67 protein-coding genes (2 of these 67 only partly in view) are annotated in these 52,345 nt (G+C 70.0%); 37 read left to right on the plus strand and 30 right to left on the minus strand.

From position 1 onward, the window contains the following. Both ACTJKK_RS15335 and ACTJKK_RS15340 read left to right on the plus strand, forming a co-directional pair. Positions 1 to 400 carry the 3' portion of a 2'-5' RNA ligase family protein gene (locus tag ACTJKK_RS15335; RefSeq protein ID WP_440748606.1) on the plus strand. Its footprint begins 185 nt before the window's first position, so 400 of the gene's 585 nt are visible here — the last part of the coding sequence; the start codon falls outside the window, past its left edge; its stop codon occupies positions 398 to 400. A gap of 66 nt (positions 401 to 466) precedes the next feature. After that, complete coding sequence (locus ACTJKK_RS15340) at positions 467 to 877, plus strand: hypothetical protein (RefSeq protein ID WP_440748607.1); 411 nt, start codon at positions 467 to 469, stop codon at positions 875 to 877. A gap of 51 nt (positions 878 to 928) precedes the next feature. Here the strand turns inward: ACTJKK_RS15340 and ACTJKK_RS15345 are convergent, their stop codons facing one another. Genes ACTJKK_RS15345 through ACTJKK_RS15360 form a run of 4 tightly spaced genes read right to left on the minus strand, consistent with a single transcriptional unit; the run spans position 929 to position 5,520 of the window. Beyond that, complete coding sequence (locus tag ACTJKK_RS15345; RefSeq protein WP_440748608.1) at positions 929 to 2,284, minus strand: dihydrolipoamide acetyltransferase family protein; 1,356 nt, start codon at positions 2,282 to 2,284, stop codon at positions 929 to 931. 21 nt (positions 2,285 to 2,305) lie between these two features. Beyond that, positions 2,306 to 3,271, minus strand: coding sequence for an alpha-ketoacid dehydrogenase subunit beta (locus ACTJKK_RS15350; protein ID WP_440748675.1), 966 nt, complete (start codon positions 3,269 to 3,271; stop codon positions 2,306 to 2,308). Between the two features lie 11 nt (positions 3,272 to 3,282). Next, positions 3,283 to 4,410: a thiamine pyrophosphate-dependent dehydrogenase E1 component subunit alpha gene (locus tag ACTJKK_RS15355; protein ID WP_440748609.1), complete on the minus strand. Its 1,128-nt coding sequence runs from the start codon at positions 4,408 to 4,410 to the stop codon at positions 3,283 to 3,285. Between the two features lie 27 nt (positions 4,411 to 4,437). Next, the gene (locus ACTJKK_RS15360) at positions 4,438 to 5,520 is read right to left on the minus strand and encodes a histidinol-phosphate transaminase (protein ID WP_440748610.1); all 1,083 of its coding nucleotides are present in this window, start codon (positions 5,518 to 5,520) and stop codon (positions 4,438 to 4,440) included. A gap of 73 nt (positions 5,521 to 5,593) precedes the next feature. Between ACTJKK_RS15360 and ACTJKK_RS15365 the strand changes: the two genes are divergently transcribed. From ACTJKK_RS15365 to ACTJKK_RS15375, 3 genes are read left to right on the plus strand one after another with little or no spacing between them, the layout of a single operon-like run. After that, positions 5,594 to 5,800 carry a ribbon-helix-helix protein, CopG family gene (locus tag ACTJKK_RS15365; protein WP_440748611.1) on the plus strand — a complete coding sequence of 69 codons (207 nt, stop codon included), beginning with the start codon at positions 5,594 to 5,596 and terminating at the stop codon, positions 5,798 to 5,800. Continuing rightward, complete coding sequence (locus ACTJKK_RS15370; RefSeq protein ID WP_440748612.1) at positions 5,797 to 6,162, plus strand: type II toxin-antitoxin system death-on-curing family toxin; 366 nt, start codon at positions 5,797 to 5,799, stop codon at positions 6,160 to 6,162. Before ACTJKK_RS15365 ends, ACTJKK_RS15370 begins: the two co-directional genes overlap by 4 nt. A 46-nt stretch (positions 6,163 to 6,208) precedes the next feature. Continuing rightward, a complete protein-coding gene (locus tag ACTJKK_RS15375; protein ID WP_247633538.1) occupies positions 6,209 to 6,616 on the plus strand; it encodes a phage holin family protein in 408 nt (135 codons plus the stop codon). 2 nt (positions 6,617 to 6,618) lie between these two features. Here ACTJKK_RS15375 and ACTJKK_RS15380 read toward each other — a convergent pair whose 3' ends face one another. Further along, positions 6,619 to 7,983 (minus strand): hypothetical protein, encoded by a 1,365-nt coding sequence (locus tag ACTJKK_RS15380; RefSeq protein WP_440748613.1) that lies wholly within the window; start codon positions 7,981 to 7,983, stop codon positions 6,619 to 6,621. Continuing rightward, positions 7,980 to 8,252, minus strand: coding sequence for a hypothetical protein (locus tag ACTJKK_RS15385; RefSeq protein ID WP_440748614.1), 273 nt, complete (start codon positions 8,250 to 8,252; stop codon positions 7,980 to 7,982). Before ACTJKK_RS15385 ends, ACTJKK_RS15380 begins: the two co-directional genes overlap by 4 nt. Positions 8,253 to 8,416: 164 nt before the next feature. Between ACTJKK_RS15385 and ACTJKK_RS15390 the strand changes: the two genes are divergently transcribed. Beyond that, positions 8,417 to 8,905 (plus strand): low molecular weight protein-tyrosine-phosphatase, encoded by a 489-nt coding sequence (locus ACTJKK_RS15390; RefSeq protein WP_282185387.1) that lies wholly within the window; start codon positions 8,417 to 8,419, stop codon positions 8,903 to 8,905. 23 nt (positions 8,906 to 8,928) lie between these two features. Next, positions 8,929 to 10,311, plus strand: a complete 1,383-nt coding sequence (gene purB / locus ACTJKK_RS15395; RefSeq protein WP_247624755.1) for an adenylosuccinate lyase — start codon at positions 8,929 to 8,931, stop codon at positions 10,309 to 10,311. 204 nt (positions 10,312 to 10,515) lie between these two features. Here purB and ACTJKK_RS15400 read toward each other — a convergent pair whose 3' ends face one another. Continuing rightward, positions 10,516 to 10,872, minus strand: coding sequence for a hypothetical protein (locus ACTJKK_RS15400; RefSeq protein WP_440748615.1), 357 nt, complete (start codon positions 10,870 to 10,872; stop codon positions 10,516 to 10,518). Next, positions 10,869 to 11,504 (minus strand): acyl-CoA synthetase, encoded by a 636-nt coding sequence (locus ACTJKK_RS15405; protein WP_247957167.1) that lies wholly within the window; start codon positions 11,502 to 11,504, stop codon positions 10,869 to 10,871. The genes ACTJKK_RS15400 and ACTJKK_RS15405 overlap by 4 nt, the downstream gene beginning before the upstream one ends. Positions 11,505 to 11,797: 293 nt before the next feature. Between ACTJKK_RS15405 and ACTJKK_RS15410 the strand changes: the two genes are divergently transcribed. Next, complete coding sequence (locus ACTJKK_RS15410) at positions 11,798 to 12,706, plus strand: hypothetical protein (protein ID WP_440748616.1); 909 nt, start codon at positions 11,798 to 11,800, stop codon at positions 12,704 to 12,706. 18 nt (positions 12,707 to 12,724) lie between these two features. On the opposite strand, the gene ACTJKK_RS15415 is transcribed toward ACTJKK_RS15410, so the two are convergent. After that, complete coding sequence (locus tag ACTJKK_RS15415) at positions 12,725 to 13,561, minus strand: sulfurtransferase (protein WP_440748617.1); 837 nt, start codon at positions 13,559 to 13,561, stop codon at positions 12,725 to 12,727. A gap of 117 nt (positions 13,562 to 13,678) precedes the next feature. Between ACTJKK_RS15415 and ACTJKK_RS15420 the strand changes: the two genes are divergently transcribed. From ACTJKK_RS15420 to ACTJKK_RS15435, 4 genes are all read left to right on the plus strand, one after another. Continuing rightward, entirely contained in the window at positions 13,679 to 14,623 is a 945-nt protein-coding gene (locus ACTJKK_RS15420) for a DMT family transporter (RefSeq protein ID WP_440748618.1), read from the plus strand. After that, entirely contained in the window at positions 14,616 to 15,275 is a 660-nt protein-coding gene (locus ACTJKK_RS15425) for a GTP cyclohydrolase II (protein WP_247633531.1), read from the plus strand. The genes ACTJKK_RS15420 and ACTJKK_RS15425 overlap by 8 nt, the downstream gene beginning before the upstream one ends. Before the next feature lie 2 nt (positions 15,276 to 15,277). Beyond that, entirely contained in the window at positions 15,278 to 15,775 is a 498-nt protein-coding gene (locus tag ACTJKK_RS15430) for a MarR family winged helix-turn-helix transcriptional regulator (protein ID WP_440748619.1), read from the plus strand. Between the two features lie 70 nt (positions 15,776 to 15,845). Next, positions 15,846 to 16,172: a helix-turn-helix domain-containing protein gene (locus ACTJKK_RS15435; RefSeq protein WP_440748620.1), complete on the plus strand. Its 327-nt coding sequence runs from the start codon at positions 15,846 to 15,848 to the stop codon at positions 16,170 to 16,172. Positions 16,173 to 16,272: 100 nt separating this feature from the next. Here ACTJKK_RS15435 and ACTJKK_RS15440 read toward each other — a convergent pair whose 3' ends face one another. Continuing rightward, complete coding sequence (locus tag ACTJKK_RS15440; RefSeq protein ID WP_247957173.1) at positions 16,273 to 16,863, minus strand: ClpP family protease; 591 nt, start codon at positions 16,861 to 16,863, stop codon at positions 16,273 to 16,275. After that, complete coding sequence (locus tag ACTJKK_RS15445) at positions 16,860 to 17,474, minus strand: ClpP family protease (RefSeq protein ID WP_440748621.1); 615 nt, start codon at positions 17,472 to 17,474, stop codon at positions 16,860 to 16,862. The genes ACTJKK_RS15440 and ACTJKK_RS15445 overlap by 4 nt, the downstream gene beginning before the upstream one ends. A gap of 125 nt (positions 17,475 to 17,599) precedes the next feature. Here ACTJKK_RS15445 and ACTJKK_RS15450 point away from each other — a divergent pair, with 125 nt between their 5' ends. After that, on the plus strand, positions 17,600 to 18,067 hold the full coding sequence (locus ACTJKK_RS15450) for an acyl-CoA thioesterase (RefSeq protein ID WP_247633526.1): 468 nt from the start codon (positions 17,600 to 17,602) through the stop codon (positions 18,065 to 18,067). Here the strand turns inward: ACTJKK_RS15450 and ACTJKK_RS15455 are convergent. After that, positions 18,001 to 19,248: a trans-sulfuration enzyme family protein gene (locus tag ACTJKK_RS15455; RefSeq protein ID WP_440748622.1), complete on the minus strand. Its 1,248-nt coding sequence runs from the start codon at positions 19,246 to 19,248 to the stop codon at positions 18,001 to 18,003. The two genes, ACTJKK_RS15450 and ACTJKK_RS15455, sit on opposite strands and share 67 nt — an antisense overlap. Before the next feature lie 88 nt (positions 19,249 to 19,336). Here ACTJKK_RS15455 and ACTJKK_RS15460 point away from each other — a divergent pair, with 88 nt between their 5' ends. Together ACTJKK_RS15460 and ACTJKK_RS15465 are read left to right on the plus strand one after the other, a co-directional pair. Beyond that, entirely contained in the window at positions 19,337 to 19,837 is a 501-nt protein-coding gene (locus ACTJKK_RS15460; protein ID WP_440748623.1) for an Lrp/AsnC family transcriptional regulator, read from the plus strand. A 73-nt stretch (positions 19,838 to 19,910) separates the two neighbouring features. Beyond that, a complete protein-coding gene (locus ACTJKK_RS15465; protein ID WP_440748624.1) occupies positions 19,911 to 21,623 on the plus strand; it encodes an AMP-binding protein in 1,713 nt (570 codons plus the stop codon). Between the two features lie 53 nt (positions 21,624 to 21,676). Here ACTJKK_RS15465 and ACTJKK_RS15470 read toward each other — a convergent pair whose 3' ends face one another. Next, the gene (locus ACTJKK_RS15470; protein WP_440748625.1) at positions 21,677 to 22,099 is read right to left on the minus strand and encodes a hypothetical protein; all 423 of its coding nucleotides are present in this window, start codon (positions 22,097 to 22,099) and stop codon (positions 21,677 to 21,679) included. Positions 22,100 to 22,290: 191 nt separating this feature from the next. Next, positions 22,291 to 23,787 (minus strand): MATE family efflux transporter, encoded by a 1,497-nt coding sequence (locus tag ACTJKK_RS15475; protein ID WP_440748626.1) that lies wholly within the window; start codon positions 23,785 to 23,787, stop codon positions 22,291 to 22,293. A 122-nt stretch (positions 23,788 to 23,909) separates the two neighbouring features. Here ACTJKK_RS15475 and ACTJKK_RS15480 point away from each other — a divergent pair, with 122 nt between their 5' ends. The 6 genes from ACTJKK_RS15480 to ACTJKK_RS15505 all read left to right on the plus strand — a co-directional run bounded on the left by ACTJKK_RS15480 (position 23,910) and on the right by ACTJKK_RS15505 (position 29,039). After that, positions 23,910 to 24,554 carry an IMPACT family protein gene (locus ACTJKK_RS15480; protein WP_336641487.1) on the plus strand — a complete coding sequence of 215 codons (645 nt, stop codon included), beginning with the start codon at positions 23,910 to 23,912 and terminating at the stop codon, positions 24,552 to 24,554. Between the two features lie 107 nt (positions 24,555 to 24,661). Continuing rightward, complete coding sequence (locus ACTJKK_RS15485; protein WP_440748627.1) at positions 24,662 to 25,579, plus strand: J domain-containing protein; 918 nt, start codon at positions 24,662 to 24,664, stop codon at positions 25,577 to 25,579. Positions 25,580 to 25,673: 94 nt separating this feature from the next. Further along, positions 25,674 to 26,096: a Fur family transcriptional regulator gene (locus ACTJKK_RS15490; protein ID WP_247633516.1), complete on the plus strand. Its 423-nt coding sequence runs from the start codon at positions 25,674 to 25,676 to the stop codon at positions 26,094 to 26,096. A 76-nt stretch (positions 26,097 to 26,172) separates the two neighbouring features. Next, positions 26,173 to 27,624 carry a catalase gene (locus ACTJKK_RS15495; protein ID WP_247624169.1) on the plus strand — a complete coding sequence of 484 codons (1,452 nt, stop codon included), beginning with the start codon at positions 26,173 to 26,175 and terminating at the stop codon, positions 27,622 to 27,624. A 138-nt stretch (positions 27,625 to 27,762) separates the two neighbouring features. Then, positions 27,763 to 28,569 (plus strand): alpha/beta fold hydrolase, encoded by an 807-nt coding sequence (locus ACTJKK_RS15500; RefSeq protein ID WP_440748628.1) that lies wholly within the window; start codon positions 27,763 to 27,765, stop codon positions 28,567 to 28,569. A gap of 137 nt (positions 28,570 to 28,706) precedes the next feature. Beyond that, on the plus strand, positions 28,707 to 29,039 hold the full coding sequence (locus ACTJKK_RS15505; protein WP_440748629.1) for a hypothetical protein: 333 nt from the start codon (positions 28,707 to 28,709) through the stop codon (positions 29,037 to 29,039). Positions 29,040 to 29,141: 102 nt separating this feature from the next. On the opposite strand, the gene ACTJKK_RS15510 is transcribed toward ACTJKK_RS15505, so the two are convergent. The 3 genes from ACTJKK_RS15510 to msrB form a co-directional block, all read right to left on the minus strand. Continuing rightward, positions 29,142 to 29,381, minus strand: a complete 240-nt coding sequence (locus ACTJKK_RS15510; RefSeq protein WP_440748630.1) for a PLDc N-terminal domain-containing protein — start codon at positions 29,379 to 29,381, stop codon at positions 29,142 to 29,144. 255 nt (positions 29,382 to 29,636) lie between these two features. Then, positions 29,637 to 30,182 (minus strand): peptide-methionine (S)-S-oxide reductase MsrA, encoded by a 546-nt coding sequence (msrA, locus tag ACTJKK_RS15515; RefSeq protein ID WP_440748631.1) that lies wholly within the window; start codon positions 30,180 to 30,182, stop codon positions 29,637 to 29,639. A 2-nt stretch (positions 30,183 to 30,184) separates the two neighbouring features. Next, complete coding sequence (msrB, locus tag ACTJKK_RS15520; RefSeq protein ID WP_440748632.1) at positions 30,185 to 30,667, minus strand: peptide-methionine (R)-S-oxide reductase MsrB; 483 nt, start codon at positions 30,665 to 30,667, stop codon at positions 30,185 to 30,187. Between the two features lie 146 nt (positions 30,668 to 30,813). Between msrB and ACTJKK_RS15525 the strand changes: the two genes are divergently transcribed. The 3 genes from ACTJKK_RS15525 (at position 30,814) to ACTJKK_RS15535 (ending at position 33,086) form a co-directional block, all read left to right on the plus strand. Beyond that, the gene (locus ACTJKK_RS15525) at positions 30,814 to 31,650 is read left to right on the plus strand and encodes a hypothetical protein (protein ID WP_440748633.1); all 837 of its coding nucleotides are present in this window, start codon (positions 30,814 to 30,816) and stop codon (positions 31,648 to 31,650) included. Positions 31,651 to 31,680: 30 nt separating this feature from the next. Next, a complete protein-coding gene (locus ACTJKK_RS15530) occupies positions 31,681 to 32,061 on the plus strand; it encodes a hypothetical protein (RefSeq protein ID WP_440748634.1) in 381 nt (126 codons plus the stop codon). A 107-nt stretch (positions 32,062 to 32,168) separates the two neighbouring features. Further along, entirely contained in the window at positions 32,169 to 33,086 is a 918-nt protein-coding gene (locus ACTJKK_RS15535) for a DUF808 domain-containing protein (protein ID WP_440748635.1), read from the plus strand. A gap of 28 nt (positions 33,087 to 33,114) precedes the next feature. Here the strand turns inward: ACTJKK_RS15535 and ACTJKK_RS15540 are convergent, their stop codons facing one another. Continuing rightward, complete coding sequence (locus tag ACTJKK_RS15540) at positions 33,115 to 33,867, minus strand: SDR family oxidoreductase (RefSeq protein ID WP_440748636.1); 753 nt, start codon at positions 33,865 to 33,867, stop codon at positions 33,115 to 33,117. Positions 33,868 to 33,998: 131 nt separating this feature from the next. Between ACTJKK_RS15540 and sigJ the strand changes: the two genes are divergently transcribed. Next, positions 33,999 to 34,925 (plus strand): RNA polymerase sigma factor SigJ, encoded by a 927-nt coding sequence (sigJ, locus tag ACTJKK_RS15545; RefSeq protein WP_440748637.1) that lies wholly within the window; start codon positions 33,999 to 34,001, stop codon positions 34,923 to 34,925. Here sigJ and ACTJKK_RS15550 read toward each other — a convergent pair. Further along, positions 34,919 to 35,296: a type II toxin-antitoxin system VapC family toxin gene (locus tag ACTJKK_RS15550; RefSeq protein ID WP_440748638.1), complete on the minus strand. Its 378-nt coding sequence runs from the start codon at positions 35,294 to 35,296 to the stop codon at positions 34,919 to 34,921. The genes sigJ and ACTJKK_RS15550 overlap by 7 nt on opposite strands. Positions 35,297 to 35,301: 5 nt before the next feature. Beyond that, the gene (locus ACTJKK_RS15555) at positions 35,302 to 35,547 is read right to left on the minus strand and encodes a ribbon-helix-helix protein, CopG family (RefSeq protein WP_440748639.1); all 246 of its coding nucleotides are present in this window, start codon (positions 35,545 to 35,547) and stop codon (positions 35,302 to 35,304) included. Positions 35,548 to 35,778: 231 nt separating this feature from the next. Here ACTJKK_RS15555 and ACTJKK_RS15560 point away from each other — a divergent pair, with 231 nt between their 5' ends. Together ACTJKK_RS15560 and pnuC are read left to right on the plus strand one after the other, a co-directional pair. Next, entirely contained in the window at positions 35,779 to 36,297 is a 519-nt protein-coding gene (locus ACTJKK_RS15560; RefSeq protein WP_404597072.1) for a GNAT family N-acetyltransferase, read from the plus strand. 2 nt (positions 36,298 to 36,299) lie between these two features. Further along, positions 36,300 to 37,049 (plus strand): nicotinamide riboside transporter PnuC, encoded by a 750-nt coding sequence (pnuC, locus tag ACTJKK_RS15565; RefSeq protein ID WP_440748640.1) that lies wholly within the window; start codon positions 36,300 to 36,302, stop codon positions 37,047 to 37,049. Here the strand turns inward: pnuC and ACTJKK_RS15570 are convergent. From ACTJKK_RS15570 to ACTJKK_RS15590, 5 genes are all read right to left on the minus strand, one after another. Then, positions 36,958 to 37,401 (minus strand): hypothetical protein, encoded by a 444-nt coding sequence (locus tag ACTJKK_RS15570; RefSeq protein WP_440748641.1) that lies wholly within the window; start codon positions 37,399 to 37,401, stop codon positions 36,958 to 36,960. The genes pnuC and ACTJKK_RS15570 overlap by 92 nt on opposite strands. A gap of 76 nt (positions 37,402 to 37,477) precedes the next feature. Next, positions 37,478 to 38,689, minus strand: a complete 1,212-nt coding sequence (locus ACTJKK_RS15575) for an MFS transporter (protein WP_440748642.1) — start codon at positions 38,687 to 38,689, stop codon at positions 37,478 to 37,480. A gap of 17 nt (positions 38,690 to 38,706) precedes the next feature. After that, entirely contained in the window at positions 38,707 to 39,270 is a 564-nt protein-coding gene (locus ACTJKK_RS15580; protein WP_247624145.1) for a TetR/AcrR family transcriptional regulator, read from the minus strand. Further along, positions 39,260 to 39,856 carry a sugar O-acetyltransferase gene (locus ACTJKK_RS15585; protein WP_440748643.1) on the minus strand — a complete coding sequence of 199 codons (597 nt, stop codon included), beginning with the start codon at positions 39,854 to 39,856 and terminating at the stop codon, positions 39,260 to 39,262. Before ACTJKK_RS15585 ends, ACTJKK_RS15580 begins: the two co-directional genes overlap by 11 nt. Before the next feature lie 43 nt (positions 39,857 to 39,899). Beyond that, positions 39,900 to 40,742, minus strand: coding sequence for a helix-turn-helix transcriptional regulator (locus tag ACTJKK_RS15590; protein WP_440748644.1), 843 nt, complete (start codon positions 40,740 to 40,742; stop codon positions 39,900 to 39,902). Between the two features lie 125 nt (positions 40,743 to 40,867). Here ACTJKK_RS15590 and ACTJKK_RS15595 point away from each other — a divergent pair, with 125 nt between their 5' ends. Next, the gene (locus ACTJKK_RS15595; RefSeq protein ID WP_440748645.1) at positions 40,868 to 41,836 is read left to right on the plus strand and encodes an SDR family oxidoreductase; all 969 of its coding nucleotides are present in this window, start codon (positions 40,868 to 40,870) and stop codon (positions 41,834 to 41,836) included. On the opposite strand, the gene ACTJKK_RS15600 is transcribed toward ACTJKK_RS15595, so the two are convergent. After that, complete coding sequence (locus ACTJKK_RS15600; RefSeq protein WP_247633496.1) at positions 41,814 to 41,993, minus strand: hypothetical protein; 180 nt, start codon at positions 41,991 to 41,993, stop codon at positions 41,814 to 41,816. The two genes, ACTJKK_RS15595 and ACTJKK_RS15600, sit on opposite strands and share 23 nt — an antisense overlap. Positions 41,994 to 42,028: 35 nt before the next feature. Beyond that, positions 42,029 to 42,397, minus strand: a complete 369-nt coding sequence (locus ACTJKK_RS15605) for a DUF4406 domain-containing protein (protein ID WP_247957197.1) — start codon at positions 42,395 to 42,397, stop codon at positions 42,029 to 42,031. Positions 42,398 to 42,453: 56 nt separating this feature from the next. Between ACTJKK_RS15605 and ACTJKK_RS15610 the strand changes: the two genes are divergently transcribed. Both ACTJKK_RS15610 and ACTJKK_RS15615 read left to right on the plus strand, forming a co-directional pair. Further along, positions 42,454 to 43,200: a DeoR/GlpR family DNA-binding transcription regulator gene (locus ACTJKK_RS15610; protein ID WP_440748646.1), complete on the plus strand. Its 747-nt coding sequence runs from the start codon at positions 42,454 to 42,456 to the stop codon at positions 43,198 to 43,200. A 359-nt stretch (positions 43,201 to 43,559) separates the two neighbouring features. Then, the gene (locus ACTJKK_RS15615; RefSeq protein ID WP_247633493.1) at positions 43,560 to 44,009 is read left to right on the plus strand and encodes a carboxymuconolactone decarboxylase family protein; all 450 of its coding nucleotides are present in this window, start codon (positions 43,560 to 43,562) and stop codon (positions 44,007 to 44,009) included. 151 nt (positions 44,010 to 44,160) lie between these two features. Here ACTJKK_RS15615 and ACTJKK_RS15620 read toward each other — a convergent pair whose 3' ends face one another. Continuing rightward, entirely contained in the window at positions 44,161 to 45,045 is an 885-nt protein-coding gene (locus ACTJKK_RS15620) for a helix-turn-helix domain-containing protein (protein WP_440748647.1), read from the minus strand. Positions 45,046 to 45,184: 139 nt separating this feature from the next. Between ACTJKK_RS15620 and ACTJKK_RS15625 the strand changes: the two genes are divergently transcribed. From ACTJKK_RS15625 to ACTJKK_RS15645, 5 genes are all read left to right on the plus strand, one after another. Further along, positions 45,185 to 46,213, plus strand: coding sequence for a zinc-dependent alcohol dehydrogenase family protein (locus tag ACTJKK_RS15625; protein WP_440748648.1), 1,029 nt, complete (start codon positions 45,185 to 45,187; stop codon positions 46,211 to 46,213). Between the two features lie 25 nt (positions 46,214 to 46,238). After that, entirely contained in the window at positions 46,239 to 46,649 is a 411-nt protein-coding gene (locus tag ACTJKK_RS15630) for a (R)-mandelonitrile lyase (RefSeq protein ID WP_440748649.1), read from the plus strand. Continuing rightward, the gene (locus tag ACTJKK_RS15635) at positions 46,646 to 46,963 is read left to right on the plus strand and encodes a carboxymuconolactone decarboxylase family protein (RefSeq protein WP_247633490.1); all 318 of its coding nucleotides are present in this window, start codon (positions 46,646 to 46,648) and stop codon (positions 46,961 to 46,963) included. Before ACTJKK_RS15630 ends, ACTJKK_RS15635 begins: the two co-directional genes overlap by 4 nt. Before the next feature lie 263 nt (positions 46,964 to 47,226). Beyond that, entirely contained in the window at positions 47,227 to 47,931 is a 705-nt protein-coding gene (locus ACTJKK_RS15640) for a DUF4328 domain-containing protein (RefSeq protein ID WP_440748650.1), read from the plus strand. Positions 47,932 to 47,962: 31 nt separating this feature from the next. Next, on the plus strand, positions 47,963 to 48,556 hold the full coding sequence (locus tag ACTJKK_RS15645; protein ID WP_440748651.1) for a GNAT family N-acetyltransferase: 594 nt from the start codon (positions 47,963 to 47,965) through the stop codon (positions 48,554 to 48,556). A 147-nt stretch (positions 48,557 to 48,703) separates the two neighbouring features. On the opposite strand, the gene ACTJKK_RS15650 is transcribed toward ACTJKK_RS15645, so the two are convergent. Then, positions 48,704 to 49,885 (minus strand): exo-beta-N-acetylmuramidase NamZ family protein, encoded by a 1,182-nt coding sequence (locus tag ACTJKK_RS15650; protein WP_440748652.1) that lies wholly within the window; start codon positions 49,883 to 49,885, stop codon positions 48,704 to 48,706. Positions 49,886 to 49,889: 4 nt separating this feature from the next. Continuing rightward, complete coding sequence (locus ACTJKK_RS15655) at positions 49,890 to 50,756, minus strand: MurR/RpiR family transcriptional regulator (protein ID WP_440748653.1); 867 nt, start codon at positions 50,754 to 50,756, stop codon at positions 49,890 to 49,892. A gap of 151 nt (positions 50,757 to 50,907) precedes the next feature. Between ACTJKK_RS15655 and ACTJKK_RS15660 the strand changes: the two genes are divergently transcribed. Next, the gene (locus tag ACTJKK_RS15660) at positions 50,908 to 52,194 is read left to right on the plus strand and encodes an ABC transporter substrate-binding protein (protein WP_247624130.1); all 1,287 of its coding nucleotides are present in this window, start codon (positions 50,908 to 50,910) and stop codon (positions 52,192 to 52,194) included. Positions 52,195 to 52,249: 55 nt separating this feature from the next. Further along, positions 52,250 to 52,345: the beginning of a carbohydrate ABC transporter permease gene (locus ACTJKK_RS15665; protein ID WP_440748654.1), read on the plus strand. The gene runs 879 nt beyond the window's last position; only the first 96 of its 975 coding nucleotides appear in the window; its start codon is at positions 52,250 to 52,252; its stop codon lies off the right edge, out of view.

Below are 52,345 nucleotides of genomic sequence, written 5' to 3' on the forward strand. Positions count from 1 at the left end.
CAATCGACCGCACGTCACCCTGGCCGCTCGGACGGAGCTGCCCCCGCTCGACGCGGGCGTCTTCACGGACCTCCTTGCGCTCCCGATCACGCTCGGCGCCCCGGTGCTCTTCGGCACCGGCGAGCGCCGCGTGCTCGTCCGCAGCATCCTGCCCACCGCAGAACTGCAGCGTTTTCACGCGACGGTCCACACCGCGCTCGGCCCGGGAGAGGATGCCCCGCACACCGCCCCGGGCGAGTGGACCCCGCACGTCACCCTCGCCCGCCGACTGCGCCTCGCCGATCTCGAGACCGCGCTCGGCTGCATCGGTGGCGATGTTCACAGCCGCGCTACGAGCGTGCGGCGCTGGGACCCCGCCGCCGGAACGACCACCACGCTCGCGACGCTGCCGCAGGGCTAGGGACGATCGGCTCGGCTACGCCCCGTCCGCCTTGTCACTGCGATCCGCCGCCGCCAGGATGGTTCCATGAGGCGCGTGCTGGTGGGACTTCTGGCCGGCGGCGTCCTGCTCCTCACCGGCTGCGGAATGAATCAGTCCGCCGCTGACGAGGTCGTCCCCGGCCTCCCCGACGGCTGGAGCGGGCCGCAACCCGATCTCATCGCCGCAGAGCCCGTCGCCGGATGGATCGACGGCGAGGAATCCTTCGGGATCGTGACGTTCGGCAGTTCGAGCTGCCCCCTCGTCGCGGCCTCGGTGTCGGCTGACGACCCCGGCACGGTCACGGTCGATTTCCGGTACTCGTCGAACAACCCGTGCACGGCCGACATGGCGATGACCACGCACGTCTTCACGCTCCCCGAGAACGTCACTCAGCGCCCTGTGGCCGTCGCCTTCGTCCTCGACGGCACGACCGTGCGCATGGAGCTACCGAGCTGAGCCGGGGGCGGTGACGACGTCGGGGTCCCCCGTCTTCACCGGGGCCACCTGTCAGTCGACGAGCAGCGCAGGCTCCTCGAGCACCGATGCGACGTCGGCGACGAAGCGGCTCATGGCGTCGCCGTCGACCACGCGGTGATCGAACGAACCGGCCACCGTGGTCACCCAGCGGGGGCGCACCTCGCCGTCGATGACCCACGGCTTCTGGCTGATCGTGCCCATGGCGACGATGCCGGCCTCGCCGGGGTTGATGATCGGGGTGCCGGCATCCATCCCGAACACGCCGATGTTGGTGATCGTGATGGTGCCGCCCTGCTGGTCGGCGGGCGAGGTCTTGCCCTCGCGGGCCGTGAGGGTGAGGCGGTTGAGGGCGCGGGCGAGGTCCTTCATGCCGAGGTCCTGCGCGTCCTTGATGTTCGGCACGAGCAGGCCGCGGGGTGTGGCCGCGGCGATGCCGAGGTTCACGTAGTGGCGCACCGCGATCTCGGCACCGTTCTCGGTCTCGACCCATGCGGCGTTGATCATGGGCGTGCGACGCGCGGCCCAGATCACGGCGCGGGCCATGATCAGCAGCGGCGAGACCTTGATGTCGGCGTACTCGGGCGCCGCCTTCAGGCGCTTGACGAGCTCCATCGTGCGCGAGGCGTCGACCTCTTTCCACACGGTGACGTGCGGGGCCGAGTAGGCGCTCTGCACCATCGCCGAGGAGGTCGCCTTGCGCACGCCCTTCACCGGAATCGACTCGGTGCGCTCGGCATCCGACGCCGACACGGATGCCGCGACCGGCGCGACACCGCGGGCAAGACCCACCGGGGCGTTCTGCGGTGCGGGCACGGTCTCCTCGCGCACGGCACCCCACTCCGGAGTCTCGATGTTGCGGAACACGCTCGCCTGCGAGGCGAGCTTCATGACGTCGTCACGGGTGACCTCGCCGTCGGCGCCGCTCGGGGTGACCGTAGTGAGGTCGACGCCGAGGTCGCGGGCGAGCTTGCGGATCGGGGGCTTCGCGATGACGCCCACCGACGAGCGCACCGGGCGCTCGGCCGGGCGCTTACGACGCGAGGTCGCTCCTCCCCCACTGCCGTAGCCGACGAGAACGGATCCGCCGCCCTCGTCCGCGGCGGGCGCGGCAGCTGCCGGGGCCGGGGCGGCCGGAGCGGCGGCATCCGCCTGCACGAAGGTGATGATCGGGGTGCCGACCTCGACAGTGGTTCCCTCGGCGACGAGCAGCTCGCCGACCGTTCCGGCATGGGGCGAGGGCAGCTCGACGAGCGACTTGGCCGTCTCGATCTCGCAGATGACGTCGTTGATCGCGACCGTGTCGCCGGGCGCGACCTTCCACGTGACGATCTCGGCCTCGGTGAGGCCCTCGCCGACATCGGGAAGGGTGAAGTTCTGCGTGCTCATCTGCGGTCCTTTCGGAACGTCTCAGTAGGCGAGTGAACGGTCGACGGCCTCGAGGATGCGGTCGGCATCCGGGAGGTACGCGCCCTCGAGCTTGGCGGGCGGGAACGGGGTGTCGAAGCCCGACACCCGCAGCACCGGCGCCTCGAGGGCGTAGAACGCGCGCTCCATGACGGTCGCGGCGACCTCGCTGCCGATGCTGCCGAAGCCCTGGGCCTCCTGCGCGTAGACCATGCGTCCGGTCTTGCGCACCGAGTCGAGGATCGGCGCGTAGTCGATCGGCGAGATCGAGCGCAGATCGACGACCTCGCAGCTCGTGCCCTCCGACTCGGCCAGCGCAGCCGCCTGCAGCAGCGTCGTGACCATCGCGCCGTGCCCGACGAGGGTGACGTCGGAACCCGCACGCACGACCCGCGAGGAGTGCAGCGGGGCGGCGGATGCCTCGAGCTCGACCTCGCCCTTGGGCCAGTAGCGGCTCTTGGGCTCCATGAAGATCACGGGGTCGTTCGAGGCGATCGCCTCCTGGATCATCCAGTAGGCGTCGTTCGGCGTCGAGGGCGACACGACCCGCAGGCCCGGGGTGTGCGCGAAGTACGCCTCGGGGCTCTCCTGGTGGTGCTCGACCGCGCCGATGTGCCCGCCGTAGGGGATGCGGATCACGATCGGCAGGCTCAACGAGCCCTCGTGACGATTCGTGAGTTTGGCGAGCTGCGTGGTGATCTGGTCGAAGGCCGGGAACACGAAGCCGTCGAACTGGATCTCGACCACCGGGCGGAACCCGGCCATGGCGAGTCCGATCGCGGTGCCGACGATGCCCGACTCGGCGAGCGGGGTGTCGAGCACGCGCTTGTCACCGAAGTCGCGCTGCAGGTGCTCGGTCACGCGGAACACGCCGCCGAGCTTGCCGATGTCCTCGCCCATGAGCAGGACCTTGGCGTCGTCTTCCATGGCCTTGCGCAGACCGGCGTTCAGAGCCTTGCTGAACGGCATCGTCTCGAGGGTCACTGCGCTCCTCCTTCGAACGACGCTTCGTACTTCGCGAGCCACGCCTTCTGCTCGGCGATCAGCGGGTGCGCCTCGCTGTAGACGTGGTCGAACATCCGGCTCACCGGCGGCGGGCCGAGCTCGACCGTGCGGGCGCGGAGGTCTTCCGCGGCATCCGCGCCTTCGGCGTCGACATCGGCGAAGAAGGATGCCGCCGCTCCCCGGTTCTCGAGGAACGCGCGCATGCGGGTGATCGGGTCGCGCTGCGCCCACGATTCCTCTTCGTCGTTGCCGCGGTACTTGGTGGGGTCGTCGCTGGTGGTGTGCGCGCCCAGGCGGTAGGTGACCGCCTCGATCGCGCGCGGCCCCTGGCCGGTGCGCGCCTCGTCGAGCGCGGTCCGCGAGACGGCGTAGCTCGCGAGCACGTCGTTGCCGTCGACGCGGACGCTGGGGATGCCGTAGCCGGCGCTGCGCTGCACAAGCGGAACGCGCGACTGCGTCGAGACCGGCACCGAGATCGCCCAGTGGTTGTTCTGCAGGAAGAAGACCGTCGGCGACTGGTAGCTGGCGGCGAAGACCATCGCCTCGTGCACGTCGCCCTGGCTGGAGGCGCCGTCGCCGTAGTAGACGATGACCGCTTCGTCGCGGTCGACGTCACCGCTGCCGGAGCGGCCGTCGAACGACAGGCCCATCGCGTAGCCCGTGGCGTGCAGTGCCTGCGACCCGAGAACGAGGGTGTAGAGCCGGGTGTTGCCGTTCTTGGGATCGGTGGGATCCCAGCCGCCGTGCGAGACGCCGCGCATCAGCTTGATGATGTCGAGCGGGTCGACGCCGCGGATGCGGGTGACGACGTGCTCTCGGTACGACGGGAAGATGGTGTCCTGCGCACGGGCCGCTCGACCCGAGCCGACCTGCGCCGCCTCCTGGCCGCGGCTCGGCGGCCAGAGCGCCAGCTGCCCCTGCCGCTGCAGGTTGGTGGCCTGGGTGTCGATGGCGCGGATGACGACCATGTCGCGGTAGAACTGCTCGAGTTCGGCATCGCTGATCGATTCGATCAGCGACAGGTACCGCTCCGCAGCGGGGGTAGGGGCGAATCGGCCGTCTGCCTCGAGGACGCGGACGATTTCGTTCTCTGACGAGCTCACCGTTCCACGCTATCCGAGGAACGGTGCCTAGGGCTGGAGAGTCCGCACAACGGATTCGGAAACCTGTAGGACCTTGTCCACCGATTCATGCTCTCCGACGGATATGCGGATGCCGTCGCCCGAGAACGGGCGCACGACGATGTCGCCGGCGACGAAAGCCGCGGCGACCTCGTCGGTGCGGTCGCCGGCGGGCAGCCAGACGAAGTTGCCCTGGGAATCGGGCACCTTCCAGCCCTGAGCGCGGAGCCCGGCGACGAGGCGGGTGCGGCGGGCGACGATCTCGGTGACGCGTTCGAGCAGCTCGGCTTCGGCGTCGAGGCTCGCGATGGCCGCGTTCTCCGCCGCAGCCGTCACGGAGAGGGGTACGCCGGTGACGCGGGCCGCGTCGAGCACCTTCTCGTGGCCGATCGCATAGCCGATGCGGAGGCCGGCGAGTCCGTAGGCCTTCGAGAAGGTGCGCAGGACGACGACGTTCGGGTGCCGGTCGAAGATGCGCTCGGCGAGACCGTCCACCGCATCGGGTGCGGTGACGAACTCGGCGTATGCCTCGTCGAGAATGATCAGGACGTCGGCGGGGACCCGCTCGACGAAGGCCGCGAACTCGCCGCTCGTGATGATGGGACCGGTCGGGTTGTTGGGGGTGCAGACGATGATCGCGCGAGTGCGATCGGTGACGGCATCCGCCATCGCATCGAGGTCGTGACGCGCGTCGACGGTGAGCGGGACCGGGACTCCGGTCGCTCCGGAGATGAGCGGCAGGCTCGGGTACGCCTCGAACGACCGCCAGGCGTAGACGACCTCGTCGTCGACGGATGCCGTGGCGAGGATCAGCTGATGCAGGATCGACACGCTGCCCGCGGCGACGTGCACCTGGTCGGGCTCGACGCCGTACCGCGCGCCGAGGCGCTCGCGCAGCCGCAGCGCCGTGGCGTCGGGGTAACGGTTGATCGGCGTGATGTGCTGCATCGCCTCGACCACCGACGGCAGCGGATCGAAGGGGTTCTCGTTGCTCGACAGCTTGAACGCATCGGGTCCCGCCTGCTTGCCCTGGCGGTACGGCGCAAGCGCGGCGATGGCGGGGCGGATGCGGGGAAGGATCGGGTCGGTCACGAGGACGAGTCTAGGAGCCGGACGGCGCCCCACGCCCCTTCACCCTCATCCCGGCCACTGATACCATTTTGGTATGGCGATGACACTCAGGCTTCCGGAAGACATGGACGACAAGTTCGGCGCGCTGGCCGCGCGCCGTCACACCTCGAAGCATGCACTCCTGCTCGAGGCGGCAGACCGGTTCCTGCGAGAAGAAATCACTACCGAGGAGGCGGTGAACACGGCCCTCGGCGTTGCCGACCGCTACGCCGACCTGTTGAAGAAGCTTGAAGACGCGTGACGCGGTTCATCGAACTGCCACATGCCGTCGGCGTGCTCGACGCGCTCGGACTCCATGTACGCGACATCGGCCTGCTCTCGTCTGCCCTCGCGCGTCCGTCGAGCTCGATGTTCGGCGTCGAGGCCTATCCAGAACTCGAGCTCAAGGCCGCCGCATTGCTTTCGTCCCTGAGCCAGAATCATCCGCTGTTCGACGGCAACAAGAGGTTCTCCTGGGTTCTCACCCTCACGCTTCTCGAGATGAACGGGGTCGTGATCGACATGGACACCGACGCGGCCTTCGCACTCATCCTGCGCACAGCGCAGAGCGCAGCCGATCTCCCAGAGATCGCCGACGCGTTTCGAAGGAACCGCGCGACCTGAATCCCGACTGACAATCGCCACCCCCACGTGGAAGACTGGACGGACCATGCGCTTCATCATCCGAGTCGTCGTCAACGCATTCGCCCTGTGGGTCGTGACGCTGATCCCCGCGCTGCAGGTGAGCATCGTCGCGTTCCCTCCGGGCGAGACGCTGCAGCTCGTGCTCACGCTGCTCGCGGTCGCCGCGATCTTCGCGCTCGTGAACACGATCATCGGCACCGTCGTGAAGATCGTGGCGTTCCCGCTCTACATCCTCACCCTCGGACTCATCGGGTTCGTCATCAACGGCTTCCTGCTGTGGCTGACCGCCTGGATCACGAGCGGCTTCGGCTGGGGACTCACGGTCGGCCACTTCTGGTGGGGCGTCGTCGCCGCGCTGATCATCTCGATCATCAACGGCATCTTCGGCTTCATCCTGCGCCCGCAGGCCAAGAAGCAGCGCCGCCGCGACTGAGGTCACAGCACGTCCTTCCGTCGCCGCCACTCGTCTCCGATGACCGGTGCCGGTGCGGGTGACCCGCCCGGTGCCACCACGTCCTCGGGCAGCACGCGCTCGGCCCGATAGTCGGTCGACGTGACCGAGGTCGCCTGACCGAGTTCGTTCCACAGGCCGTCGAGCCCGTCCACCCGCGGGTCACCCGACTCCTCGACCATCTCGGCGGTCTCGACGTAGGTATCGAGCATGTGCGGTTCGAGCGTGAGATCTTGCAGACCCTCGACCGGATCGCCGACGCGCTCCGCGGTGAAGCTGTCGGGAGAACCGGTCCCGCCGGGTGATCCGCCGCCGGCCAGGGAAGACACGACATCGTCGGTGTGCCGCAACTGCACGAGCGTCTGGTCGTCGTCGAGCGTCGGCTCGACCGGGCTTCCCGCGGTGATCTCCACACCGACGTCGTAGACGTCGTCCATCGCGAGATGCGAGGCGATCGCCCCTCCCTGCGAGTGCCCGACGACATCGACCCGGTCACCCGGTTTCGCACCGGACGCCTTGAGCGCATCGAGGGTCGCCTGGTACGACGCCGACTTCGCCCCCGCGTAGAGCTGGAAGTTCGACTTCATGTCCCACGGGTCGCTCCCGCCATGCAGAACGGACTGCGTGCCCTTCACATACGCGACGAAGCGGTTCGTCCCATCGGGCATCGTGTACTTCTCCACCCGCACCTGCGCTCCCCCGGAATTCGGGAACCGCTGGAGGGCCTCCGGCAGCGAGGTCGGCGGGGCTTTCGGGCTCGTCGTCGCGACCGGAGTGACGCGCACGGCATCCGCCCTGCCCTGCAGCGTCGTCCCCTTCGGGATCACCCCCCTGCCGAGCAGGGCCGCCGCCATACCGATCCCGCCGAAGAGTCCACCGAACGACGTACCGAACCCGACCTGTGCATCGAGTCCGTCGAACCGGTGCGTGCCCCAGTCCAGAACGAGGGCAGTGACGAGGCCCTGAACGCGGGGGTCGGCATCCAGGATCTCGTCGGCCCGTGCGTTCAAGGCAGCCGCCGCAGCGGCATCGCTCGCGGCGAGCGCCTCCGCCTGCGCGCGCAGCTCGACCACCTCGTACGCATCCGCCATGAGCAACGTCGAGGACGCCGTCGTCTCGGCCGTAAGCCGCAGCTCGTCGAGTCGCGTGCGACTGCGGCCGAGCGCATCGAAGCCGCTCCACGAACGGCAGACGGCCGATCCCATGAGCAGCGCGTAGGCGCTACCGGCGGCGGCCGCACCCTGCGCGAGCGACCCCGCCGCCGCGGCCAACCGTGTGCCGATGTCGCGCAGCACCTCAGTGTCGACCGCGATCGCGCCGCCGTAACGGATGTCGAGGTCGTCGCTCATCCGAGCCCCGCCGCTCGCTGCTCGGCCTCGGTCGACTCCAGGATCATCACCTCGAGGGCGATGAGACCGCGCTGCTCGGCCATCGTCTCGTGCAGCGACCGCAGCCCGTCGGACGACCATTCGGTCTCGTCGACGAGCGGATCGAGCGTCGCCGCTGCGGTCTGCGTGAAGTCGAGGGCGACGCGGAGCTGAGCCCCGGCCTGCTGCCACATCGACAGGTCGTACGGGGTCCACTCATCGGTGGTCGGGAGGGCGATCGAAGAGTACATGCCCACAGCCTGCGCCGCGCGACGACTCGGCGATCGCCGTGGGCGCACGAGCGGTGCAGAGCCTCGCTCGATCGCGAGCTGTGCAGGATGAGTCCGACCCCGAACTGTGCACGACGGCCCGGGAGCGGCAGAATGGTTCTGTGACATCCCCGGATCCCTTTCGCGTGATCTTCGTGTGCACGGGGAACATCTGCCGATCCCCCATGGCCGAGGTCGTCTTCCGCGACCTCGCCGAGCATCAGGGGCTGGGCTCGCGCATCGTCTCGCGCAGCGCGGGCACGGGCGACTGGCACCTCGGCGAGCGCGCCGACCACCGCACGATCGACTCGCTCGCCCGCCGCGGGTACGACGGATCGCAGCACCGCGCGAAGCAGTTCACCGCGGCATCCTTCCTCGAGAACGACCTCATCGTGGCCCTCGACCGCACGCACGAGCGCATCCTGCGCGAGTGGGCGCGCGACGAGGATCAGGAGGGGAAGGTCACCCTCCTCCTCGGCTTCGACCCCGACGCCTCGACCCACGATGTGCCCGACCCCTACTACGCCGGCCCCGAGATGTTCGATTCGGTGCTCGGTATGATCGAGACGGCGACTCGCGGGCTGTTCCGTCAGCTCGAACCCGCCCTGCGCCAGCCCCGCACGCCCCGCATCTGACGGGCCCGATCAGGAGGATTCCCCTGACTTTCCAGCCTTCGCTTCCGCCGCAGCCCCTGAGCCCCCTCGACGGTCGCTACCGTGGCGCCGTCACCGGACTCGCCGACTTCCTCTCGGAGGCCGGCCTCAACCGGGCCCGCGTCGAGGTCGAGGTCGAGTGGCTCATCGCCCTCACCGACCGCTCGCTGTTCGAGACCTCCCCCCTGTCGGATGCCGACAAGGACCGCCTCCGCGCCCTCTACCGCGACTTCGGCCAGGCCGAGATCGACTGGCTCGCCGAGAAGGAGGCGGTCACCCGCCACGACGTCAAGGCCATCGAGTACCTCGTGCGCGACCGCCTCTCGACGCTCGGCCTCGACGCCATCGCCGAGCTGACGCACTTCGCCTGCACGAGCGAGGACATCAACTCGGTCTCGTACGCGCTCACCGTCAAGCGCGCGGTCGAGAGCGTCTGGCTCCCCGCCCTCGACTCCGTCATCGCCAAGCTCCGCGAACTCGCGGTCGAGCACGCTGACGCCGCGATGCTCTCGCGCACCCACGGCCAGCCCGCGACGCCGTCGACCATGGGCAAGGAGATCGCCGTGTTCGCGTGGCGTCTCGAGCGCGTGCGCGGCCAGATCGCCGCATCCGATTACCTGGCGAAGTTCTCGGGCGCGACCGGCACGTGGTCGGCGCACCTGTCGGCCGACCCCGACGCCGACTGGCCGACCATCGCCCGCGAGTACGTCGAGGGCCTGGGTCTGGGCTTCAACGTGCTCACCACTCAGATCGAGTCGCACGACTGGCAGGTCGAGCTCTACGACCGCGTGCGTCACGCCGGCGGCATCCTGCACAACCTCGCCACCGACATCTGGACGTACATCTCGCTCGGCTACTTCGCGCAGATCCCCGTCGCCGGTGCGACCGGGTCGTCGACCATGCCGCACAAGATCAACCCGATCCGCTTCGAGAACGCCGAGGCGAACCTCGAGCTCTCGGCCGCACTGCTCGGGTCGCTCTCGCAGACGCTCGTCACGAGCCGCCTGCAGCGCGACCTGACCGACTCCACCACGCAGCGCAACATCGGCGTCGCGTTCGGGCACTCGCTGCTCGCGCTCGACAACCTGCGCCGCGGGCTCAATGAGATCTCGCTCTCGCGCGACGTGCTGCTCGCCGACCTCGACGTGAACTGGGAGGTGCTCGCCGAAGCGATCCAGACGGTCATCCGCGCCGAGGTCGTCGCCGGTCGCTCGAGCATCACCGACCCGTACGCCCTGCTCAAGGAGCTCACCCGCGGACACCGCGTCGGCGGCGCCGAGCTCGCCGAGTTCGTGCAGGGCCTCGAGATCGGCGACGCGGCGAAGCAGCGCCTGCTCGCGCTGACCCCCGCCACGTACACGGGAATCGCCGAACGCCTCGCGCGCTGACGCCTCTCCGCCACGCAGAAACGCACCCCATGCCCATCGGGCGGGGTGCGTTTCTGCGTTCGGCTCGGGCACGCGCGTGCACCAACTCAGGAAGATCGGTCGACCGCGATCGACGGATCCGCGGGATTCCGCGGGTGACCCCACTCGGCGGCCACGGTTTTCCTGATCTATGACACGCGCCTGGCGGGCACGCCGCCGGCAGGACTACTCCGTGCGGTCGGCGCGGGCGTCGCCCGCGGCAGTGCCGTCGTCGTCGGACTCGGGGTCGTAGAGCACGGGACGGTCGACCGTCTTCGTGACGTCGGCCGGATCGACGGCCAGGATCAGCATCGCCAGCATGAGCAGCGTCACGATGAACGCACCGCCGCCGACGACCAGTCCCAGCATCACCGGGGTGAGGCCCTCGTAGCTGCCGTTCGCGATCGCGGTGTTCACGCGGGCCGTGAAGGCACCGGTCGAGACGAGCGTCACGATCATCGCGAACACACCGCACGCGAGGGCGATGCCCAGCAGGTGCAGCGGCCGCAGGATGTCGCGGCGGGTGGGCTTCTCTTCGCTCATCGGGCGTCTCCGCTCTCGGCGGGAACGGATGCCGGGGCGACGGCATCCGCCTTCTGGGGCGTGAGTCCGGCGATGCCGAGGAAGACGGCGACGAGCGCGGCGTAGCCGCCGAGCATCCCGACCCCGAGGATGATGCCGGTCAGCTCGAAGGTGCCCGCTTCCTTGATCGTGTAATCGTGGGTGAAGCCGGCGGGGATCACCCAGAGCAGCACGGCGAGCAGGATGCCGAACGACCCGATGATGACGGAGTCACGAGCCGTCGGGTCCGTGCCGATACGGCGAGCGCGGATGCCGGCGAGCAGTTCGGTCAGACCCGTCGCGAGCGCCCAGGCGCCGACGACGATGAAGAAGACGTCGTTCGTGCGCCACACGGGGATGCCGGTCGCCATGCCGGCCGCGACGCTGAGCAGGCCGATCACGACGGCGGGCCACCGCGATCCCGCAGGGAACACCAACCACACCGACAGCAGCATCACGAGGGCCGTCGCGATCGCGAAGCCGCTGAAGACCGAGAGACCCACCGCCGCGGAGTGATCGGACGAGAACGTGATCATGAGGGCGGCGACGGCGGCGAACAGCGCGCGCAGCAGTTGCACGTTGCGCACGGTGAAGGTGCGGGAAGGGGCAGACATGAAGATCCAGAGTCCTCCGGGGTTGTGCTCCCAGTCTACGCGGGGGCGCCGGGGCGGAAGGACGGGGCTGTTCGCGGGGCCCGATGGATCTCCCCAGATCGATCATCGGGCCCCACGAGTACGCAGCACGGGGGCATCGCTGCGCCCGATCATCCTCCGCAAGGGCGGGCACCCTGCCTGCGTCGAGACGATCACGTCGACCCCACTTCGTCACCCAGGTCCCCAGGGGTGGCCTCGTGCGGTCGTAAGCTCACTCTAAACAGCAGTTCTTCACATACCGGAGGGGGTCTGTGATGGAGAGTGAAGATTTTCTGAAGCCCTCGAACGGGCCCGGCTTCGCGGCCGCGTTCCGAGATGCGATCAACGCGCGCCGCGTGACCCTGTCGTGGGTGCAGGAGCGTCTGCGCGCCCGCGGCAACCGGGTGTCGATGGCGACGTTGAGCTACTGGCGCTCGGGGGCGCGGCATCCGGAGGGCGCGCAGTCGCTGGCCGCGGTCGCCGATATCGAGGAGCTGCTGCACCTCGACCGCGGTGCACTGACCGGGCTGCTGCGGTCGTCGCGCACGGGGCCGCTCGGACCGAACCTCTTCCCGATCGACGAGCACGCCATCGAAGAAGCCGTGAAGGAGGCCTTCGCGGCGCTCGGTGCGGAATACCCCGACACCTCGCGCGAGCTGACGACGCACTCGGTGACGGACGTCGGGATCGAGGGGCACGTCGTGCAGAGCCGCACGCGCAGCATCGTGCAGTCGACGATCGGCACCATCACGGCGATCCCGTTCCTCGAGCTCACCCCCGGCATCCCCACTCCCGCGCCGGAGTTCGCCGCCGACTTCGGGGGTCGCATCGCTAATCGCTACTCGCACCCCAACGGCGAGGTGCACGGCGTGCTGTTCGAGCTCGACGCACCGCTCACGGCGCCGAACACGGCGATGGTCGAGTGGTCGGTGTCGTATCCGCCGGGGTACCCGCCGCAGCTCGAGACCGGGCACGCGGTCGCCCGCCAGTGCCGCGAACTGCTGGTGTGGACGAGGTTCCATCCCGAAGCGCTGCCGGACTGGTTCGAGGAGCAGGTCGACACTCCGCAGAGTCAGACCGCGACACCGATGGCCCTGGAGTCGGGCACATCGATCCACCAGGTGCGCCGCGCGTTCGGGCCGGGCGCGCTGCTGCTGCGCTGGGGCTTCGGCGAGCGCGACTGAGCCGGATCCGCCGCCGCGTCAGCCGGGCTGATCGCCCGTCGCGACCGGACGCCCCGGCGTGTTCGACCACTGGCTCCACGAACCGGGGAAGACCTTCGCGTCGATGCCGACCTCGTCGAGCACGAGCGCCGTGTGCGCGGCGGTGACGCCCGAGCCGCAGTACGCCGCGACGCGGGTGCCCTCGGAGATGCCGACGGTGGCCAGGTTCGCGCGCACGGTCGCGGCGTCGAGGATGCGTCCGTCGGCGTCGAGGTGCAGCATCGTGGGCAGGTTGACGGCGCCGGGGATGTGCCCGGCGATCGGGTCGAGGGGCTCGGTCTCACCGCGGTAGCGCTCGGGAGCGCGCACGTCGAGCAGCACTCCGGATGCCGGGAACGCCGCCGCCTCGTCGATCGACAGGGCGTCGTCGCCGATCTCGCGGAGCACCGCGGTGCCTTCCTCGGGCGACTCATCGGCCGTGTCGATATCGTGACCGGCGGCGATCCATCCGCGGATGCCGCCCTCGAGCACGTGCACGTCGACGCCCGCCTGGCGCAGCAGCCACCACGCCCGCGCAGCGGCGAGGCCCTTCGCATCGTCGTAGGCGACGACCAGATCGCCGTCGTGCACACCCCAGCGGCGCACCGCCCGCTGCAGGGTCTCGGTCGACGGCAGCGGGTGCCGCCCTTCCGAAGCCTCGCCGTGGGTCGCGAGCTCGGAGTCGAGCGGCACGTACACGGCGCCCGGGATGTGCCCCTCGAGATACTCCGCGTGGCCGTCGGGGCGGTCGAGCCGCCAGCGCACGTCGATCACGCGCACGGGGGCACCCTGCTCGCGCAGGTCGCTCAGTTCGTCGGGGCTCACGAAGTTGCTCATGCAGCGAGGCTACCGACGCGTTCGATGCATCCGCTCGGAGCCGACATTCTTCGTGATCTTCCGGCATCCCGCACGGCGCTATCCTCGATGAGGCAGCCGTCGAGAAAGGGCCCCGCGATGCCCACCCGTCTGCGCTGGATGCGCTTCCGCCCGCAGGAGGCCGCCCTCATCGCGATCACCGCGGTCTGGGGCAGCACCTTCCTGCTCGTGCACTGGGCGATGCAGCACTCGGGTCCGTGGTTCTTCGTGGGGCTGCGCTTCCTCGTGGCGGGACTCATCAGCGTCGTCATCTTCCACCGCGTGCTGCGCGGCATCCGCTGGCGGGACATCGGCGCCGGCGTCGCGATCGGCGTCATGATCTATCTCGGCTACGGCTTGCAGACCGTCGGACTGCAGACGATCGACTCCAGCACCTCCGCCTTCATCACCGCGATGTACGTGCCGCTGGTGCCGCTCGCGCAGTGGGCCGTCTTCCGCAAACGCCCACCCGCGATGGCGTTCGTCGGGGCGGCGCTCGCGTTCGTCGGGCTCGTGCTGATCGCCGGACCCGACGCGTTCTCCCTCACCCTCGGCGCCGGCGAGATCGCCACGATGATCAGCACTCTGCCGATCGCGGCCGAGATCATCCTCATCAGCGTGTTCGCCGGGCGCATCGACCTCGGACGCATCACGATCGTGCAGCTGCTCACGGCGGGCGTGCTCGGACTGCTGACGATGCCGGTGGTCGGCGAGGGGTTCCCTGCGTTCTCGTGGGTGTGGGTCGTGTGCGCGGTCGGGCTGGGCGCGGCGAGCTGCCTCATCCAGCTCACGATGAACTGGGCGCAGAAGTCGGTCTCCCCCACGCGCGCGACGATCATCTACTCGGGTGAACCGGTCTGGGCGGGCGTGATCGGGCGCATCGCCGGTGAGCGCCTGCCCGCCCTCGCCCTGGTCGGCGGCGGACTCGTGGTGCTCGGCATACTCGCGAGCGAGCTGAAGTTCGTGCGGCGGCGGGCGGATGCCGCGTCCGGAGGAATTTCGGGAATAGACCCGGCCGCGCCGCGTTCTACCCCACATGATTGAAAGTTCAACGGTGGTTCCTCTCGCCTCCGAGCGGACCCGCGTGCGCGTACCGATGGCCTTCGCCGACGGGTACTCCACCACCGCCGACGTCGTCACCTTCGATGGCCTCGTCGACGGACGCGAGCACCTGCTCCTCGGCCTCGGCGACTGGCGCGCGGCGCTCGACCGGGCAGCCGACGGCGGCCCCGCACCCCTCGTGCGCCCGCACAGCGAGTGCCTTACCGGAGACGTCTTCGGTTCGCAGCGCTGCGACTGCGGCCCCCAGCTGCGCGAGGCCGTCGAGCGCATCGCCGACGAGGGCGGCTTCCTTCTGTACCTCCGCCAGGAGGGTCGCGGCATCGGCCTCTACGCCAAGCTCGACGCCTACGCGCTGCAGGACTCCGGCCTCGACACCTACGAGGCGAACGTCGCCCTCGGTCGCGGTGAGGACGAGCGCGACTACACCGTCGCCGCTCAGATGCTCGCGGCGGTCGGCGTCGACGGCATCCGCCTGCTCAGCAACAACCCCGACAAGGCGCGCCAGCTCGAGGACCTCGGCATCCGCGTGACCGAGCACGTTCCCACCGGGGTGCACCTCTCGGAGGCGAACACCCGCTACCTCGAGGCCAAGCGCGACCACACCGCGCACACCATCGACCTCTCGGCGGCGTGAGCATGGACGCGCCGATCGACGGACAGACGGATGCCGTGCGGCACCCGCGCCGGCTCGACGACGCCGAGATGCAGACGTGGCTGCCGGTCATCCGCTTCGTGCAGCTGCTGCCGCAGGTGCTCGATCGCGCGCTGAAGGACGAGGTCGGCCTCAACCACGCGCGGTACGCGATCCTCATCATGCTCGCCGGGCAGATCGACGGCGGGGCGACCACCATGACCGAGCTCGCCCGCATCGCGGGGCTCAGCCGGTCGCGCCTGAGCCACGCGATCGACTCCCTCGAGGAACGCGGCTGGGTGGAACGCACGTCGTGCGGCGCCGACAAGCGCACGCTCTCCGCGGCCCTCACCCCGGCCGGGCGCGACCTGTTGCGCGAGGCGGCGCCCGTGCACGTCGAGCAGATCCGCGAACTCGTGCTCGACCCTCTCACCGACGAGGAGCGCGGTCAGCTCGCCGGCATCCTCACGAAGCTGCTGCCCGGGGTGACGGCGGCGCTGTAGGCGTTCTGCTCGGGTTCTGCTCTGAGCAGAAACGATGGATGCCGCCGAACCGTGCGTCGTACCGTGAGGCATGGCCGACATCGTCCCCTTCCCGCGCACGCCCCGCCCGAGCGAACCCGAGCCGCTGTGGCGCCATCTCCTCGGCGAGCAGTTGCGCCGACGCCGCCACGACCGCGGTGAGACGCTCACCGAGACCGCCGATACCGCGGGAGTCTCGCCCCAGTACCTCTCGGAGGTCGAGCGCGGGCGCAAGGAGCCGTCGAGCGAGATGATCGCCGCGATCGCCGGCGCACTCGACACCAGCCTCATCGAGCTCACCAGCGCGGTGGCCGATGAGCTGCGCACGGCGTCGGTGCCGGCATCCGCTCGTGCATCGGCCTTCGCCCTCGCGGCCTGACTTTTCGCGGGGGCTGGGGCGCTTCGACGGGCTCAGCGACCCAGGGTGGTGGCCCACCAGCCTGGGGCCCTGAGCCTGTCGAAGGGCCCGCCCTGCGCCCCTACCCCCGCTCGCCCAGCACCGTGTCGATCAGTCCGTAGGCCTGGGCGGCGGATGCCGTGAACACGCGGTCGCGGTCGGTGTCGGCGCGCAGCTCCCGGGCCGTGCGGCCGCTGTGCCGGGCGAGGATCTCCTCCATGTCGGAGCGCACCCGCACGACCTCGTCGGCCGCGAGGATCAGGTCGGGGATCGCCCCGCGCGACTGCCCCGCCGGCTGGTGCAGCACCAGTCGGGCGTGCGCGAGTGCGGCCCGCTCCCCCGGTGCTCCGGCGGCGACGAGCAGGGCGGCGGGTCCGATCGCCTGGCCCACGCACGTCGTCGCGATGCTCGGGCGGATGTGCTGCATGGTGTCGTAGATCGCGAGCGCCGCCCCCGGATCGCCGCCCTCGCTGTTGATGTAGAACTGGATCGCGCTCTCGGGGCTGTCGGCGTCGAGGTGCAGCAGCTGGGCGATCAGCGCGTTCGCGACGCCCGCGTCGATGCCGGTGCCGAGGTAGATGACGCGCTCGGCGAGCAGGTGCGAGTACACGTCCATGACGCGCTCGCCCCGCGGATGCTGCGCGATCACGTTCGGGATCGTGTAACCGCTCATGCGCCCGCCCCCAGTCCGACCCGCGCACGTCGACGCGGCATCACGTCGGTGAGCGACGACACGATCTCGTCGATGAAGCCGTAGTCGCGCGCCTGCTCGGCCGTGTACCAGCGGTCGTGCAGCGAGTCCTCGAAGATGCGCTCGCGGGTCTGCCCGGTGTCGTCGGAGATGAGTCCGAGCACCGTGTCGCGCATGTGGCGGAGGTCGTCGGCCTGCGTCTCGATCTCGCCCGCCGATCCGCCGATCCCCGCCGAGCCCTGGTGCATGAGGATGCGCGCGTGCGGCAGCGCCCGACGCTTGCCCGCGGCGCCCGCCGAGAGCAGGAACTGCCCGGCGCTGCACGCCAGCCCGAGCGCGAGGGTCGAGACGTCGTTGGGGATGATCCGCATGATGTCGCGGATCGCGAGCATCGACGGCACGGAGCCGCCGGGCGAGTGGATCCAGAGGGCGATGTCGGTCGCGGCGTCCTCGGCCGAGAGGGTGAGCAGCTGCGTCATCAGCAGCGTGCCGTTGTCGTCGTCGAGGGCGCCGTCGAGCACCAGGACGCGTTCGTGGAACAGGGCGCGTCGGGCCTCGGGCCCGAACTGCGGGAGGGGGTTCTCTTCGCTCATGCCCCCAGCATCCGCCGGTCGCCCCTCGCGCACGCCGGAATCCGCCCTCGGCCGATCCGCCGTGGGCAGAGGGCCCCTTCACGGCGCGTAACACCGCCGACTCACGCGGTTCCTAGGCTGGAGGCATGGCCAAGCATGAAGCGAACTCGTGGTCCGAGGACGGCATCAACTTCCGCACCCGCAAGTGGGTGCGCCCGGAAGACCTCAATGCCAACGGGTCGCTGTTCGGCGGGAGCCTGCTGAAGTGGATCGACGAGGAGGCCGCGATCTACGCGATCGTGCAGCTCGGCAACTACCGCGCGGTGACGAAGCTGATCTCGGAGATCAACTTCGAGGCCTCCGCCGTGCAGGGCGACCTGATCGAGATCGGCCTGACGGCCACGCACTTCGGCCGCACCTCGCTGACGATGCGGGCCGTCGCGCGCAACATGATCACGCGCAAGCGCATCCTCACGATCGAGAAGATCGTGTTCGTGAGTCTCGACGAGGACGGCAATCCGACCCCGCACGGCTACCGCGACATCACCTACAACCGCGACCGGATGCCCACCGAGCGGCTCTCGACCGGAACGGTCATCCTGCCCAAGCTCTGAGCGGCGGGCGCGAGCGCGGCGAACGCGGTCGCGAGGTCGGCGATCAGGTCGTCGGCATCCTCGAGTCCGATCGACAGGCGCAGCACGTCGGCGGCGGGGCGCGCCTCGGCCGGCACCGGCCGGTGCGTGAGCGCGGCGGGGTGCTGGATGAGCGAGTCGACGCCCCCGAGCGAGACCGCGTGGGTGAAGAGCGTGGTGGCCGAGGCGACGGCGGATGCCGCGGCATACCCGCCCTGCATCCGCATCGCGATCATCGCCCCGGTGCCGCGCATCTGACGGTCGAGGATGCCGTGCGGGTCGCCGTCGAGCCCGGGATAGAAGACCTCGGCGATCTCGGGCCGGTCGAGCAGCCACGACACGATGCGGCGGGCGTTCTCCTGCTGGCGCTGCATGCGCACGGGCAGTGTCGCGAGTCCGCGGTGCAGCAGATACGCGCCGAGCGGGTGGAGCAGGCCACCCGTCACGGCGCGTACGCGTCGCAGCGCTTCGGCGGTCTCCTCGCCGCAGGCCACGACTCCGGCGATCACATCGCCGTGCCCTCCCAGGTACTTGGTCGCGCTGTGCAGCGACATCGCCGCACCGAGATCGATCGGGTTCTGCAGGATCGGTGTCGCGAACGTGTTGTCGACGACCACCGGCACCTCGCCCGCGAGACGGACGACCTCGGCGATGTCGGCGATGTCGAGCGTGGGATTGGCGGGTGTCTCGAGCACCACGAGGCCGGTGTCGGGGCGGATGCTGCCCGCCACCTCGTGCGGATGGCAGTAGGTGACCTCGGCGCCGAGCAGCCCCGAGCCGAGCAGATGGTCGGTGCCGCCGTAGAGCGGGCGCACCGCGACGACGTGGCGCTTGCCGACCGCGTTGGTGTGAGCGAGGATCACGGCGGTCATCGCCGCCATGCCCGACCCGAAGGCGACGGATGCCTCGGCGTGCTCCATCTCGGCGAGCGCCTCTTCGAAGCGGGCGACGGTCGGGTTCCACAGGCGCGCGTAGACGAGGCTGCCGTCGGCGGGCGGGCGCCCACCGGTCGCCATCGCCTCGTAGGAGTCGCCGCCGCGCTCGACGTCGGGCAGTGGGTTCGTGGTCGACAGGTCGATCGGCAGCGCGTGCACTCCGAGATCCGCGAGGTCGGAGCGGCCGCTGTGGACGGCGACGGTGTCGGGATGCAGCGGGGCGGTCATCCCTCCATGTTGCGCGAATCGCGGCGTGGACGGTGAAAATCGACAGCATCCGCCGCCAATCACTTCGATCTCGCTATTCTGAGCAACAATGGATACTGAGGAGGACCCGACGTTGCCCAAACCCCCAGGATCGCCACTCGACGAGACCGACCTCGCGTTGCTCGCCGTGCTCACCCGCGAGGCCGACATCACGAACAAGGCGCTCGCCCACCGCCTGAACCTCGCCGAGTCCACCTGCGCTCACCGCGTGCGGGCGCTGCGCGAGCGCGGGATCATCCGCGATACGCGGATCCGCCTCGACGAGGCATCGGTCGGCTATCCGTTGCAGGCGATCATCAAGGTGCGCCTCGCCAACCACACCGGCCCCACCGTCACCGCGCTGTTCGACGCGCTCGCGAGCGTGCCACGGGTGCTGCAGGTCTTCCACGTCGCCGGGGTCGACGACTTCCTCGTGCACGTCGCCGTCGAGGACGCGACGGCGCTGCGCGACATCGTGCTCGAGCACATCACCGTGCATCCGGTCGTGCGCGGCACCGAGACGCAGTTGGTGTTCGAGCTGCGCGACGGCGCCGGGCTGCTCGCGCGCTAGCGGCGGCATCGGCTCGTTCCGGAATCAGCCATTCGCGCGACGGGACCGACGCACCTGCGCGAGGATGGAACGCATGACCCGCAGTGCCACCGCCGCCACGCAGACCATCCGCGAGATGCGCGACTTCCTGTTCGCGAACGCAACCGACTACGACGCCGCCCGCGCGGGGTTCGCGTGGCCGCAGGTCGACGAGTTCAACTTCGCGCTCGAGTGGTTCGACGTCGTCGCTGGCGAGACACCCGACCGCCCCGCGGTGCAGATCGTCGAGGCCGACCTCTCGCTGCGGTCGTGGACCTACGGCGAACTCTCCCGCCGGTCCGACCAGGTCGCCGCATGGCTGACCGGTCTCGGCATCCGTCGCGGCGATCACCTGATCGTGATGCTCGGCAACACGATCGAGCTGTGGGAGGTGATGCTCGCGATCACCAAGATCGGCGCGGTGTCGATCCCGACCTCGACGCTGCTGTCGGCATCCGACCTCGCCTACCGGATCGATCATGGCCGCGCCCGCGCGGTCGTCACCCTCGGCACCCTCGGCGACCGTCTCGCAGACATCGACGACGGCATCCTGCGCATCGGCATCGGCGACGGCATCCCGGCGGGCTGGGAGCGATTCGCCGACTCGGCGGATGCCCCGGCCGTCTTCGAGCCCGACGGCCCGACTCCCGCCACCGACACCTCGCTGCTGTACTTCACCTCGGGTACCACCAACCGTCCGAAGCTCGTGCAGCACACCCACGTCTCGTACCCGATCGGGCACCTGTCGACCATGTGGTGGCTGGGCGTGCGCCCCGACGACGTGCACCTCAACATCTCGTCGCCCGGCTGGGCGAAGCACGCGTGGTCGAGCTTCTACTCGCCGTTCCTCGCCGAGGCGACCGTGTTCGTCTACAACTACGCGCGCTTCGATGCGAACACCCTCATGCAGGTCATGGACACCCACCACGTGAGCACGTTCTGCGCGCCGCCGACGGTGTGGCGGATGCTCATCCAGGCCGACCTCGCCCGCCTCACGCACCCGCCGCGCGAGCTCGTCGGCGCCGGAGAACCGCTCAACCCCGAGGTCATCGACCGCGTGCGCGACGCGTGGGGCGGGACCATCCGCGACGGCTTCGGGCAGACCGAGATGACCTGCTGCGTGGGCAACTCTCCCGGGCAGCCGGTGAAGGTCGGCTCGATGGGGCGGCCGCTTCCCGGGTACCCGGTGGTGCTGCTCGACCCGGTGACCGGCGAGGTCGTCGACGGGGCGAGCGAGGGCGAGATCGCGCTCGACCTGTCGCACCCGCCGCTGGGGCTCATGGCCGGGTACTACGACGACCCCGAGAAGACCGCGGAGTCCCGCGTCGGCGGCTACCACCACACCGGCGACATCGCGGTGCGCGACGGCGAGGGGTATCTCACCTACATCGGGCGCGCCGACGACGTGTTCAAGGCATCCGATTACAAGATCTCCCCGTTCGAACTCGAATCGGTGCTGCTCGAGCACGACCTCGTGATCGAGGCGGCGGTCGTGCCTAGCCCCGACCCGACGCGCCTGTCGGTGCCGAAGGCGTACGTCTGCCTGACGGCGGATGCCGCGGCCAACGGCGAAGCCGCGCGCTCGATCTTCGCCTACGCGAACGAGCGGCTGTCGTCGCACCTCTGGGTGCGGGTCATCGAGTTCGTGGACGAGCTGCCCAAGACGATCTCGGGCAAGATCCGCCGCGTCGAACTGCGCGCCCGCGAGGCCGCCCGCGTCGAGGCCGGAGATGCGGCCGGGCAGCACTGGGAGCGCGACTACCGCTGAGAGCGTTCTCGGCCCAGCCGGTACTCAGCGCGCGAGAACTCGGCGAACGGGACTCAGCGCACGACGGCGATCGCGCCGGTCGCGGTGCTCGGCGCGCGCGCCGGGACGCGGATCGTGGTCGTGCCCGGGGCGGGCTGCGCCGCCTCGACCACCGCTGCCGCTCGTGCCGCGCTGCGCGTCATGCGCCCGTTGTCGGCGGCGCTGATGATCGCGCGCACGATGCCGCCGAGCACGAGCATCGCCCCCAGGGCCGCTCCCGAGATGATGAGGGGCAGCCACTGGTGGGCGAACGATGCCGTGGAGCTCAGGAGCGCCGCGGGAATCCACACCCCGACCGCCCCGCCGCTGAGCCCACCGGCACCGCGAGCGATCGCGGCCCCCGCCACGATCGCGCAGACGACGGCGATTGCCGCGCCGATCCATCCGATCGGAACCAGAAATCCGGCCAGGTCCCTGGCAATGGCAGCTGTCGTCATGATGACCCCCCGGTCTGCGGAATCTCCGCACTCTCCACAGTAGAAAAGCGTACGCGGATCCCCATCCGTCTCACGCATGATCTTTGTCATCCTTTCGGAGGACAGCGATCGGAACCCTTCTTCTACTAGACGACCGAAGTGCTCATTTCTGACGCGGTTTCCGCGTTCGATTCGCGTGGGGTCCGGATGCCTCAGCGGCGCGCCTTGCGGCGCGACGGGCGCAGGGTCAGCCGACGCAGGCCGCGCTTGCGCACGACGGGGATCGGCTGGGTGACGACCGCGTCGACCACCATCGATCCGTCGGTCGGGCCGACGATCGCCATCGCCGAGGTCTCGGTCGCCTCGGCGGGCGCGACCGGCAGCTTCGCGAGCGCGCGATGCGCCTTCACGTACGCGGGCACCAGCAGCACGATCGCGCCGACCCAGGCGAGCGGGTTGCTCAACGCGACGCCCGCGAACCCGATGACCGCGCCGAGTGCGACCGCCGCGACGACGCGCATGACCAGCTCGATCACCCCGGTGACCGTCGGCACGAGCGTGTGGCCGAGCCCCTGCAGGGCGCCGCGCAGCACGAACAGGATGCCGAGCGCCCAGTAGCCCGCACCGTTGATGATGAGCATGAGGTGCGCGAGATCGACGACCTCGTCCGACCCCTCGCCGACGAACAGGCGCACCATCGGCGCGCCGAAGGCGACGAGCAGTCCGCCGAGCACGAGGCCCGCGGCGATCGCCATCCACGTCGCCTCCTTGACCCCGCGGCGGATGCGGTCGGGGCGGCGTCCGCCGTGGTTCTGCGCCGCGTACATCGAGGTCGCCAGTCCCAGCGACGAGAGCAGGGCGACGGCGAGACCGTCGACGCGCGAGGCGGTGGTGTAGGCGGCGACGGCATCCGATCCCAGCGTGTTCAACGCGACCTGCACGGTCAGCGTGCCGATCGCGATGATCGAGGCCTGGAAGCCCATCGGCAGGCCGAGGCGCAGGTGCTCGGCGATGTCGGCGCGGGTGACGCGCCAGTCGCTGCGACGCAGGTGCAGCATCGGCAGGCGACGACGCACGAACTCGAGGCACAGGGCGACCGAGATGGCCTGGGCGATGACGGTGGCGAGGGCCGCTCCGCCGACGCCCCACTCGAGCGGGCCGACCATGAGCACGACGAGTCCGACGTTGAGCGCGCACGAGATCGTGAGGAAGACGAGCGGGGTGCGCGAGTCGCCGATCGCGCGGATGATCGCCGACAGGTAGTTGAAGAACATCGTGGCGCTCGCGCCGAGGAAGCTGATCTGCGTGAACGTCGTCGCCTCGGGCATGAGCTCGGCCGGCGTCTGCAGAAGGGCGAGCAGAGGGCCGGCGATCAGCGGCGCGCACGCCGTGAGGATCACGCTCGTCGCGCCGCTGAGCAGCACGCCGGTCGCGACCGAGCGACGGACGGCCGCGTTGTCCCGCGCACCGAACGCCTGGGCGATCGGGATCGCGAATCCGCTCGTCAGTCCCCACGCGAAACCGAGGAGCAGGAACAGCAGGGGTCCGGTCGCACCGACCGCGGCGAGCGAGGTCACGCCGAGGTGCCGCCCGACGACGATCGCGTCGGCGAACTGGTAGAGCTGCTGCACGACGTTGCCGAGCAGCAGGGGGATCGAGAAGGCGAGGATGACGCGCCACGGACGGCCCGTCGTGAGGGAGGTTGCCATGAGGGAGGACTCGCAGGGCTGGAGTACGGATGCGGGGATGGCGGCACTGCTCCGTGTCGCGGGAAAGAGTCTATCGAATCGATTCGGTGACGTGCACGCGAATCCGTGGATAGGGTGGGCGGATGAGCAGGTATCCGGCGACGATCGCGGGTGCCGTCGACCACGAGCTCGTCATCAAGAAGTCGCGGTTCCTCACGCACATCGCGCCGGTCGGGTCGGTCGAGGAGGCCGAGGCGGTGATCGCCGGCATCCGCAAGCGGGCGTGGGATGCCGCGCACAACTGCACCGCGATGGTGACCGGTCTGCTCGGCGATCAGGCCCGCTCGTCGGACGACGGAGAACCGTCGGGCACCGCGGGGATCCCGATGCTCGAGGTACTGCGCCGCCGCGAGCTGACCGATGTCGTCGCCGTCGTCACCCGCTACTTCGGTGGTGTGAAGCTCGGTGCCGGCGGGCTCGTGCGGGCCTATTCGACCGCGACCTCGGAGGCGCTCGACCTCGCCCGGCTGGTGCGGCGCGAGGCCCTCACCCAGGTGCGGATCGAGGTCGCGCACGCCGATGCCGGGCGCTTCGACAACCTGCTGCGCGACTGGGCGGGCCACCACGGTGCCACGCTCGGCGAGCCCGCGTACGGCGCGGCGGCCACGCTCGAGGTCTGGGCGCCGGCGCTCGAGATCGCGCACCTGACGGATGCCGTGGCCGCGGCATCCGGCGGGGACGTCGTGCCCGTGGTCGGTGTCGAGCGGGTGGTCGACGTTCCGGAGTGAGGTCGTTTCTCGGGGCAGCCCCTTCGACAGGCTCAGGGACCCGGTGCGCACAACTGGGTCGCTGAGCCTGTCGAAGCGTCCCCCACCCGCGCGGATATTCTGAGGGGATGTTCGACAGCCCGCTCTCGGCCTCGGCGTACGAGGTCCTCGGGGTGACGCCGGGCACCGACGACGACGAACTGCGCCGCGCGTATCGCGCCCGCCTGCGCGAGACGCATCCCGACACGGGCGGCGATGCGGCGGTGTTCATCCGGGTGCAGCGGGCGTGGGAACTCATCGGCACCCCCGCGGGCCGCGCGAGCTACGACCGCACGCGCAGCGGCGGAGACGAATGGCGCGCGCCCGAGCCCGTCCGCACCGACACACGCCCGCGACCGAAGACCTCCGGCGAGGCCGGCGCCTGGCGCCGTGCCCGCTACGTGGCACTGCTCGAGGAGTGGGCGGGCGAGAGCATCCCCGATCCGTACGCCCCGAGCCTCGTGCGCGCCGCACCCCGCGCCCTGCGCCGCCTGCTCGCCGACGCCCTCGCCGAAGAGGGCACCGCCCACGCGGTGGCGGGGCTGGGCATGGGCTTCACGCTCTGGCACGGGATCGCGACCGGGCCCGCGAGCGCCGGCGACGACCCGGATGCCGAGCACCGCCTCGACCACGTGATCCTCGGACCGTCGGGCCTGTACGGGGTGATGTCGGCCGACTTCGGCGGCGTCGTGGGGTTCCGCCGCGGCGAGATCACGGGCCCCAGCCTCGGGCACCGCGCCCCCGTGACCGACCTGCTCGCGCAGATCCGCTCCGTCGCCCGGGCGGCCCGCGTGACCTTCAGCGGCGCGATCGTGGTGCTGCCCGACGACGACCTGTCGATGCCCTCGACGCCTCTCGGGAGCATCCGCGGTCTGCCCGTCTTCGTCGTGCGCCGCAGCATCCTGCCCACTCTCCTGCGCCAGGGCTTGCCGGGTACGCGGGTGATCGGGGGCAACGAGCTGTTCGACATCCGCACGCGGTTGCGGCACAGCATCCGCCACCTCTGACGCACGCCGCACCTCTGACGCACGCGATCGGGCGACACGCGGGCCGACACGCCGCACTTTTGAATCACTAAAAAGAACGGGTAGGGTCGGAGACATGGAGACCACACTCGATCAGGCGCTTCGCAGCGCCGGACTGAGGGCGACCGCGGGCCGCGTCGCCGTTCTCGAGGCGCTGGACTCCATGGCCCATACGGATGCCGAACGCCTTTACCGGGCGATCTCGGAGGTGCTGCCGACCACGTCGATCCAATCGGTGCACAACATCCTCGCGGACCTGACGACGGCGGGCCTCGTCCGCCGGATCGAACCGGCAGGCTCCGCAGCGCTCTACGAACGGCGCATCGGCGACAACCATCACCACATCGTCTGCACCTCCTGCGGGGCAGTCGGCGATGTGGACTGCGTCGTCGGCGAAGCGCCGTGCCTCACCCCGTCGTCTTCGGGGGGATTCACCGTCCAGACAGCAGAAGTGACCTTCTGGGGCCTGTGCCCCAGCTGCCAGAACGCCGCGCAGTAGTCCGACGCATCCGCCACCGACCCGCCACCCGCGGAGAAGGGCTGTTCGCCGTACCCGCGCGCAGAAGGAGAACACCATGACGAAACCCGCCACCACCACCCAGACCGGCACTCCGGTCGCGAGCGACGCGCACTCGCTCACCGTCGGAGCCGACGGCCCCACCGTCCTGCACGACCGCTACCTCGTCGAGAAGCTCGCCTCCTTCAACCGCGAGCGGGTGCCGGAGCGCAACCCGCACGCCAAGGGCGGCGGCGCGTTCGGCGAGTTCGTCGTCACCGAAGACGTCTCGGCCTACACCCGCGCGGCCGTCTTCCAGCCGGGCGCCACCAGCGAGACGCTGCTGCGCTTCTCGTCGGTCGCCGGCGAGCAGGGCTCCCCCGACACCTGGCGCGACGTGCGCGGCTTCTCGCTGCGCTTCTACACGACCGACGGCAACCTCGACATCGTCGGCAACAACACCCCCACCTTCTTCATCCGCGACGCGATGAAGTTCCCCGACTTCATCCACTCGCAGAAGCGCCTCGGCGATTCGGGTCTGCGCGATGCCGACATGCAGTGGGACTTCTGGACGCTCTCGCCCGAGACGTCCCACCAGGTCACCTACCTCATGGGTGACCGCGGCCTGCCGCGCAGCTGGCGCCACATGAACGGCTACGGATCGCACACCTACCAGTGGGTCAACGCCGCGGGCGAGCGCTTCTGGGTGCAGTACCACTTCCTGTCGAAGCAGGGCGTCGAGGCGATGGGCGCCGATGAGGCCGAGCGCCTGGCCGGATCGGATGCCGACTTCTACCGCCGCGACCTGTTCGACTCGATCGCCGCGGGCGACTTCCCGGAGTGGGACGTCTACGTGCAGATCATGCCGTACGACGAGGCCAAGGCGTACCGCTTCAACCCGTTCGACCTCACCAAGACCTGGTCGAAGAAGGACTACCCGCGCATCAAGGTGGGCACGTTCACGCTGAACCGCAACCCGGAGAACTTCTTCGCGCAGATCGAGCAGGCGGCGTTCTCGCCCGGCAACCAGGTGCCCGGTACCGGCATCTCCCCGGACAAGATGCTCATGGCGCGCGTCTTCGCGTACCCCGACGCGCAGCGTCACCGGGTCGGCACGAACTACAACCAGCTGCCGGTCAACCAGCCGCATGCCGCAGAGACCCGCAACTACATGCACGAGGGCAACATGCAGTATCGGTTCAACCCCGCCGAGCACCGCGTCTACACCCCGAACTCCTACGGTGCGGCCGGCGGCCCCGAGGCCGACCCGCAGGCGGGTGTCGAGGCGAGCTGGGAGTCCGACGGCGAGCTGATCCGCTCGGCGGCGACCCTGCACAGCGACGACGACGACTTCGGTCAGGCGGGCACGCTGTACCGCGAGGTCTTCGACGACGTGCAGCGCGCACGCTTCCTCGAGACCCTGACCGGACAGGGCAAGTCGATCACGGTCGACGGCATCCGCGAGCGCTTCTTCCAGTACTGGACGAACGTCGACGCCGCGCTCGGAGAGGCCCTGCGCAGCCGCGTCTGAGCTGAATCGGGTCGCTGACGGATTCGCGTCGAGACCCACCACCCCTGTCGAGACCCATCGCCCCGCACGTCGGGGGCGGTGGGTTTCGGCGTTCCCGGTGGGTCTCGACGCGCGCGCACGCCTCACCGCAGGAGGAGAATGGATGCCGTGGCTGTCCCTCTCTCCGACCTCACCCGCATGCCCGAACCCCAGCAGATCTACGCCGCCGACGGCACTCGCCTCGCGACGTACACCTGGGGAGAGCTCGACGCCCCGGTCGTCGTGATCGTGCACGGGTTCGCCTCGAACGCCCGTGACAACTGGGTCCTCACCGGCTGGGTGCGCGAGCTCACCAAGGCCGGCTATCGCGTGCTAGCCCTCGACCAGCGCGGGCACGGACTCAGTGAGAAGCCGCACCAGGCCGAGGACTACAGCATCCGCACCCTCGTCACCGACGTCGAAGCCGTGATGGACGCGTACCTCGTCGACGACGCCGTGTACGTCGGATACTCGCTGGGCGCGCGGGTGGGCTGGGAGGTCGTGAAGGAGCTGCCGCACCGCATCGGCCGTGCCGTGCTCGGCGGGGTGCCCGACGGCATCCCCCTCGCCCGTCTCGACCTCGAACAGGTGCGCGCGTACATCGCCGACGGCACCCCGGTCGCCGACCCGACGACCCAGAACTACATCGCCCTCACCGAACGAGTGCCCGGCAACGACCTGCGCGCGCTCGTCGCGCTGGCCGAGGGCATGCGGGCGTCCGGGTCGATCGACCCCGACCCGGCGGATGCCCCCACCCGCCCGATCCTCTTCGCGACGGGGTCGAAGGACGCGATCATCGAGGGCTCGCGCGCCCTGGCATCGGCCGCCCCCGACGCCCGCTTCTTCGAGATCCCCGACCGCAACCACTTCAACGCCCCGGGCTCGTCGGCGTTCAAGAGCGCCGCGGTGGAGTTCCTGCAGGGCTGAGGCGGAGGGCTGGCGCGCTGGCTCATCCGGCCGCGCGCAGCGGAGGAGATCACACGCTCTGCAGGACCGTTTGCGGCATCCGCTCCTGCATTGCGCGAGATCTCCTGTGGACGTGATGCTCCGGGTACCCTGACGGCGTGACCACGAAGACAGAGCGCGGCTCACGGAGCGACGTCTTCCTGAGCGTCTTCCTGACGTGGATGCTGACGGCGTTCGGCTTCGGGGCCTCGATCGTCGCCCTGTGGCTGATCGCGTTCAGCGGGTGGGGTGAGCCCGGATCCAGCCCGCAGATCGTGTCCACCCTCACCGACGCGCACCTGATCGTCGGAGTGGGCGCGATCGCAGCCGGAACCGTGTTGTCGCTGGCGCTCCGCGAACACGCACGGCTCATCGCGCTCATCGTCTTCTGCGCCGTGGGGTTGTCGGCCACGGCATCCATCGTCGGCGCGTGGATGGTCGCTTCCGGCTGAGCGCCGATCCGGCCGCGCGCAGCGGAGGAGATCACACGCTCCGCAGGACCGGTTTCGGCATCCGCCCCTGCATTGCGCGAGATCTCCTGTGCAGCGCGTGCGTCAGTCGGCGGCTGCGCCGGGCGCCTGCTCGCCCTCGCGCGCGCGCCGCACGAACCAGGTGGTCGGGCCGATGACCGGCACCAGTGCGATGACCAGGAACCACAGCAGGAAGCGGATGCCGACGACTCGGCGATCACGCACGGCGGAGACGAGAGCGACCACCGCGTAGACCATCGCCGCACCCCACAGCGCGAAGAGGATCACGTCGTAGGCGGTGGGGATGAGCGGGTTGGCGTCCATACGGGAGTCTCCTCAGCGGTCGAGTGCCCAGCCTTTCACGCCGTCGGGCACCGCATCGGGCGGAGATCTCGGCGTTGGGCGGAGATTCCGGGGCAGTTCGTCCGCCCAACTCGGAGAACTCCGCCCAACTGCGCGCCCCCACGCTCGACCGCGCGCCCCGCGCCCACGCGCCCCCACGCCTAACCGCGCATGCCCCCGCGCCCCACGCATGCGAAAGGCCCGCCGCCTCCGAGAGACGACGGGCCGGGCAGAGACTCAGACGGCGGTCTCGGCGCGCTTCGGCAGCACCCATCCCGCGCGCGGGAAGTGGCAGGTGTAGCCGTTCGGGTACTTGATCAGGTAGTCCTGGTGCTCGGGCTCGGCCTCCCAGAACGGGCCCTCGGCCTCGATCGTGGTGACGGCCTTGCCCGGCCAGAGGCCCGAGGCGTCGACGTCGGCGATGGTGTCGCGGGCGACCTGCTGCTGCTCGGGGCTCAGCGGGAAGATCGCCGAGCGGTAGCTCGACCCGATGTCATTGCCCTGACGGTTGAGCGTCGACGGGTCGTGGATCTGGAAGAAGAACGCCAGGATGTCGCGATAGGTCGTCTTGGTCGGGTCGAACACGATCTCGACCGCCTCGGCGTGACCGGGGTGGTTGCGGTAGGTGGCGTGGTCGTTCTGGCCGCCCGTGTAACCGACCCGGGTGTCGAGCACGCCGGGCTGGCGGCGGATCAGGTCTTCCATGCCCCAGAAACAACCGCCGGCGAGAACCGCCGTCTCGGTGCCGGGGGTGCGGGTGATGGTTCCGGTGTCATCGGTCATGACTACTCCTCGGAGTCGTGGGTGGTGGTGCCGGTGCCGTCGGCGGAGAAGAGGCCGCTGTAGCGACCGTACCCCTCTTCGACGAGCTGGTCGGCGGGGATGAAACGCAGGGCCGCGGAATTCATGCAGTAGCGCAGGCCTCCGGCGTCGCGCGGGCCGTCGTCGAAGACGTGCCCGAGGTGGCTGTCGGCCCCGCTGGATCGCGCCTCGGTGCGCTTCATGAACAGCGAGCGGTCGGTGCGGGTGGTCACGGCATCCGCCTCGATGGGCTTCGTGAAACTCGGCCATCCCGTGCCGCTGTCGAACTTGTCGGTGGAGCTGAACAGGGGCTGGCCCGAGACCACGTCGACGTAGATGCCGGCGTCGTGGTTGTTCCAGTAGGCGTTACGGAAGGGCGGCTCGGTGGCGTCCTCCTGCGTGACCTCGTACTGCAGGTGCGTGAGGTCGCTGACGGCCTCGGGCGTCTTGCGGAAGTCGTTCGACATGGTCTGTGTCTCCTTTGTCCGACGCCGCTGGCTGCGACGTCTCTGATCACAACCAGCGAGCGACCCGTTTTGGTCCCGCAGGGCTGAGAGCGGGCTGTGAGTTTTGCTTCGTCACGCGAGCATGCGGACATGAGACGATTCCGAGGATGGATGCCGCCAACGATGCCGAACTGCGGGAACTCCGCGCCCGCGCCTACGGCCCACGGGCCGACATCACGAACGACCGCGCCGCGATGCGACGTCTGCGCGAACTCGAAGCGGTCCGACGTGCCGAGCTGAGCGCCGCGACGGCTCCCGCAGGACCGCCGGTCGGCGCGGAAGAGGCGGATGCCGCGCCCGCCGAGCAGCTCCCCACCGACGCGGCACCGGCGGTCGCCGCCCGCTCCGCTGCCCCCACCGCCGACGACGGCGAGCCCGAGTGGTGGCAGCCCGACGACGAGACCGAGGCGGACGCTCGCGTCGGGGCGACGGCATCCGTTCCTCGTCGGCGACGCGTGCTCTGGGCGCTCTCGGTGATCGCTTCGGCCGCCGTGGCTGCCGGCGTGACCTACGCGCTCACCGGGGTTGCACCGGTGTCGGCATCGTCGGGTGTGCCGCAGACGACGACCCTGCATCCGACCTCGGCGACCCTCGTGCCGCAGGACTTCATGGGCGCCATCGAGAGCACTCCCGTGTACGACTTCTACGGCCTCACGCTCTTCCTCGGCGAGGGCGGCTTCGGCGGCCCCATCGGGCCCGACGACGCCTGCATCATCGCCGTCTCGACCACCGACGTCCCCGCGCTCGACTCCTTCGACGGGTCGTCGTGGTCGATCGACGGGCCCGTCTACACCGGCTGCAGCGCAGGGGCGTTCCCCGCGAGCATCGAGATCCCGCTCCACGCCGATGTGCCCCCAGCACTCCGCGCGCGCTTCTCCGGCAGTCGAGCGATCCAGTTCGTGCTCGACGGTGACCGCATCGGGGTGTTCGTCGACGGCGGCTGAACGATGACGATCCGCCTCTAGGCTGATCCCGTGGATTACGCCGCCGAGCTCCGCCGCCACCCGCCCGTCGCGGGAGCGACGACCGACACCGGACTCATCGAGTTCGAATGCGACCTTTTGCGAGGCACCGACGATGAACTCGGGATCCAGGCGTACGCGACATCGTCCGCGTCGCTCGAGAGCGACGTGCTGCCGGTGCTCACGAATGCGCTGGATCGGCTCGATTCCCTCTGTCGGATGATGCCCGAGTATGACGCCGACCTGGCGATCGTGACGCTGTACGAGGGGCGCCTCGGCCTGACGTTCTGGGAGCGCACGCAGAACAACGAGTTCATCGCGATCTTCACCCCCGACGACGCCGCCCCGCACGGGTGGCGCTACGACGGGCTCGGCGACCTCTTCGGCGGCTGAGGGCGCGCGGCCGTCCCGCGCTGCGGCGGCGCACGCCCGCGGCGCACTCCCGTGCCGCACCGACTCGATAGAGTGTCTCGTCTGCACACACACCCTGGGAGACGCACATGTCGGTTGGTCTGCTCGCCGTCGTCGACGACATCCTGAGCGCGGCGATGAAGGCTTCGGCCAAGGCCGCGGGCGTCGTGATCGACGACGCCGCCGTCACGCCGCAGTACGTGCAGGGCATCACGCCCGCGCGCGAGCTGCCGGTCGTCGCGAAGATCGCCGTCGGCTCGCTGGCGAACAAGTTCGTCATCATCATCCCGGTCGCGCTGCTGCTCACGGCCTTCGCACCGGATGTGCTGCCGTACCTGCTGATCCTCGGCGGTGCGTACCTCTGCTTCGAGGGCGCCGAGAAGGTGCTCGAGTGGTTCGGGGTGCAGCACGGTCACGCCGACGAGGGCGCCCGCAACGAGAACAAGCTCGTGTGGGGCGCCGTGCGCACCGACCTGATCCTCTCGACCGAGATCATGCTCATCTCGCTGTCGAACCTCGAGGCGGGCCTCGACATCTGGACCACCCTCGCGATCCTGGCCGTGATCGCGCTCATCATGACCGGCGTCGTCTACGGCGCGGTCGCGCTGCTGGTGAAGATCGACGACATCGGCCTCAAGATGGCGAAGAGCCGCGAGAAGCGCGTGCGCCACACCGGAATGCGGATCGTGCGATCGATGCCCGGAGTGTTCCGCTTCATCAGCATCCTCGGCACGGTCGCCATGCTCTGGGTCGGCGGGCATCTGCTGCTGGTCAACCTCGGCGAGGTCGGCGTGCACTTCGGCGCCGACATCCTGCACGGGATCGAGCACATCCTCGAACCTGCGGGCGCCGTCATCGTCTGGATCGGCGACACCCTCTTCTCGGCGATCGCTGGCCTCGCCGCCGGACTCATCATCGTCGGGATCGTGCTCGCGATCGCGAAGGTCTTCGGCAAGAAGCCGAACTTCCACGAGGGCGAGGAATCCCCCGCCGACGTCCACGCCTGAGCGCCCCCGATCTGAACGCTCCGGGGGCTCAGCCGCGCGTGTGATCGGGGCTGAGCAGCCATTCGTCGAAGGTGATCGCGCCCTGGAGCGCGTCGGGTCCGCCGCGCAGCGCGCCGGAGGCCAGGCCGCGACCGTAGGCGCCGGGCAGCTTCACGTCGAGCACCCGCCGACGGATGCCGTCGAAGGCGAGCTGCCGCCGGGCGACGTCGACGAGCGTCTCGTCGTGCGGACCGACGAGATCCTGCGCTCGCCCCACCGGCCCCGCCTCGGCCACCCGCACCACGTGAGCGGCGACCTCGCGGGCGGCGACGGGGCGCATGAGCGTGCGCGGCGCGACCGCGAAGGGCCCGGCGATCTGCGCGAGCACCTGCCCCGCGAACTCGTGGAACTGCGCCGCCCGCACGATCGTGTGCGGGATCGCGCCCGCCGCAACCGCCCGTTCCTGGGCGAGTTTCGCCGCGTAGTACGCGGTGTCGATGCCGTCGATCCCCACGATCGAGAGCGCCACGTGGTGCTCCACCCCGACCTGTGCCTCGCCCGCGAGCAGGGTGCGCGTGCCGGTCTCGAAGAAGTCCCGCGCCTTCTTCTCCGACAGCGTCATGATGCTGGTGACGTCGATGACGGCATCCGCTCCGGCGAGCGCCTCGATCACCCCCTCACCGGTGAGCACGTTCACCCCGCTCGCGCGCGAGAGCACGACGACATCGTGCCCGGCCTCGCGGGCGGTGCGGGTGACGTGGCGTCCGACGGTTCCGGTGCCTCCGGCGACGGCGATCCTCATGGGTCTTCCTCTCGTTCGGGGTGCCCTGCGCGTCACCCTGTCACAGGTCCGACGATGCAGTGGGCGCGAGTGTGAGGTCGGTAGTCTTCGAGAGCACCGGTCTTCGAGAGCACCGGCGACGAGGAGAACCCGTGGACGACGACCAGGACGACGTGTTCGGCGAGCGCCGTCGCCTCACCTCCCTCGCCTACCGCATGACGGGAACTCTGGCCGATGCCGAGGACGTCGTGCAGGAGACGTACGTGCGCTGGTATCGCCTGACGGATGCCGAGCGCTCCGGCATCCTCAACCCGCCCGGGTGGCTCACCACGGTCGCGAGCCGCATCTCGCTCGACCTGCTGACGTCGGCGCGGCGACGACGCGAGCAGTACGTCGGGCAGTGGCTGCCCGAACCTGTGCCGCTCGACCTGTTCGTGGGCGCGGAGCGGATCGCCCCGGCATCCGTCGCCCTCGACGACCCGTTGGAGCGGGTCGCGCTCGACGACTCGGTATCGACCGCGCTGCTCGTGGTGCTCGAGTCGATGACGCCGGCCGAACGGGTCGCGTTCGTGCTGCACGACATCTTCGACGTGCCGTTCCCCGAGATCGCCGAGATCCTCGGGCGCTCGGCGGCGGCGGTGCGTCAGCTCGCGACCTCGGCCCGGCGGCATGTGCGCGAGAATCGCACCACCGCGGTGCCGCGCGCCGAGCACGACCGGGTGGTGCGGGCGTTCCAGCACGCGAGCCGTTCGGGCGGTATCGAGCAGTTGCTGCGGGTGCTCGCCCCCGACGTCGAGCTGCACAGCGACGGTGGCGGGGTCGTGCGCGCGGCGCTCAACGTCGTGTCCGGCGCCGATCGCGTGGCCCGGTTCCTGCTCGGGATCGCGGCGAAGCGCCCCGACATGCAACTGGAGGAGATCGAGACCGGTGACGGGATCGCGCTGCTGTTCCGCGAGTACGGCGAGGTCGTCAGCGTCGTGAACCTCGGCGTCACCGCCGGGGCGGTGACCCGCGTGTGGATCATGATGAACCCGCACAAGCTGTCGCACTGGCGCACCGACGTCGCCGCATCTCAGTAGGGCGGCGCGAGTCCGTCGAACATCGGGAAGTGCTTGACGTTGCGGGTGAGAAGCTCGGCTCCGAGGAGATCTGCTGTGGCCGCGACGATGAAGTCGGCGGCATCGATCCCCGAGTATGCGGGAAGCCACCGACGGCCGAGCTCACCGGCGCGCTCCGCGACCGCCCGATCGACCGGGTGCCAGATGATCTGGTCGATCAGCGGCTCGATACGGGCCAGCTCATGATCGCGGATCAGGACGAGGAGCTCGGTACGCACGATCTCACTCGAATGCAGAGCGCCTCTCTCGACCGCAGAGAGGAGAGCCTGGTGCGCCCCGAGGATCCCCCGCGTGTGATCGATCAGTACGGACGTATCGATGAGGCTGATCATGAAAGTCAAGCGAGACGTCGCCCGGAGCGGATGCCGTCGACGAGCTGCTCCCCCGAGATGTCAGAGGTCACAGCGCCGAAGGTCGCCGCGAGGGCGCGCCGCGTTGCGTCTTCGTCGTCGACGTGGCCGTACGTCGAGTGGATCGCCTGACGGATGAGACTGCTCATCGACAGGCCCGTACGGGTCGCGACGGCGTCGAGCACGCGACGGTCGTCGTCGCTCAAGGAGATCTGCGTGCGCTTGAGGCTCATGATGTAAGGACTATACATCGCGACTCATTCGCGCGACAGACATGAGAGAGGAAGCATCCACCCATCCTGTCGAGCTCAGCACGTCGATCGATGGCGAGCAGACCCGCCCGCACCGACCGACGCGAAAGCGACAGAAACGGGTCGCTGTGCAGGAGCACTGGCGCACCGACGTCGCCGCATCCTGATACCGTCGGCGATGCGCTTCCCGCAGCGCAGACCCAGGAGAACCCCGTGCAGATCAGGGATGCCGGAGTCGCCGACCTCGAGGCGCTCACCGAGATACACAACCACGCCGTGGCGCACACGACCGCGATCTGGAACGAGGACTCCGTCGACGTCGACGACCGGGCCGCGTGGCTGGGCGAGCGTTCGTGCGACGGATTCCCGGTGATCGTCGCCACGGATGACACGGGCGTGCTCGGCTACGCGTCGTTCGGTCGGTGGCGCCCGCACAGCGGCTATCGGCACACGGTCGAGCACTCGGTCTACGTGCGCGAGGGGCAGCACGGACGCGGCATCGGACGCGCCCTGCTGACCGCGCTGATCGAACGGGCCCGAGCCCAGGGCGTGCACGTCATGGTCGCCGCCGTCGAGAGCGGCAACGCCGCCTCGGTCGCCCTGCACGAGAAGCTCGGCTTCGTCGAGGTCGGGCGGATGCCGCAGGTCGGCGCAAAATTCGGACGCTGGCTCGACCTCACCTTCCTGCAGCTCACGCTCGACGAGCGGGCCACCCCCGCACCGGCATCCTGAGCATGGATCCCCTGAACTGGCTCGTCGAGGCGTTCAACTCGAACTGGGTGCTGCCCGGCGGGCAGACGCTCCTCGTGCGCGAGGTCGTCGGAAACGCCTTCGGTCTCGCGAGCGCGATCGGCGGGATGCGCCGGCGCATCTGGGCCTGGCCCGTCGGCATCATCGGCAACGTGCTGCTGCTGACCGTCTTCCTCGGCTCGGTGCTCAGCCCCGACCACTCGCTGCCGCACCTGCTCGGGCAGGCCGGACGCCAGGTGATGTTCATCGCCGTCGCGATCTACGGGTGGGTGCGCTGGCGTCAGGCCGAGGGCGGTCGGATCCAGCCGCGGTGGGCGCCGACCGGAGCGCGCATCGGACTGGTGCTCGCCCTGATGATCGGCACGGTCGCGCTGACCCCGCTCTTCCGGGCGCTCGGTTCGTGGGAGCCCGTCTGGGCCGACGCCTGGACCTTCGTCGGGTCGCTGCTCGCGACCTACGGCATGGCCAAGGGCTGGACCGAGTTCTGGCTGATCTGGATCGCCGTCGACGTGGTGGGCGTGCCGCTGCTGTTCAGCTCGGGCTATTACGCCACCGGACTCATGTACGTGTTCTACGGCGGGTTCACCGCGGTCGGTTTCATCGTGTGGATGCGCACGCAGCGGCGGGCGGTCGAGCCGATCCTCACCGCGCAGACCGGGCTGATCCCCGTGCAGAAGAGTGTGCAGAAGAAGAGCGCCCGGGGATCAGCAGCACGACCCCCAGCAGCAGACTGATCCCGAGCGCCACCATCTCGCCGATCGCCGATGCGAGCGGCATGTGCGCGAGGTGGAACGCGTGGTACGCGAAATGCAGCGTGCCGAAGACCGTCCAGGCGAAACCGAGCACGCGGTACGCGATCGGGTGACGCCAGATCAGCCCGCCGATGCTCGCCGCTCCGAGCGCCAGGTACATGGCGCCGACATCGCGGATGAGGTGCTCGTTGAACGGCCCGTCGACCGAGACCCACGAGCCGAGCACTCCGGGGAACGAGTCGTAGAAGCTCTGTGCCGCGAAGTACGCCCAGCCGCCGACGAACAGCGCGAGCAGGGCGGAGAACGCGAGGGCGAGGAAATGGAGTCGTCTCATGCTCGTGATGACGACGCGGGAGGGGCGGGTGTGAGGTCGGGGGTCGCCCGTCGCACCGCGGCCCCGCCCCCCGGGCTCAGCCGCGCTCGCGCCCGCGCAACACCCCGGCGAAGAGCACCACGGCGACGCCGACCGCGGGGATCAGCAGCAGCCCCGCGCGCAGGCTCGTCGCGTCGGCGATCAGCCCCACGACGGGCGGAGACAGCAGGAACCCGAGGCGCATGAGCCACGAGACGACCGTGAGACCGGTGCCGTGACGCAGGCCCGGCAGCACATCGGCCTCGTTCATCGCGGCGGGAACCAGGGTCGCCACACCGAACCCGGCGGCGGCGAAGCCGATGATCGTGCCGGGGATCGTGGGGAACGCGAGCGCGACACCCATGCCCACCACCACGATCACGCCACCGGCGCGCGCGACGAGTCGCTGGCCGAAGCGGTCGACGAGGCCGTCGCCGAGCAGACGCCCGATGAACTGCGCGCCGACGAGCGCGATGAACCCGGTCGCCGCGATCGCCGCGGGGGCGCCGAGCGAGCCCAGGTACAGGGTCGCCCACGAGTTGCCCGCGTCTTCGACGATCGTTCCGGCCATCGCGATGATCACCAGGGCGATCAGCATTAGGACCACGCGAGGACGGATGCCGGCGCGCACCGCCGCGCGCACGTCAGCGGGGTCGGCCACCGCGTCTTCGTCGGCGGCCGCACCCGCCGCATCGAGTCCGGGGAGGCAGAACCGCAGCGCCGTCAGGGACACGGCCGAGAACAGCACCGCCGAGATCGCGAGGTGCACACCGATTGGCAGGCCGAGGGCGATCGCCGCGGCGGCCATCGATCCGCCGAGCACCGCACCGATCGACCAGACCGCGTGGAAGGAGTTGAGGATCGAGCGGCCATACCCGCGCTGCACGCGCAGACCGTGCGCGTTCTGAGCGACGTCGGTGATGGCATCCATCGCGCCGCCGATGAAGAGGCCCAGCGCGAACAGCAGCACGCTGGGCGCGAGACCGGCGGCGAGGACGCCCACGCTCGTGAGCACGGTGCCGACGACCGCGACCTTCGCCGAGCCGAAGCGCCGGATCAGGGCCGCGGCGGCGAGACCCGCGACGATCGCGCCGACCGGGAACGAGGCGACGGCGAGACCGTAGACGGTGTTGTCGAGCCCGAGCTGCTCTTTGATCTCGGGGTAGCGCGGCAGGATGTTGGCGAACAGCGCCCCGTTGGTGAGGAAGAGCGCGGCGACGGCGCCGCGGGCGCGACGATCGGCACGCGTGGGTGCGGTGGTGGTGGTCATGTCTCTTCCGTGCGGCTTCAGCGAGTGGTGATGCGCTCGACGGCAATGGCGACCTCGGCCGGGTCGCGCTCGTCGTCATCGAGGGCGCGGTGGATCGAGAGGCCTTCGATCAGGGCGTCGAGCATCCGGGCGGTCTGCGGGTCGAAGTGCCGTTCGAGGGCCACGCGGCTCCGGGCCATCCATGCCGTCGTGATCGCCCGGTAAGCGGGATCGCGGGCGGCGAGCGTGTAGATCTCGTGCGAGAGAACGAGCTCGCGCGCGTCGCCGAACACGTCGCGCAGGATCAGCTCGACCACCGCGGCGCGCGCCTCGGCGGGGTCGGATGCCGCCGCCATCCGCTTCTCGAACCGCTCGCTGATCTCGGTGCCGAAACGCGTGAACGCCTCCCGCAGCAGGTCGTCGATGCCGTCGAAGTAGTAGGTCATCGACCCGAGGGGCACACCGGCGGCCTCGGCGATGCGACGGTGCGACGCCCCCGCGACGCCGGACTCGGCGACGACGTCGAGGCAGGCGTCGATGATGCGGTCGCGGCGCGCGGGATCGTTCTGACGCCCGCGGCGACTGCCCGGCTCAGGCGCCATCGGCCGTGTTGATCTCGCGGATCACGCGCGCCGGGTTGCCGACGGCGACGACGTTCGCCGGGATGTCACGGGTGACGACGGCGCCCGCGCCGATCACGGAGTTCTCGCCGATGGTCACGCCGGGGCACACGATCACTCCCCCGCCGAGCCACACGTTGTCGCCGATGACGATGGGTTCGGCGGCCTCGAGCTTGTCGCGCCGCATCGTCGGGTCGATCGGATGCGTGGGCGTGAGCAGCTGCACGTTCGGGCCGATCTGACAGTCGGCACCGATCGTGATCGAGGCGACGTCGAGTGCCGTGAGGTTGAAGTTCACGAAGCTGCGCGCGCCGATCGAGATGTGATCGCCGTAGTCGACGTGCAGGGGCGGACGGATCGCGACGTCGTCGCCGAGGTCGCCGATGAGGTCCTGCAGCCAGCCGCGCGCGGCCGGGTCGCCCGAGATCGTCTGCCGGTGGTAGAGGTCGGCCAGGCGCGCGGCGCGGGCCGTGCGGGCGGCGAGCTCGGGGTCGTCGCCGATGTACAGGTCGCCGGCGAGCATCCGTTCCCGCTGCGTGCGGGGGTCGCCCGCGAAGTAGTCGGTCATGGATCGAGGGTATCACCGTGTGCGTACGATCGTACGCACTATCTCACACGGCGAGGCGAGGGGCCAGGGCCGACAGCATCCGCAGCTTCTCGTGGCTCTCGCTCCCGGGGATCGCCGTGTAGACGAGCAGCGCCTGCGACTGCTCCGGATCGAGCAGGCTCTGGCAGGTGAGTTCGAGCGCCCCGAGATCGGGGTGCACGAAGCGCTTCGTCTCGCGCGGGCGGAGCCCGACCTCGTGCGTCTCCCAGATCTCCCGGAACTCGGCGCTCTGCGCGTGCAGATCGTCGGCGATCGCCGCCGCCCGCGACCGGGGGCCCCGCCGTGCGATCACCTCGCGCAACCCCGACACCCAGAGCCGGGAGAGGTAGTCGTGCTCGTCCTCGGCGTACAGCTCGCGCGTGCGCGGGTCGCTGAACCAGCGGTACCCGATGCTGCGCTCGGGACCACGCAACGATGCCGTATCGCCCGTCAGCGCGATCCCGAGCGGCGTCTGCCGCAGCGTCTCGCCGAGCTCGCTGACGATCTCGGCCGGGGTGTCACCCAGACGATCGAAGATGCGCAGCATGCCCGGGCCGATGTGGTCGCCCGCTCCCCCGCGGGGCGGCGGTTCGTGCCCCGCGAGGCGGAAGAGGTGGTCGCGCTCGTCGATCGTGAGGTGCAGGCCCTGCGCGATCGCGGCGATCATCTGCTCCGAGGGCAACGGCCCGTCGCCGCGCTCGAGACGGGCGTAGTAGTCGGCCGACATATGGCTGAGCGCCGCGACCTCCTCCCGGCGCAGCCCCTCGGTGCGGCGGCGCTGACCCCGGTGCAGCCCGACGTCCTCCGGCTGCAGGCTGTCGCGGCGCAGTCGCAGGAACCCCGCCAGCGCCTCTCTGTCGATCGCCATCCGGCACCGTCCTTTCGCCGCACCGATCCTCGCATCCGCGGCCGAGGCGTATCCACTGCATGACGTGTCCTGGATGCGCGGGGCCGACGACCGCACGCTGGAAGCAGACCACGAAGGAGCACACCATGACCCGCAGAAGCATCGACATCGAGATCCCCGACCTCACCGGCCGCCGCGCCGTCGTCACGGGAGGCAGCGACGGCATCGGCCTGCGCATCGCGACCCGCCTCGCCGCCGCCGGCGCCGAGCTGGTGCTGCCCGTGCGCAATCCGGCGAAGGGCGAGGCCGCGGCATCCGTCATCCGCGCCGCCGCACCCGACGCCCGCGTGCAGATCGCCGCGCTCGACCTCTCGTCACTGGCCTCCGTCGCCGCACTCAGCGAGAGCCTGCTGTCGGACGGACGACCGATCCACCTGCTCGTGAACAACGCCGGCGTCATGACTCCGCCCGATCGCCAGACCACCGCCGACGGCTTCGAGCTGCAGTTCGGCACCAACCATCTCGGCCACTTCGCCCTCGTCGCGCACCTGCTTCCGCTGCTGCGGGCCGGGCGGGCACGCGTCACCTCGCAGGTGAGCGTCGCCGCGAACCAGGGCGCCATCAACTGGGACGACCTCGCATGGGAGCGTTCGTACAACGGCGGGCGCGCCTACAGCCAGTCCAAGATCGCGTTCGGGATGTTCGGGCTCGAGCTCGACCGTCGCAGCGCGGCCCACGGCTGGGGCATCACGAGCAATCTGTCGCACCCGGGTGTCGCTCCGACGAACCTTCTCGCGGCGCGACCCGAACTCGGGCGATCACGCGACACCGTGGGTGTGCGCGTGATCCGCTGGGCGTCGGCGCGCGGCATCCTGCTGGGCACACCCGAGACCGCGGCACTGCCCGCGCTGTACGCGGCGACGTCATCGGATGCCCGGGCCCGTCGCCTCTACGGCCCGAAGGGACCCGGACACCTCGGCGGTGCACCGGCCGAGCAGCCGCTCTACTCACGGCTGCGCAGCGAGGCGGATGCCGCGCGCATCTGGCGGCTGTCGGAGGAGCTGACGGGTGTCGCGTTCCCTGACGCCGCGATCAGTCGGTCGACCGCGAGCTGAACAGCCCGCGCAGCACGAGGAAGACCACGACCGCGACGACCAGCACGATGGCGAGCTTGGCGACGAACCAGAGGATCGAGAACAGCGCGCTCACGATCCACCAGGCGATCACGATCGCCACGATGACGCCGAGGATGGTCCAGAGGTTCTTGGTCATGCCTCCAGCCTAGGTTCCCTGTGGTCGCCGCCTGCTCAGGCCGCCGGGATCTCGTCGATCGAGAAGTACACCGGCAGCCCGCGCTCGCGGGCGATCTCGACGTCCTTGTCGGCGCCGGCGGATGCCCCGGGCAGACGCAGCACCGCATCGCAGTGCTGCAGCAGTCGGTGCGCGGTCTCGTACATGACGTCGCCGTCGAGGCTCTCCTCGGCGCTCCGGTCGGGACCGAGCGTGCGCAGGATCGGCAGCGCGACCCATTCGCCGATCATCGGCACGTGCCCGAGGCGGAAGATCGGAGCGGATGCCTCTTCGAGCCGCTCGAGGTTGGCGGCGATGCGCGCGGGGTCGCCGTCGGTTCCGGAGCGGTAGGGACCGGCGATCAGGATCAGCAGTGGAGTTCTCATGCCGAAGACTGTAGCGTTAACCGTGCAAGAACGTGCAACTTCATGAAGGAACGCAAATGCTCGGTGCGCAGCGCAAGACCCATCTGCTCGAGATCCTCGCCCGCGACGGCCGGGTCGTCGCGAAGGACGTCGCCGCCGAACTCGCGCTCTCCGAGGACTCCATCCGCCGCGACCTGCGCGAACTCGCCGACGAGGGCAAGGTCATCCGTGTCTACGGCGGCGCCCTCCCCGTGCCCGCCGCCGACCGCCCCGTCGACGAGCGGTCGGACCTCGCGACGGCGAGCAAGGAGCGGGTCGCGCGGCGTGCGGCCGACGGCATCCGTCCGGGCTCGACCATCGTGCTCGACGCCGGCACGACCACCCTCGCCCTCGCCCGTCTGCTGCCGACCGGCGCCGATCTCACCGTCATCACCCCGAGCCCCGCGATCGCCCTCGCGGTCGCCGCGCACTCCGATGCGCGGGTCGTCATGATCGGCGGTGAGCTGTCGCGGCACTCGATGGTCGCCGGGGGCGCCCTCGCGATGGAGGCGATCCGTCACCTGGCCGCCGACACGTTCTACCTCGGCGCCACCGGCATCCACCCCGAGCACGGCCTCACCACCGGCAGCCTCGACGACGCCGTCACCAAGCGCGCCATCGCTGAGCGCTGCGCCGAGACGATCGTGCTCGCGAGCGAGGAGAAGATCGGCGCGGTCTCTCGCTTCCCCGTGCTCGATCTCGCCGCCGTGACCGCCGTGATCACCGATCCGCTCGACGAGAATCCGCTGATCGCGGGGCTGGGCTCGGCGATCGCGCGTCCATAACTCCGGAAGAACATCGGCGAACCGCCACGTTCGCACCGCTTTCGGACTCCGCAGACTCGTTTTCGAGGAGTTATGAACCGCAACCGGCTCAGACCGGTACCGAAGCGGTACCCAACTCAGGAACAACGGGCGAAACCGCACCGAGAACAGTCGATTCGGACCGCCCGGTCCCTGATCTTCCTGAGTTGGGGACGCGGGGTGCGCGTGACTCCGGAGAATCGGAGGGTTCGGGCCGGATTCGACCGAATCGGGGCCGGCGGCACAAAGTCTTCCGGAGTTACGCGCACCGTCCGTCACACTTCCCGCGGCTACGGCGTCAACACTTCGACGGCGCACCCCGCGCCGACGAAGGAGACAACGTGTCGCACGTCAACATCGGCAAGACCTACCCCGCTCCCTACCAGGCGATGCTCGCGTTCGCGGGCACGGCCGCCGAGGCCGGAACGGATGCCGGGCTCTCGCCGCTGCTCGTCGAACTGGTGAAGGTGCGGGCCTCGCAGCTCAACGGCTGCGCGTTCTGCCTGCGCATGCACGCCGCGGATGCCGTGAAGCACGGCGAGACCGCCGATCGCCTGGCCGTGCTCGCCGGCTGGTGGGAGTCGCAGTACTTCAGCCCCGAGGAGCAGGCCGCCCTCGTCATCGCCGAGCGGGTGACGCTGATCGGCGACCACGGGCGTCTGCCCGATCGCGGCATCACGCCCGAAGACGTGCTGACCGAGAAGCAGATCGCCGCGGTCACCTGGCTCGTCGTCGTGATCAACAGCTGGAACCGGATCGCGATCACGAGCCACTACCCCGTCGCGCCCTGACCGCACGCGGGCCTGAACGGAGAGGGAGGGGAGGACGCTCCCCAGCCTCCTCCCCTCCGTGATGCCTCGGACCGACGGGGAGACGGACCGAAGACGTGGCGCGCGATGAGGGAACGGCGCCATCTACTACGACGAGACCGGTGCGATTTTCTTACGCGGATTCGGTGGTGACTTCGACGGGAGGATGCTCCGCCGCCCACGAGGCGAGCAGACGCAGCCGCTCGGCCGACGGCGATCCGGGTTCGGCGGTGTAGATCATGAGCACGTTGCCGGGCTCGGCGGTGATCGCGAGTTCCTCGTAGGCGAGCGTCAGCTCACCGACGACCGGGTGCCGGAACCGCTTCGTGCCGGTGCCGTGGATCCGCACATCGTGCGCCGCCCACAACGCGCGGAAGACCTCGCTACGGGTCGACAGCTCGCCCACCAGATCCTGCATGCCCTTGTCGTGCGGGTCGCGACCCGCCTCGGCGCGCATGATGCCGACGCACATGCTCGCGAAGAGATCCCAGTCCGGGTAGAAGTCCCGCGACGCGGGGTCGAGGAACTGGAAGCGCGCGAGATTCGGGGTGCGCCCGCCATCGCCGATCACGGGCGAGTAGAACGCGCGGCCCAGCTCGTTGGTCGCGAGCAGGTTCTGGTTCGCGTCGCGCACGAAGGCCACGGCATCCGTCATCGCGGCGAGCGCCCACGTCAGGCTCGGCCGCGGGGCACTCTGCTTCGTCGCCCGGCGGCGCGCACGCCCGCTGGCGGGCACGCCGTCGGCGGCGCGCGCCAGGTCGAGCAGATGCGCCCGCTCGGCCTCGTCGAGCAGCAGCGCCCGCGACAGCGCATCGAGAACGGATGCCGACGCCCCGGCGAGCGCGCCCCGTTCGAGTTTCGCGTAGTACTCCACGCTCACCCCGGCGATCGCTGCGACCTCACTGCGCCGAAGCCCGGCGACACGACGGTTGGTGCCGGCGGTGAGTCCCACCGCCTCGGGGGTGAGCCGTGCGCGGCGGGTCATCAGGAACTCGCGCACCTCGGATCGGTTGTCCATGACTTCAGGGTAGGTCGCAGGTCGCCTCTGCGGGAGGCGTGAGGGGTGCCCTGCCGGTACACCCCTTCGCAGGGACTCCCTTCCCCCTCACGGGAGGCGCACAGTGGGAAGCATCCACTCAGAGAAGGAGACCACCCACATGCGTGGAGTCGTCATGCACGCCCCCGGCGATGTCCGGACCGAAGACCTCGAGATGCCCGTCATCGTCGAGCCGACCGACGCGATCATCCGCGTCACCGCGACCTGCATCTGCGGGTCGGACCTCTGGCCGTACCGCGGCCTCGAGCCCCTCGCCCCGCACGGACAGCGGATGGGCCACGAGTACATCGGTGTCGTCGAGACCGTCGGCGATTCCGTGACCTCCGTCGCGCCCGGAGACTACGTCGTCGGCTCGTTCGTCGCCTCCGACAACACCTGCGAGATCTGCCGGGCGGGCTACCAGTCGCGCTGCGTGCACCAGGTGATGATGGGCTCCGTCGGCACCCAGGCGCAGTACGCGCGCATCCCGCTCGCCGACGGCACCCTCGTGAAGACGCCGGGTGAGCCCTCCGCCGACCTCGTGCCGTCGCTGCTCGCGGCATCCGATGTGCTCGGCACCGGCTGGTACGCGGCCATCGCCGCCGAAGCCGGCCCCGGCAAGACCGTCGCGGTCGTCGGTGACGGCGCCGTCGGACTGCTCGGCGTCCTCGCCGCGAAGCAGCTCGGCGCCGAACGCATCATCGCGATGTCGCGTCACGCCGACCGCCAGGCGCTCGCGCGCCGCTTCGGTGCGACCGACATCGTCGAGGAGCGCGGGGATGCCGGCGTCGCCGCGATCAAGGAGCTGACGGGCGGGCTGGGTGCGCACAGCACCATCGAGGCCGTCGGCACGCAGGAGTCGATGGAGCAGGCGATCCGTGCGACCCGGGCCGGCGGGCACGTCGGATACGTCGGCGTCTCGCACGAGGTGTCGCTCGACGGCTTCGAGCTGTTCTTCTCGAGCGTGCACCTGCACGGCGGGCCTGCTCCCGTGCGCGCCTACCTGCCCGAGCTGATCCAGCTCATCTGGGACCGCGAGATCGACCCCGGCGTCGTCTTCGACCTCACGCTGCCCCTCGACGAGGCATCCGAGGGGTACAAGGCGATGGACGAGCGCCGTGCGACCAAGGTGCTGCTGACGACGGATTGACCGTCGGCTTTCGAGAGGAGACACCGTGAACATCGAAGCATCCGTTCCCACCACGAAGAACCCGCCGGAGCAGTTCGCCGGCGACGTCTGGCTCGACGTGATCGCCGCCCCGCATGAGGCGGGCCAGCGCGCGACCGTCGCCCTCGTGCGCTTCGCGCCCGGCGCCCGCACCGCCTGGCACTCGCATGCGCGCGGCCAGTACCTGCGCGTGACCTCGGGTGTGGCCCGATTCGGCGACCGCGACGGCAACATCATCGAGGTGCATCCGGGGCAGACGCTCTACACGCCGCCCGGCCAGGATCACTGGCATGCCGCGGCGCCCGGCTGCTTCATGGAGCACATCGCGATCCTCGAAGCGGGCGACGACCCGGCGGCGACCACGACGTGGAAAGAGCACGTGTCGGATGCCGAGTTCGACGGGGCGGTCGTCGCATGACCGGCTGGACGGGCGGGCAGCGTTCCGTCGGCGACATCGCCCCGGCCCTCGCCCACTACACGGATGCGGTGCTGTTCGACGAGGTCTGGGCCAGGCCCGAACTCTCGCCGCGCGATCGCAGTCTCGTCACGGTGTCGGCGCTCGTCACGCTCGGGGCCGTCGATCAGCTCGAGTTCCACCTGGGCTTCGCCCGCGACAACGGCGTGACCGAGGAGGAGCTGGTCGAGGCGATCACGCACTTGGCGTTCTACGTGGGGTGGCCCCGGGCGATGGGCGCGATCGCGGCGGCGCGAAAGGCATTCGCGGCGTCCTGAGTGACGGCATCCGGCTGTTCTCCTGCACGACTTCGGAGTTGTCGGGTCTCGCCTCTCGCACGGCACAACTTCGGAGTTCGCGGGCGACACGCCGGGGGACGGATGCCGCAACGCGGCGTGTCTCGTCGGATCTCCGAAGTTGTGCGGGGCGGGGCTTCGACGGGATCGGCGACCAAAGCGCCCGCCACCGTCATAAACCGGGGGCTTTCTCGTCTCTTATCCGGAGGGTTCGATACGCGAGCCCCGAGAGGTGGGGCAACGAGATGAGCAATCCTTCCATGAATGCCGGGTGGTACCCGGCACCCGACGGATCCGGCCACTCCTGGTGGTGGGACGGGGCGCAGTGGATGCCGCCCCAGGTCGAGGCGTCGCCGATCCCTCCCGCCGGCCCCGGCACCCTCCGCCTCGCCATCGTGGTCCAGGTGCTCCTGTTCGCCAGCGCCGCCCTGGCCCTCGCGACCGTCGCCGTCGAGGCGTTCGGCATCGCGAGCGTCAGCGACTACCTCGGCGGCAACGATGGCGCGACCTCGACGATCACGACCTACGACACGCTCTCCGCCGTCGTGGCGCTCCTCTCGCTGATCGTTCTCGTCGGCACCGGCATCCTCTGGGCGATCTGGCAGTACCGCCTCGCCACGCAGGTGCTGGGCCGCGCCCGCCGCAGCCCCGGCTGGCATGCGGGATCATGGTTCATCCCCGTCGTCAACTGGTGGTTCCCCTACCAGAACGTCTCCGACCTCTGGCGGGCAGCCGGGCGCGCTCGGCCCGGCTGGCAGATCGCGTGGTGGGGGCTCTGGATCGCGAGTTCGGTGACCGGCAGCATCTCCGCCCAGATGTCCTTCCGCGCGCAGTCGCTGGAGGAGTATCTCGTCGCGATGATCGTGAGCCTCCTCAGCTCGCTGTTGATGCTTGTAGCGGCGATCTTCGCCGTGCGGCTCGTGCGGCAGCTGACCCGCGCCTACGCGTAGACGGCGGCGCGAGCCCGGGTACCGTGGGCAGGTGTTCGAAGAGACCGTGACCGACCGCCTGATCCTCACTCCCATCGCATCGACGAATGCTCGGACCGTCGACGCGATCTTCGCGCTGCAGTCCGATCCCGCGACGTGGGCGCATCTGCCGGAGGCCGTCGAGACCGACATCTCCCAGAGCCGGGCTCGCGCGGCCGATCACGGAAAGTCGTGGGCGGAGTTCGGCCTCGGCTGGTGGTTGCTGCGGCTGCGCGCGCCCCTCGGAGACCTCGACACCGAAACGGTCATCGGGATCGGCGGGGCTGCGATCCGACCGCATCAGGCCGCCGCATGGAACCTCGGATACCGGCTCGCTCCGGGCGCCTGGGGACACGGGCTCGCGACCGAGGTCGGCCGTGCGGGCCTGGCCGCGGCGACCGCCGCCCGCCCCGATCTACCCGTCACCGCCCGCGTGCTCGCCCACAACCGCGCGTCGTGGCGCACGCTCGAGCGGGTGGGTCTCGCACAGGTCTGGGAGGGAGACGCGCCCGCCGACTACGCCCTCACGTCGGGCATCCAGCGACGTGTCTATGCCGATCGTGCCCTGCCCTCGGAGCTGCGCGACCGTCTCATCGCCCTGGGCTGATCCGGTCGCACCCCGCACAACTTCGGAGTTCTCGGGCGACACGCCGGGGGACGGATGCCGCGACGCAGCGTGTCTCGTCGGATCTCCGAAGTTGTGCGGGGTGGGGGCGCTTCGACGGGCTCAGCGCCCCACAAGGGGCGCGGACCCTCAGGCGTACAGGAGGTCGTCGGCGACAGCATCCGCCCAGTCCGGCACCGCCAGGTGAGCGGGGTCGTCCCACTCGCCCGCGACGATCTGCGCGAAGGCACCGCGCATACCGAAGAGCTTCTCGAGCGGGCTCCAATCCGACTCCCCCGGCATCGGCACGAGCGAGCGTTCGACGAGCGCGCCCGGGTGCAGCTCCTCGATCAGCGACAGCAACCGCACGCCGGCCGACACGGGGCGCAGCGCCTCGGCATCCGTCACGTGCAGGATGATGCCCTCGCACGCCTCGCCCGCGTGGTCGCGCACGAGCGGGGTGAACCCGTAGGGCACGGCGGCCAGTCCCGGCAGGCCCGCGGCGTTGACGGCGGAGGCGTAGCGCTCCCCGTCGATGAACGGCGCCGCGATCACGCGGAACGGCACGGCAGTGCTGCGACCCTCCGACACGTTCACGCCCTCGGCGAGACAGGTTCCGGGGTACAGCAGCGTCGTGGTGGGGCTCGGCAGGTTCGGCGACGGCGGCATCCAGGTGCGCTCCCCTCCGCCGATCGCCGCATCGCGGGTGAGACCCGCCACCTCGACGACCTCGAGCTCGACGTCGATGCCGCGCGTGCGCACCCAGTGCCGGGCGAGTTCGCCGATCGTGAGGCCGTGGCGGATCGGCATCGTCCAGCGGCCGACGAGGGACTGCGCGCCCTCGTCGAGCATCGGCCCCTCCGCGCGATCGAGCCGCCCGCCGAGCGGGTTCGGGCGATCGAGCACGACGACCGCGACGCCCGCATCGGCGCATGCCTCGAGCAGGTGGCTCATCGTCCAGACGTACGTGTAGAAGCGGGCGCCGACGTCGGGCAGGTCGACGAGGACGACGTCGAGGTCGTCGAGATCGGATGCCGACGGCCGCACCGCATCGCCATAGAGGCTGCGCACCTCGACGCCGGTGACGGGATCGCGCAGGTCGCCGACGTGTTCTCCCTCGCGTGCCCGCCCGCTCAACCCGTGCTCGGGCCCGAACAGCCGCGCGAACGAGAAGCCCGTCGCGGCGAGCGCCTCCCTCCCCCGCAGCAGCCCGGAGGTGAGTGCGAGGTCGTTCGTCAGCATCCCGATCCTGCCGCCGGTGAGGCGGGCGAGCAGATCGGGGCGGATGTCGCGGCGGATCAGTCGGTCGATACCGAGGTGCACGGAGGGCATGTGATCAGTCGATTCTGTGGTCGGTGACGGCGTTGAAGGTGCGCTGGAGGTTGTCGGCGATGGTGTCGTAGTCGGCCTGGGCGATGCGGGTGAACAGGAAGTCGAGCACTGCGAGCTGCGCGATGCGGCTGGCCATCGCGCCCGAGCGGAAGGTCGACTCGGAGACGGCGGTGAACAGCACGAGATCGCAGACCCGCGCGAGCGGCGAGCGCGGGTTGTTGGTGATCGCAATGGTGGTGGCGCCTGCACGGGCGGCGACCTCGGCCGACTGCACGATCTCGAGCGTGCGCCCGGAGTGCGAGATCGCGATGGCGACGTCGCGCTCGTCGAGCAGGGCGGCGCCGGTGAGCGCGAGATGCAGATCGGTGCGTGCCTGGGCCACGAGTCCGGCGCGGTGCAGTTTCTGCTCGAGGTCTTGAGCGGCGAGTCCGCTCGATGCGGCGCCGTAGATGTCGATGCGGCGAGCGCCGCGCACGGCGCCGACGCACGTCTCGAGCACGTCGATGTCGATCTGGCGCGCGGTGCGCTCGATGGCGGATGCCTCGGCGAAGGCGATCTTGCGCACGGTCGTGAGGGCGTCGTCGTGGCGACTGACATCGCTCTCGGACACCTGGAAGCGCTCGCGTTCGGAGGCCGTGCGGTCGAGTTCTGTGGCGAGGGCGAGGCGCAGATCGGGGTAGCCGGAGAAGCCGAGGCTCTGCGTGAAGCGGGCGATGCTGGCGACCGAGGTGCCCACGGCGAGGGCGAGCTGCGTGATGGAGTTGTCGACCGCGCTCTGCGGATCGGCGAGGACGTGCGAGGCGATCTTGCGCTCGGTCGGCGTGAGCACGGACAGCCTTTGATGGATGGCGGTCATCGCACTGGTGGTCACGCGAACAGACTTGCAGAATCATGTTACGGATGGAAGTCATTTCCAGAAACTACTTGCGGCTCCGTAATTTTTTATCCAAAGTGGGGCACAGGCATTCACAGCAGAGCGCCCCGGTCCCGTCCGACGGCTCTCATCAACCGAGAGGATTCCCATGCGACACCGCACCACCCGACTCGCGTTCACCGCGGGCCTTCTCGTCACCGGGCTCGCCGTCGCGGGCTGCGCTCCCGCCGCGTCCAGCGGTGACGGGGACGGCGAAGAGGTCACCCTCAAGATCTGGTCCTGGCAGGCATCCTCGTCGCCGAAGTGGGAAGCCGTCTTCGACAAGTACGAGGAATCGCACCCCGGCGTGACCATCGAGTTCGAGGGCTACCAGCCCACCGAGTACAACCAGATCCTCGCCACCGGCCTCGAGGGCAGCGACGGACCCGACATCGCGATGCTGCGCGCCTACGGCGGCATCCAGCCCGCGATCCAGTCGGAGCAGATCGTGCCGATCGACGACATCGTCGACGGTCTCGACCAGTTCGACCCGACCGTGCTGCGCGCCGCTCAGGGCAAGGACGACGGGGCCACCTACGGCGTGCCCTTCGCGTACCAGACCATGCAGATGTTCTACAACAAGACGATGTTCGACGAGATGGGCCTCGAGGAGCCCACCGACTGGGACGAGTTCATCGAGCTGCAGGACACCCTGCTCGACGAGGGCGTGACGCCGATGGCGCTCGGCGCCCGCGAGGACTGGGTGCTGCCGATGTTCCACGACATCGTGGGTTCGGCCAACTACGGCGGCGCCGACTTCGAGGAGAAGGTGCTCGCCGGCGAGACCGACTTCACCGACCCCGCCTACGTGTCGTCGCTGCAGATCGTGCAGGACATGCAGAAGTACCTCGACAAGAACGTCAACGCGATCGCCGTCGCCGACGCCGTGCTGCAGTTCACCTCGGGCCAGGCCGCGCAGTGGCCCGGCGGCTCGTTCGACCTGCCGACGTTCCAGAACTCGGCGCCCGACACCGAGTGGGGCGTGTACGAGGTGCCGCCGGCCCCCGGCAGCGCCCTCGACCACGCGGTCACGCCGGGCTACGCCGACGGCAGCTTCGGCATCAACGCCGCGAGCGAGAACCAGGATGCCGCGACCGAGCTGCTCAACTGGATGACCACGACGGAGTTCGGCCAGCTCGTCGCCGACGAGGTCGATCAGTTCTCGGCGCTCCCGGGCGTCACCTACTCCGACCCGCTCATGCAGGAGATGAACGAGGCGTACACCGCCAACCCGGCGCCGTACCTGCTGCTCGTCGACTTCCGCTACGGCGACCCGACCGGCACCGCAGTGCTCGGCCCGGACATCCAGGCGATGTTCCTCGGCGACAAGACGCCCGAGCAGCTCGGCGCCGACCTGCAGTCCGGGGTCTCCACCTGGTTCACCCCGGGTTCCTGATCCGAACACGAGGGGGCGTCGATCCGGCGCCCCCTCGCGGAGCGAAAGACACACCATGGCCCTGACCCTCCCCCTCCGGCGCGACCCCGCCACCTCGGGTGCCGCGAAGCGCCGCACCCGTGCGGGCATCGCGCTGAGCACCCCCACGGCG

Origin of the sequence: Microbacterium sp. 22179 (genome assembly GCF_052045715.1) — a bacterium.
In the GTDB taxonomy this organism is placed as follows: domain Bacteria; phylum Actinomycetota; class Actinomycetes; order Actinomycetales; family Microbacteriaceae; genus Microbacterium; species Microbacterium galbinum.

Excerpts from the sequence above, each read along its gene's own strand:
- ACTJKK_RS15400 (WP_440748615.1), bottom strand. The coding sequence starts at position 10,872 with ATGAGCGAAGAGAAGCCCACCCGCCGCGACATCCTGCGGCCGCTGCAC.
- ACTJKK_RS15570 (WP_440748641.1), bottom strand. The coding sequence starts at position 37,401 with ATGAGACGACTCCATTTCCTCGCCCTCGCGTTCTCCGCCCTGCTCGCG.
- ACTJKK_RS15470 (WP_440748625.1), bottom strand. The coding sequence starts at position 22,099 with ATGACGACAGCTGCCATTGCCAGGGACCTGGCCGGATTTCTGGTTCCG.
- msrB (WP_440748632.1), bottom strand. The coding sequence starts at position 30,667 with ATGTCGAACGACTTCCGCAAGACGCCCGAGGCCGTCAGCGACCTCACG.
- ACTJKK_RS15345 (WP_440748608.1), bottom strand. The coding sequence starts at position 2,284 with ATGAGCACGCAGAACTTCACCCTTCCCGATGTCGGCGAGGGCCTCACC.
- ACTJKK_RS15340 (WP_440748607.1), top strand. The coding sequence starts at position 467 with ATGAGGCGCGTGCTGGTGGGACTTCTGGCCGGCGGCGTCCTGCTCCTC.
- ACTJKK_RS15430 (WP_440748619.1), top strand. The coding sequence starts at position 15,278 with ATGGACGCGCCGATCGACGGACAGACGGATGCCGTGCGGCACCCGCGC.
- ACTJKK_RS15540 (WP_440748636.1), bottom strand. The coding sequence starts at position 33,867 with ATGAGGATCGCCGTCGCCGGAGGCACCGGAACCGTCGGACGCCACGTC.
- ACTJKK_RS15600 (WP_247633496.1), bottom strand. The coding sequence starts at position 41,993 with ATGACCAAGAACCTCTGGACCATCCTCGGCGTCATCGTGGCGATCGTG.
- ACTJKK_RS15450 (WP_247633526.1), top strand. The coding sequence starts at position 17,600 with ATGGCCAAGCATGAAGCGAACTCGTGGTCCGAGGACGGCATCAACTTC.
- ACTJKK_RS15480 (WP_336641487.1), top strand. The coding sequence starts at position 23,910 with ATGAGCAGGTATCCGGCGACGATCGCGGGTGCCGTCGACCACGAGCTC.
- ACTJKK_RS15415 (WP_440748617.1), bottom strand. The coding sequence starts at position 13,561 with ATGAGCAACTTCGTGAGCCCCGACGAACTGAGCGACCTGCGCGAGCAG.
- ACTJKK_RS15445 (WP_440748621.1), bottom strand. The coding sequence starts at position 17,474 with ATGAGCGAAGAGAACCCCCTCCCGCAGTTCGGGCCCGAGGCCCGACGC.
- msrA (WP_440748631.1), bottom strand. The coding sequence starts at position 30,182 with ATGACCGATGACACCGGAACCATCACCCGCACCCCCGGCACCGAGACG.
- pnuC (WP_440748640.1), top strand. The coding sequence starts at position 36,300 with ATGGATCCCCTGAACTGGCTCGTCGAGGCGTTCAACTCGAACTGGGTG.
- ACTJKK_RS15635 (WP_247633490.1), top strand. The coding sequence starts at position 46,646 with ATGACCGGCTGGACGGGCGGGCAGCGTTCCGTCGGCGACATCGCCCCG.
- ACTJKK_RS15640 (WP_440748650.1), top strand. The coding sequence starts at position 47,227 with ATGAGCAATCCTTCCATGAATGCCGGGTGGTACCCGGCACCCGACGGA.
- ACTJKK_RS15365 (WP_440748611.1), top strand. The coding sequence starts at position 5,594 with ATGGCGATGACACTCAGGCTTCCGGAAGACATGGACGACAAGTTCGGC.
- ACTJKK_RS15385 (WP_440748614.1), bottom strand. The coding sequence starts at position 8,252 with ATGTACTCTTCGATCGCCCTCCCGACCACCGATGAGTGGACCCCGTAC.
- ACTJKK_RS15585 (WP_440748643.1), bottom strand. The coding sequence starts at position 39,856 with ATGACCGACTACTTCGCGGGCGACCCCCGCACGCAGCGGGAACGGATG.
- ACTJKK_RS15460 (WP_440748623.1), top strand. The coding sequence starts at position 19,337 with ATGGATACTGAGGAGGACCCGACGTTGCCCAAACCCCCAGGATCGCCA.
- ACTJKK_RS15425 (WP_247633531.1), top strand. The coding sequence starts at position 14,616 with ATGATTGAAAGTTCAACGGTGGTTCCTCTCGCCTCCGAGCGGACCCGC.
- ACTJKK_RS15410 (WP_440748616.1), top strand. The coding sequence starts at position 11,798 with ATGGAGAGTGAAGATTTTCTGAAGCCCTCGAACGGGCCCGGCTTCGCG.
- ACTJKK_RS15550 (WP_440748638.1), bottom strand. The coding sequence starts at position 35,296 with ATGATCAGCCTCATCGATACGTCCGTACTGATCGATCACACGCGGGGG.
- ACTJKK_RS15555 (WP_440748639.1), bottom strand. The coding sequence starts at position 35,547 with ATGAGCCTCAAGCGCACGCAGATCTCCTTGAGCGACGACGACCGTCGC.
- ACTJKK_RS15420 (WP_440748618.1), top strand. The coding sequence starts at position 13,679 with ATGCCCACCCGTCTGCGCTGGATGCGCTTCCGCCCGCAGGAGGCCGCC.
- ACTJKK_RS15495 (WP_247624169.1), top strand. The coding sequence starts at position 26,173 with ATGACGAAACCCGCCACCACCACCCAGACCGGCACTCCGGTCGCGAGC.
- ACTJKK_RS15610 (WP_440748646.1), top strand. The coding sequence starts at position 42,454 with ATGCTCGGTGCGCAGCGCAAGACCCATCTGCTCGAGATCCTCGCCCGC.
- ACTJKK_RS15490 (WP_247633516.1), top strand. The coding sequence starts at position 25,674 with ATGGAGACCACACTCGATCAGGCGCTTCGCAGCGCCGGACTGAGGGCG.
- ACTJKK_RS15510 (WP_440748630.1), bottom strand. The coding sequence starts at position 29,381 with ATGGACGCCAACCCGCTCATCCCCACCGCCTACGACGTGATCCTCTTC.
- ACTJKK_RS15485 (WP_440748627.1), top strand. The coding sequence starts at position 24,662 with ATGTTCGACAGCCCGCTCTCGGCCTCGGCGTACGAGGTCCTCGGGGTG.
- ACTJKK_RS15625 (WP_440748648.1), top strand. The coding sequence starts at position 45,185 with ATGCGTGGAGTCGTCATGCACGCCCCCGGCGATGTCCGGACCGAAGAC.
- ACTJKK_RS15525 (WP_440748633.1), top strand. The coding sequence starts at position 30,814 with ATGGATGCCGCCAACGATGCCGAACTGCGGGAACTCCGCGCCCGCGCC.
- ACTJKK_RS15650 (WP_440748652.1), bottom strand. The coding sequence starts at position 49,885 with ATGCCCTCCGTGCACCTCGGTATCGACCGACTGATCCGCCGCGACATC.
- ACTJKK_RS15590 (WP_440748644.1), bottom strand. The coding sequence starts at position 40,742 with ATGGCGATCGACAGAGAGGCGCTGGCGGGGTTCCTGCGACTGCGCCGC.
- ACTJKK_RS15455 (WP_440748622.1), bottom strand. The coding sequence starts at position 19,248 with ATGACCGCCCCGCTGCATCCCGACACCGTCGCCGTCCACAGCGGCCGC.
- ACTJKK_RS15660 (WP_247624130.1), top strand. The coding sequence starts at position 50,908 with ATGCGACACCGCACCACCCGACTCGCGTTCACCGCGGGCCTTCTCGTC.
- ACTJKK_RS15350 (WP_440748675.1), bottom strand. The coding sequence starts at position 3,271 with ATGCCGTTCAGCAAGGCTCTGAACGCCGGTCTGCGCAAGGCCATGGAA.
- ACTJKK_RS15620 (WP_440748647.1), bottom strand. The coding sequence starts at position 45,045 with ATGGACAACCGATCCGAGGTGCGCGAGTTCCTGATGACCCGCCGCGCA.
- ACTJKK_RS15595 (WP_440748645.1), top strand. The coding sequence starts at position 40,868 with ATGACCCGCAGAAGCATCGACATCGAGATCCCCGACCTCACCGGCCGC.
- ACTJKK_RS15435 (WP_440748620.1), top strand. The coding sequence starts at position 15,846 with ATGGCCGACATCGTCCCCTTCCCGCGCACGCCCCGCCCGAGCGAACCC.
- ACTJKK_RS15375 (WP_247633538.1), top strand. The coding sequence starts at position 6,209 with ATGCGCTTCATCATCCGAGTCGTCGTCAACGCATTCGCCCTGTGGGTC.
- ACTJKK_RS15605 (WP_247957197.1), bottom strand. The coding sequence starts at position 42,397 with ATGAGAACTCCACTGCTGATCCTGATCGCCGGTCCCTACCGCTCCGGA.
- ACTJKK_RS15475 (WP_440748626.1), bottom strand. The coding sequence starts at position 23,787 with ATGGCAACCTCCCTCACGACGGGCCGTCCGTGGCGCGTCATCCTCGCC.
- ACTJKK_RS15405 (WP_247957167.1), bottom strand. The coding sequence starts at position 11,504 with ATGTCTGCCCCTTCCCGCACCTTCACCGTGCGCAACGTGCAACTGCTG.
- ACTJKK_RS15500 (WP_440748628.1), top strand. The coding sequence starts at position 27,763 with ATGGATGCCGTGGCTGTCCCTCTCTCCGACCTCACCCGCATGCCCGAA.
- ACTJKK_RS15440 (WP_247957173.1), bottom strand. The coding sequence starts at position 16,863 with ATGAGCGGTTACACGATCCCGAACGTGATCGCGCAGCATCCGCGGGGC.
- ACTJKK_RS15575 (WP_440748642.1), bottom strand. The coding sequence starts at position 38,689 with ATGACCACCACCACCGCACCCACGCGTGCCGATCGTCGCGCCCGCGGC.
- ACTJKK_RS15380 (WP_440748613.1), bottom strand. The coding sequence starts at position 7,983 with ATGAGCGACGACCTCGACATCCGTTACGGCGGCGCGATCGCGGTCGAC.
- ACTJKK_RS15535 (WP_440748635.1), top strand. The coding sequence starts at position 32,169 with ATGTCGGTTGGTCTGCTCGCCGTCGTCGACGACATCCTGAGCGCGGCG.
- ACTJKK_RS15580 (WP_247624145.1), bottom strand. The coding sequence starts at position 39,270 with ATGGCGCCTGAGCCGGGCAGTCGCCGCGGGCGTCAGAACGATCCCGCG.
- ACTJKK_RS15465 (WP_440748624.1), top strand. The coding sequence starts at position 19,911 with ATGACCCGCAGTGCCACCGCCGCCACGCAGACCATCCGCGAGATGCGC.